This window comes from Kitasatospora sp. CB01950, assembly GCF_001905465.1.
GTDB lineage: Bacteria > Actinomycetota > Actinomycetes > Streptomycetales > Streptomycetaceae > Kitasatospora.
In genome coordinates this window covers 813,283-870,953 of sequence record NZ_LISX01000002.1, presented here as the reverse complement: position 1 = coordinate 870,953, position 57,671 = coordinate 813,283, and the positions used below count along the sequence as shown (strand labels likewise).

Genomic DNA, 57,671 nt, shown 5'->3' with positions numbered 1-57,671 from the left:
TACTTCCGGGAGGTGCTGGCCACCGTCCGGGAGGCGCTGGGCGAGGCGGTGCGGGGCACGGTCTCCGGGGCGCTGCCGGCGGAGGTGCGGCAGGAGCTGGTGGACGCGTTCAGCGCGGTGGACGGCCATGCGGTGCTGCTGTGCCAGATCCAGGCGGGCGGGTTGGGCCTCAACCTGCAGGCCGCGAACGTGGTGGTGCTGTGCGAGCCGCAGGTGAAGCCGACGCTGGAGGACCAGGCGGTGGCCCGGGCCCAGCGGATGGGTCAGATCCGGCGGGTCCGGGTGCACCGGCTGCTGGCCACCGACAGTCTGGATCGCGGCCTGGTGGAGCTGCTGCGCGGCAAGGCCGAGCTGTTCGACCGTTACGCGCGCCGCAGCGACCTGGCGGAGTCGGCCCCCGAGGCGGTGGACGTTTCCGACCGCGCGCTCGCCGTCCGGATCGTCGAGGACGAGCAACTGCGGCTGGCCGGAGCCGAGTAGGAGTCACAGGCGGACCAGCATCTTGCCGGTGTTGGCGCCGGTGAGCACGCCGAGGAAGGCGTCGACGGTGCGGTCGAAGCCGTCCAGCACGGTCTCGGGGGAGATCACCCGGCCGGAGCGCAGGTGCGGGCCGAGCAGGTCGTACAGCTCCTCCTGGGCGTCCATGTGGTGGCGGACCAGGAAGCCTTCCAGCCGGATGCTGCGGCCGACCAGTTCGAACAGGTTGTGCGGGGCGGCGGGCGGTTCGGTGAGGTACTGGCCGATCGCGCCGCACCAGGCGATCCGGCCGAAGTCGCGCATCGAGCCGATTGCGGCGGCCAGGTGGTCGCCGCCGACGTTGTCCAGGTAGACGTCGATGCCGTCGGGGGCGGCGGCGGTCAGCAGGTCGGCGACCGGTCCGTCGTGGTAGTCGAACGCGGCGTCGAAGCCGAGCTGTTCGGTGAGGAAGGCGGTCTTCGCGGGGGAGCCGGCCGAGCCGATCACCCGGCGGGCGCCGAGCAGCCGGGCCAGCTGTCCGGCGGCGGTGCCGACGCCGCCGGCGGCCGCCGAGACGAACAGGTCCTCGCCGGGGGCGAGCTTCGCGATCCGGGTCAGGCCGACGTACGCGGACAGGCCGGTGCCGCCGAGCACGCCCAGGTACGCGCTGAGGCCGACGCCGGGCAGGTCGGGCAGCACGCGGACGTCCTCGCGCCGCACCACGGCGTGGGTGCGCCAGCCCCGGCGGTGGACCACCGCCGTGCCGACCGGCAGCGCGGCGCTGCGGGACTCCACCACGCGGCCCACCGTCCGGCCCTCCATCGGGGCGTTCAGCTCGTTGCCGCCCTCGGCGTCCTCCATCATGCCGAGCATGTACGGGTCCACGGACAGGTAGGCGTTCTCCACCAGCGCGCTGCCCTCGGCGAGCGGCGGCAGCTCGTCGTCCACGAACGCGAACTGATCGGCGGTGGGCAGCCCGGTCGGACGGGCGGTCAGGTGGACGGCGCGGGCGTGGCGGGTGACGGTGCGGGACACGGTGAACACTCCGGTGGAAGCAGGGGGTTGACGAGGGGAAACGCTAGGGCGGGCGGAACGGCCTTGGCAGGGGCGCGCGTTGATGGCAGCCCGCGATCCATGAGCGGCGTTCATGCCTGGGTGCCCCCCAACGAAACCGGGCCGCTGTTCGTGTGGACGGGTGAGAGCCGAGGAGAGGGGGGAATGTGGCCGAATGGGCGGATCAGCTCACCGAGTTGGTGGCGTCCCGGGGAGCGGAACTGCAGCGTTACGGGTTCCTGCTGACCGGGGACCGCGCCGAGGCGGCCGACCTGGTCCAGGAGGCGCTGGTGCGGGTCTTCACCCGCCCGCGCCGCGCCTGGCGACTCGGGGAGATCGAGGGATACGTCCGCCGCACCATGCTCAACCGCTACCTGGACCTGTACCGGCGGCGGGCGCGCTACCGCGAGCTGGTGCCGCGGTTGGCCGAGAGCCCGGTCGGCCCGGACGACAGCGACCGGCTCGCGGACCGGCACCAACTGCTGGACGCGCTCGGCGCGTTGTCGCCGTCCCAGCGGGCCTGCGTGGTGCTCCGGTACTACGAGGACCTGCCGGTGGCGGCGGTGGCGGAGCGGCTCGGCCGCCGCGAAGGAACGGTCAAACGACACCTCAGCGACGCGCTGGCCCGGCTGGGCGTCGCGCTGGCGGACGTCCGGGCAGGGACCGAGGAAGGGGCAACACCATGAATCACGACGAACTCCGCGACGCACTACCGGAGTTGGCGGAGCTGGCCGGACCGGCGCAGCTCGACGTCGAAGGGATCGCGCGGGCGGTCCGCCGCCGCAGGACGCGCTCGGCGCTGGCCGCCGGGGCCGTCCTGGCGGTGGCCGCCGGGGTGGCGGCCACCGCCGCCGTCCTGCCGACCGGGCCGGCGGCCGTCGGGGCGGCCGGGCCCGGGGAGGGCAGTGAGCCGACTGTCATCGGCGTCCCGGCCGGCGCCTACACCTGCGGGCGGCCGCTACCGGACAAGCAGGCCTCGACAACGGTCAACGGCATCACGCTGTCGGTGAGTTCGGTCCGGAGGACGGGCGACGGGACCGGGCCGGCCGTCGACGTCGCGTACCGCGCGGACCGGTCGGTAGACGGGGTCGGCGTCCCGCCGGAGTATCTGGAGACGGTCTATCTGAAGGACGGCGTCGTCGTCGGCGGCGGGCCGCTGCTGAACCGGCCCGGCGACACGGAGGCGCAGGGCGTCGACGCGCTCGGACACCCGGTCCGCCTGGAGGCGGGCGTCCCGAAGGTCGAGCCGCTGGGCGGGCGGAACACCCTGTGCCCGTCGCTGACCTGGCAGCAGGTGTGGGCGGAGCCGGAGCGCTACGAGGTGGTGGTGCGGACCGCCGTCCCGTTCGAGCCCGGAGCGCCGGGCGGCGTCACCACGCGCCTGCTGGAGGCCCGTTCGCCGCTGGCACGCTGAACCGGGCCCGCTCGGCCGGATTCCGTCGGATCGCCCCGGGGCCCGGGGAGGGGCGATCCGGCGGCGTGCGCCCGGCAGGACCCGCGTGCGCCCGACAAGACCGGCCGGACAGGCCCTAAGCTGCGAAGGTGGCGGACGATCTTCTCCCGCAGGAGTTGCGGGTGCTGGTGGCGGTGGCCGACAGCGGCGGGTTCACGGCGGCGGCGGTCCGGCTCGGGCTGACGCAGTCGGCGGTGTCGCACGCGGTGCGCGGGTGCGAACGCAAGCTGGGGGCGGTGCTGTTCGAGCGCGGGCGGCGGGGCGCGGCGCCGACGGCGGCCGGGGAGCGGGTGGTGGGGCACGCCCGGCGGATCCTGCGGCTGCTGGCCGCGCTGCCCGGGGAGGCCCGGCAGGGGGAGCCGGGCGGGCCGCGCGGGCCGGTGCGGATCGTCGCGTTCCGCAGCGCGGCGGGCCGGGTGCTGCCTGCGGTGCTGGCCCGACTGGCCGTGAACCACCCGGAGTTGGAGCCGCAGGTGCGGGTGATCCGGGACCTCGGGCGGGGCACCGCCGGCGAGGTCGCCGACGGCCGCGCCGACCTCGCGCTGGCCACCCTGGGCGCGGCGATCCCGCCCGGGCTGGTCTCCGCGCCGCTGTACCGGGAGGGCTACGCGCTCGCCCACCAGCAGGGCCACCCGGACCCGCGCAGCCTGCCGCTGGTCGACTGGGACGAGAACTGCGGCTCCTACACGGCCGATTGGTGGCGGCGGCAGGACTGGATCCCGTCCGCGACCATCAACGTCTCGGACGACACCGTGGTGCTCTCGCTCGCCGCGCAGGGACTCGGCATGGCGATCATGCCGATGCTCACCCTGGACCGGTTGCCCGACGGCCTCGCCGTCACCGACCTCGGCCCGGAGCGCCCGTACCGGCAGGTCGGCTACGTCACCACCCCCGAACTGGCCCGCACCGCCGCCGTCCGGGCCGTGGTGCGGGAACTGCGTGCCGCCCCGCTGCCCGAGGGCGCGGGCCCGGCGGGCGAGGCGGGCGAGGGGGTGTCCCGCCGCCCGTAGCGGGGGCGCCCGGCCCGGGAGAGAGGTGGGCCGGGTGGGCGGCGGGACATGGAGTGACGAACCCCGCCCATGAGTCTGCGCGGCGGCGCTCACGTTCCACTAACGTCCCGCTGACGTGCGGGAACGGCCGCCGAATGTGGTTGACTTGACGGGTAGTCGAAGGACGGGGGAGGGTGGCCGGGGCGGGACGCCGGGCGGCCCGGAAGGCGACGGGGGTGACCCATGCGAGCGCTCGCCGAGGTGCGGGACGACCCGCTGGCGGACGACGGACTGCTGCTGCGCAGGCCGCGGCCCGCGGACGCGCCCCTGGTGCTGCGCGGCACCCACGACCCGCTGGTGCGCGAATTCCTCCAGGCCGTCATCCCGCACCGGGACGAGGCCGCCGCCGAACGCTGGCTCACCGAGATCCCCCCGATGCTCTGGCAGACCGGCCGGGCCGCCTACTTCACCCTGGAGGCGGCGGGAGAGGCCGTCGGCTGGGGCGAGTTGGTGAACCTCGACCCGGAACAGGACAGCGCGGAGATCGCGGTCTGGCTGCTCCCCGAACACCGCCGGCTGCGCACCGCGAAGAGCGCGATGCGCCTGGTCTGCCGGTTCGGGTTCGAACGGATCGGCCTGCGCCGGATCGACGCCTTCGCCGCCGCCGACAACATGCCCAGCCAGCTGACGGGCGCCGCGATCGGCTTCCGTCGGGCCGGATACCGCCCCGCGCTGTTCCGCAGTTCCCGCACCCAGCGGCTGCACGACGCCGTGTACGCGACGCTCGTACCGGAAGACCTCTGTTGACCCACGGGGCAGTGAACACCAGCAACTGCCCGCAGCTGAACCAGGAGTGACGACATGTCAGAAAGCAGCCTCCGGTTGGAGGACAGCGCGCTCGGCGAGCTGCTGATCACCGCCGACGGGTTCCGCGCCACCCGCGCCGGGCAGCAGCGCACCGGCCGGGTCGACGCCGCGCTGATCGTCCGCGTGCTGCGGGAGCTCGGCGAGGCCCCCGCGCCGGTCGCCGACGCCGCCGCCGCCCCGGCCGTCGGCCGCCGGCTCACCGTCACCGGCCTGAACGGCCGCGAGGACCGGCAGTGGACGGACGGCACCACCGTGCCGGTGCCCGCCGCCGTCGCCCCGTTCGCGACCCTGCTGGCCCAGGTGTTCGGCGAGCCCGGCGAGGCCGCCGCACTGCCCGGCGCCGTCGCCCTCGGCCACCCGGCCGCGCAGGCCGCCCGCAGCGCCGCCGCCGTCGGCACCGTCGCCGGCCGCGCCGCGTACGCGCTGGTCGAGGAGGACGGCTCGTTCGGCCTGACCGCGCTCGACGACGCCGCCTCGCTCGGCGGCTCCGACGCCGACGCCGGCCTCGCCCCGTCCGCCGTCGCCCTCGGCGAGGCCGACGGGCGCTCGCTGTTCGCCGTCGGCGGCACCGACGGCTCCGTGCAGGTCTGGGACGCCACCACCGGCCAGGTCGTGCACGGCTCCACCGGCGGCGAGGGCGCCCAGGCGGTCGCCGCGCTGATCTGCCGGGACATCCCGGTGGCGTTCTCGGCCGGCCAGGGCGGCGACCTGCGGGCCGTCCGCGCCGACGACGGCCGGGTCCTCGGCAACCTGCCCACCGGCGGCCACGGCGCGACCGTGCTGCGCGCCGCGCACTGCGCCGGCCTCGACCTGCTGGCCGCGGCCGCCGCCGACGGCACCGTCCGGGTCTGGGACGCCGCCACCGGCGAACAGCTGCACCTGCTGGTCGGCCACCGCGGCGAGGTCCGCACCATGGCCGTCCTCACCATCGAGGACCAGGCCGTGCTGGCCACCGCCGGCCACGACCGCCAGGTCCGGATCTGGGACCTCGCCACCGGCCAGTCCGTCGCCGAACTCACCGGCCACACCGGCACCGTCACCGGCCTCGCCTTCACCACCGTCGACGAGCGCCCCGTGCTCGCCTCCTGCGCCCTCGACGGCACCGTCCGCACCTGGGACGTGTACGACGGCCGCGCCCTGCACGGCTGGCCCGCCGGCGGTTGGCTGACCGCGCTGGCCGCCGGGGACGGCGTCCTGTACACCGGCGACGAGACCGGCCTGATCACCGCCTGGGACGCCGCCACCGGCGCCGCCCGCAGCTACGGCGCCCCGCCCGGCCGCCCCGGCACCCCGCTGACCGCGCTCGCCCTCGGCGCCCCGCACGGCCGGCCCGTCCTGGTCGCCGGGTTCGGCGACGGCGCCCTCGTCGTCTGGGACGCCCCCACCGGCAGCCAGCTGCTCGAACTGCCCGCCGACGGCGGCCCCGTGCACAGCCTCGACCTGACCGACGGCGGCCCCGACGGCCCGCTGCTGGTCTGCGGCACCACCGCCGGCGCCGTCCGCAGCCACCGCCTCGCCGACGGCACCGCCCACCCGCTGCCCGTCCCGCACGCCGGCCCCGTCACCGGACTCGCCTTCACCGCCGGCGACCAGCCGCTGCTGGCCTCCGCCGGCCGCGACGGCATGATCGCCGTCCGCTCCGCCGCCACCGGCGACAACAGCCGCCGCTTCGCCACCGGCCACGGCCCGATCACCGCGCTCGCCGCCCTCGTCACCGGCGGACAGCCGATCCTCGCCACCGCCGGCGAGGACCTCAAGGTGCGGATGTGGCACGCCGGCAGCGGCGCCGCCGGACCGGTCTGCGAAGGCCTCGCCCGGCCCGCCGAGGTGCTCTCCTTCGCCGAGATCGGCGGCCGCCCCGTACTGATCGCCGGCTCCGCCGACGGCACCGTGCTGGTCTGGGACGTCCAGAACGGCAGCCGCACCGCCGAACTGGCCGGCGGCGGCGCGGCCGTCCGGGCCGTCGTGGGCCGCGAGTTCGACGGCGAGGCGCTGCTCGCCGCGGGCGACGCCGCCGGCACCCTGCGGCTGTGGCACCTCGGCTCCGCCACCCTCCTCAACGAGGCCGCCGTCGACGGGACCCCGCTGGCCATCGAACTCGACGAGACCGGCGTACGCATCGTCACCCCGGGCGGGGCGGTCACGCTCTGACCTCCCGTGAGACCGGGGCTGGCTGTCGGTACCGGATAAACGATTCGGTAGCCTCCAACACCGAAACACAGCAACACGGTGGGGGTACTGCGGTGAAGTTCCGGCTGCTCGGGGCCGTCTCGGCGGAGGACGCCGAGGGCGGCGACATGGGACTCGGACCCGAGAAACGGCGCAGCGTGCTCGCCCTGCTGCTGCTGCGCCGCAATCGGGCCGTGTCGGTCGCCCAGCTCATCGAGGCGCTCTGGGTCGCCGAACCGCCCGCCAACGCCCGCACCGTGGTGCAGAGCCACATCTCCCGGCTGCGCGCCCTGCTCACCGAGCAGGGCGCCGCCGGGCGGGGCGTCCAACTCGCCACCGCGGGCGACGCCTACACCCTGCACCTGCCCGAAGGACGCCTGGACGTCGAGCAGTTCGACACCCTGGTCGCCGCCGCCCGGGTCGAACCGCACGCCGTGGACGCCACCGACGCGCTGGAACACGCGCTCGCCCTGTGGCGCGGCCCCGCGCTCACCGGCACCGTCGCCAGCCCCCCGCTGGAGGCCTGGCGGCAGACCCTGGAGGAGAACCGGCTCGCCGCCGTCGAAGCCCTCGCCGAGCACTACCAGAAACTCGGCGACCCCGCCCGCGCCGCCGAACTGCTGCGCGCCGAAACGGTCGCCCACCCGCTGCGCGAATCGCTGGTCTCCGCGCTGATGCTGGCCCTGTTCCGGGCCGGCCGGCAGTGCGACGCCCTCGACTGGTACCACCGCACCCGCGAATCCCTCGCCGACCGCCTCGGCGTCGACCCCGGCCGGGCCCTGAACGCCGCCTACGAGCGCATCCTGCGCGGCGAGATCCCGACGGCCCCCGCCGCCCCCGAGCCCGTCCGGCACCTGGTCCCGGCACCCGCCGGCCCGCCCGCCATCGAGAACTTCCCCGCCGTCGACCTGCTGCCGCGCGCCCCGCGCGGCTTCCACGGCCGCGACACCGAACTCGCCACCCTCGCCGACGCGGTGCGCGGCGGACCGGACGGCGCGATCGCCCTGATCACCGGACCGGCCGGCGTCGGCAAGACCTCCCTCGCCCTGCACTGGGCGCACCGCAACGCCGGACGCTTCCCCGACGGCCTGCTCTTCGCCGACCTCGGCGGCTTCAGCGACCGACCCGACCGCGACCTCGACGAGGTGGTCGCCGAATTCCTCGCCGCGCTCGGCGTCGCCCGCGAGGACCTGCCCGCCGGCACCGCCGCCCGCAGCGCCCTCTACCGGCGCATCACCACCGGCCGCCGACTGCTCGTCGTCGTCGACAACGCCCGCGACACCGACCAGGTCCGGCCGCTGCTGCCGGCCGGCGCCGACTGCGTCGCCGTGGTCACCAGCCGCAGCCGGATGCTCGGCCTGGTCGCCGCCGAACTCGCCCGCCCGCTGCCGCTCAACGTCCTCGGCCCCGACGAGTCCACCGCCCTGCTCGCCCGGGTGCTCGGCCAGGCCCGGATCGCCGCCGAACCCGAAGCCGCCCGTGAACTCGCCCAACTCTGCGACGGCCTGCCGCTCGCCCTGCGGATCGCCGCCGCCAAGATCGCCGCCGACCCGCGCCGCGGCCTCGGCGCGATCACCGAACAGCTCCGCCACGAACAGCGCCGGCTCGGCCACCTCGCCGCCGAGGAGATCAGCGTGGCCAGCGCGCTGCGCATCTCCTACGAGCAACTCCCGCCCACCCCCGCCAGGTTGTTCCGCACCCTCGGCTTCCACCCCGGCCCCGTGATCGACGCCTACACCGCCGCCGCACTCGCCGACCTGGAACCGGACGCCGCCGCCCAGGCCCTGGAACAACTCGCCGCCACCCACCTGGTCACCGAGACCGACGGCGACCGCTACACCCTGCACGACCTGGTCTGGCTGTACGCCCGCGAACTCGGCAGCCGCACCGACCCCGCCGAACAGCGCCTCGCCCGCGAACGCCTCGCCGACCAGTACCTGTACACCGGCCTCGCCGCCGCGCAGACCGCCGAACCCGGCAGCAAGCCCTGCTGCGAACCGCCCGAGGGAAGCCACCGGCCGCGCGCCATCGCCGAGTTCGCCGGCACCGAGGACGCCATCCACTGGCTCGGCGCACACCGCGAGACCCTCGCCCAGGTCATCGCCGGGGCCTCCCCGGAACGCGTCTGGCGACTCGTCCTCACCCAGTGGCCGCTGATCCTGCGCCGCCTGCGCGACGGCTGGGTCTCCCAACTCGAACACGCCCTGGACGCCGCCCTGGAGTGCGGCGACCTGGACGGGCAGAGCCAGGTGCGGGCCATGCTCGGCTGGGTGCTGGTCTCCAACCGCCGCCTGCCCGAGGCCGTCACCTGCCTGACCCCGGCCGCCGAACTCGCCGCCCGGGCCGGCAACCAGGTCGGCCGGGCCGTCGCCCTGGTCAACCTCGCCGCCGTACAGGCCGAACTCGGCGACCACACCGCCGCCGGCACCAACCTCACCCAGGCCCTGGAGATCGCCCTCGCCATCGGCCACACCCACACCGTCACCCTCGCCCTCCAGCACCTCGCCCGTCACCTGCTGGACACCGACCGCCCCGAACAGGCCATCGAACGAGCGGTGCACGGACTGGAGTTGACCGCCGACCAGACGCCGTCCTCGCGCCGCGTCCTGCTGCACACCAGCTGCGGCGAGGCGCTCTCCGTGCTCGGCCGGCACGCCGAGGCCCGCAGCCGGTTCCAGGAGGCGCTCGTCGAAGCCGAACAGATCGGCCACGACGAGGCCACCGCCGAAGTCCTCGGCGCCCTCGCCGCCGCCGAGGACGCCGCCGGACTCGCCCACGCCGCCACCGTCCACCGCCGACGGGCCGACGAACTCGGAGCGCACTGACGACAGTTCCGCGGCCGGGCGGGGCCTTTGCCGGCCAGGGCCTTTGCCGGGCCGGGCCTTTGCCGGTTGGGGCCGCCGCCGGTCAGGGTCGCCGACGGTCGGTTCCGCGGCCGGTCAGGGCCTTTGCGGGCGCGCGATGCCGACGCGTTAGTGAGGCGCAAGCCGAAGGCAAACCACGGTCGCCAAAATGGTCGAGTGCGGCAGCCGCGGGTCACGCGGGGCCGCCCGCGGCACCGCGTACGGCCCCTCGCTCACCCGGTCGCCCCGGGCCCTCCCCTGCGACGCCCCTTTTCCTCGGCCCGCACCGACGCGGCCGGCATCGGCGCGGCAGACATCGGGAGAGGGCGGGACGGATGGCCGGCGACGGCGTGAACATCGACCTGGACGAAGTCCAGGCGGCAGCAAAGCAGATCGCGGCACTGCTGGAGGAACTCCAGGGCCCCTACGCCCAGTTGGAAGCCCACATCAACATGGTCGAGGACACCGTGTACGGGACCGACCTGCTGGGCAAGTCGCTGACCGGGGGCAGCTCGAAGGTCGGCGGCTTCAGCAAGCACCAGAAGGACGTCCTGTCCGGCATCAAACTGCTGCTCGCCAACGCCACCACCATGGGCGCGAACCTGAAGACCATGGCCGCCCGGCACCAGGCCAACGACGAGGAACACGCCTCCGAGCTCAGCCGGATCGTCAGCGGGGACGGCGCTCCGCTCGCACCGTCGGTGCCTTCGGTGCCCGCGTCCGGTCCCGCTCCTGCGCCCGTTGCTGCGCCTGCTCCCGAGCCCGCGCCCGCTCCTGCGCCCGCGCCTGCTCCGGACGCCGGGGGTTACCACACCCAGGACGGACCGTCGCTGGAGTACAACAAGCCCAAGCCCCCGCCGGAGCCGCACGGTCCCGGTGGCGGTGGCCCCGGCCGCAACCTGATCTGACGCAGCACCGCACCTCCGCCCGCACCACGGCGGCTGATCCGGTGTCAGCCGCCGACGCACCCACCATCCGAGAGAGCTTCCCGCCATGATCGAGCTGCCTGCCGACCTCGTCGACGTGCTCAAGACCGTGCAGAAGAACGAGGACGGCAAGGACATCTCGTTCCCCGACGGCAACGAGGACCTGATCGGAGACCTCGCCGTCGCCTGGGACAAGTGGAACCAGGTCGCCGACACCCACATCCGCGGCATCGCCCAGGCCGCCCAGCGCGCCATGTCCTGCATGTCCGGCGAGGCCGCCGACAGCTTCCAGCAGTACCTGCAGAAGTTCGCGGGCGGCGACGCCTCGCACGCGGCCACCACCGTCAAGGCCGGCACCGACATCGCGAACGGTCTGCACGGCGCCCACCAGGCGGTGGTCGACACCAAGAACGAGATCATCCGGGAACTCGACTACGCCAAGACGTACATGGCGCAGAACCCGGCCGGCAAGAAGGACGACATCGCCAACTCGGCGGGCATCAAGCAGGCCGCCGGCCTGTACCACCAGTACGTCAACGGCGTCAGCTCGCAGGTCGACACCATCCTGCGCAACAACGCCAACCAGATCGCCGACATGAACGGCATCGGCAAGACCTGCACCCTGAACGGCGGCGCGGGCGGAGGCGGCGGTGCGGGCGGACCCGGCCCGGGCACCGACCTGAACGGCGCGGGCGACGGCTTCGGCGGTGCGGGCGGGGCCGGCGGCGGTGACGGTGCAGGGGGTGGTTCGGGCTCCGGATCGGGCTCCGGCTCCGGGTCCGGGTCCGGCTCGGGTTCGGGTTCGGGTTCCGGGTCGGGCGGTGGGGCGGGCGGCCACGGCCCGAAGACGCCCAGCATTCTGAAGCCGCTGAAGCCGCCGACGGTGCCGGAGCTGAACGGCGGCAGCGGCGCCGGCAGCCACCCGCCGGTCTTCACGCCGCTCCCGGTCAGCCCGAAGAGCTCGCTCAACCTGGCAGGCCTCTCCGACCTCGGCTCCTCCGGGACCGGCCTGGGCCTCGGCTCCGGCCTCGGCGGTGCCGGTGGCGGCGCCGGCGGCCTGTCGGCGTTCGGCGGCGCGGGCGGCGGCCTCGGCGGAGGCGCGGGCGGCGGGGCGTTCGGCGGGGCCGGCGGGATGAGCGGAAGCTCCTTCGGCAACGCGATGGGCGCAATGGGCCGGGCCGGCGGCGCGTTGGCCGGCGCGGGCGGTGCGGGTGGCGGCGGTCGCGGCGGCGGCGCGGCCGGTGCCGGAGCCCGCGGCGCCGGGGCGGGGGCCCGCGGCGCGGCCGGTGCGGGTGCCGCCCACGGCGGCGGCGGTGGCATGGGCGGCGGTCGCGGCGGCGGCAAGGGCGAGAAGAAGGGCGCGAACCGGTTCCTCGGCCCCACCCGCTTCGGCCCGGACGGCGAGGAGGAGACGGCGCTGCTGCACGACAGCGGCATCCTCGGCCAGGCCGGCGAGGTCGACCGTGACCGCAAGTGGCAGCGCGCACACCGCCGTTGGCTCGACGACGCCCGCGCCGAGGGCGTCGTCACGGCCCCCGCCGCGGAGGCCGAGCCGGTGGCGGCGGAGGCTGCGGCCGGAGCTCCCGCGAGCGAGCAGGCGGTGCTCAACCAGCTCGCCGGCGTCCTGCTCGGAACGCCCGCGCCCGGGGAGTCGACCGAGGCGACTGCTGCGGCCGCGACCGGGGAGGCGGTGACGCCGCGTCAGGAGAGCGTCGCGGCGGAGTCGTCGGGCTCGACGGGCTCGTCGTCCGGGGAGTCCAAGGCGAGTGCGGACGGCGACTACCTGGAGCGCGCCCGCAACGTCGCGGCCCGGCGCGGTCACGGCGAGCCCGCGGAGGCGACCGTCGCCGCGGCGGCCTCCGCGACGGCGGCGGCGCCCGCAGGGGCCGCGACCGCGGCTGCGGCCAAGCCGAGCCCGATCCGGGAGGAGGGCGGGTACCAGGTGCCCAGCCCCTTCCTGCGCGCCGCGCTCACCCGCCTCGCCGCCCCCGCCGCGGACTGATCCGTCCCCCTTCCGCTCCGCGCCGACCCGTACTCACTAAGGAACACCCATGAGCAACGACGTGCCCTGGTTCGCGATCGACCCCGACGTCGAACCCGCGCACACCATGCGCATCCCCGAAGGTGAGCGGATCGGCGTGCAGGCGCCGATGTTCACCGAGGCGGCGCGGGTGGGTTGGGTCGAGCCTGATGTGATGCCTGCGCAGCGGATTCAGGGCGGCGGGCCGTTCACCGAGGCGGCGCGGGTGGGTTGGGTTGAGCCTGATGTGATGCCTGCGCAGCGGATTCAGGGCGGCGGGCCGTTCACCGAGGCGGCGCGGGTGGGTTGGGTTGAGCCTGATGTGATGCCTGCGCAGCGGATTCAGGGCGGCGGGCCGATCACCGAGGCCGTGCAGGTCGGGCGGTTCGCGCCGGACGAGATGCCCGCGTACCGGATCGGGACGGTGGCCGGTGAACCCATGGAGACGGCGCGGCTGAAGGCGTTCGAGGGGGTGCCGTTGGGGGAGACGGTGCCTGCGATGTCGATGGAGACGGGGCGGTTGAAGTCGTCGGAGGGGGTGCCGTTGGGAGACACGGTGCCCGCGATGTCGATGGAGACAGGGCAGTTGAAGTCGCGCGGGATGCCGCTGGCGGAGGGGGTCCCGGCTACGGCGGGGGTGCCGTTGTCACCGGCGGACGGGGCTGAGACAGCGGCGTTGAAGGTTGGGGGTACGCCGCTGGCGGCGGGGGTCCCGGCTACGCCCGGGGTGCCGTTGTCACCGGCGGACGGGGCTGAGACGGCGGCGTTGAAGGTTGGGGGTACGCCGCTGGCGGCGGGGGTGCCGGCTACGCCCGGGGTGCCGTTGTCACCGGCGGACGGGGCCGAGACGGCGCAGTTGAAGGTTGGGGGTACGCCGCTCGCGGAGGGCGTGCCGCGGCAGTCGACCGAGGCCGGGCAGCGGGCGGGCGCCGCCAACGGAACCAAGGCGGCCGCCAACTCGGACTCGGGGAAGGCCGGGCAGGGGTTCGTGGTGAGCCCCGACCAGTACAAGGCGGCGGTCTCGCCGGTACTGGCCGCGTCGGAGCAGATCTCGTCGCTGGCCTCGTCGCTGGCCTCGTACCTGCCGTCGATGGAGAGTCAGAACCCGTGGGGCAACGACGAGTCCGGCAAGCAGTTCGCCGAGGGTGAGAAGGGCTACCTGCTGTACAGCCACAACACCGTGAAGACGCTCCAGAGCCTGGTGAAGGAAGTTCGCGACATCGCCGACGGCCTGAAGCGCATGGGGGAGAGCTACGAGGCCGCCGAGGAAGGCGCGACCGGCTCCTTCACCGGCATGGGCGACAGTGACGTCCCGATGCCGCCCTCGCCCGGTACTGCACCGACCGTGCCGTCGCACGTCCGCCCAATGATGACGCCCGGCATGACCAGCTCGAACGGAAGGCACTGACCCATGGCTGTCGAACTCCCGGAGCCCCTCCAGTGGGTGCTCCTGCTGCTCGCCGGCTGCCGCTGGCCGGAAGCCGACGAGGACCAGCTCCGCGACATGGCCGACCAGTGCCGCAAGGCGTCGGAGAGCCTGAAGGACGCCACCCAGGGCGCGGACGCGGCGATCAAGCGCGCGATGGAGGGCCAGCAGGGCACCGCCGCCGAGTCGTTGGGCAAGTACTGGGACGGGTACACCGTCGGCAAGGGCACCGAGGACGACCCGGGCCGACTGACCGCGACCATCAACGCGCTCAGCGGCATGGGCGACATGCTGGAGCAGGTGGCCAACTCGGCCGAGACCGCGAAGATCCAGATCGTGGCCCAACTCGGCATCCTCGCCTTCGAGTTGGCGACGGCTGAGGCCGAAGCGGTGGTCACCGCGGGCGCGTCGATGGTGCAGGTGCCCGGGTTCATCGCAGCGGCGCGTGCGTTCGTCCAGACGACCCTCAAGACCCTGCTCAAGGACATGATCAAGATGGCGGCCAAGCAGGCCGCCCAGATGGCCGCGATCAACCTGATGGCCCAGGGCATCGAGCTCGCCGAGGGCCACCGCAAGAGCATCGACTGGAAGGAAGTCGGCGACAACGCCAAGGGTGGCGCGATCGGCGGCGCCGCCGGCCACCTGATCGGCGCGGGCCTGGGCGGCGCGGCCGGCAAGATGGGACTGGGCAACCTCGCGAACTCCGCCGGCGGCAAGATGGCCATCGGTGCGGCCACCGGCGTCGGCGCGGACGCCGCCACCCAGTACATCACCACCGGCAAGGTGGACACCTCCTCCCTGCTCGGCTCCGGCCTGTCCGGCGGCGCGGGCGCAGGCATGAGCCACATGGCGCAGGGGGCCGCCGGCAAGCACGCGCCCGCCCCCAAGCCCGGCGACGCCCCGCACATCCCCGACCCGGTCGGCGCCGGCCAGGGCGGACGTCAGGACGGCCCGCCGAAGTTCACCAAGCCCGACACCTCCTCCGGCGACAGCGGCAGCTCCTACCAGGGGCCCTCCGGCGATTCCGGAAGCTCCAACTCGGGCGGCAGTAAGTCGCGTTCGGACGGCTGGGACTCGTCGGGCGACTCCAACTCGGGTGCCGGGCGCTCGGGTTCGGGAGATTCCAAGGTCGGCGGACTGTCCCCGTTCGGCTCCGGCCGCAGCAGCGGAGACGCCCCGCCGTCGTACGAGCAGGCGACGGGTGGCGGGAAGGGCCATGAGCAGGCTCCGCCGTCGTACGAGCAGGCGACCGGTGGCGGCAGGGGCCACGAGCAGGCCCCGGCGCACGAGCAGACGTCGAGCGGCAGCAAGGGTCATGAGCGGGCCGAGGCGATCCCGCAGACGCGGGAGCCACTCGTCGAGCAGACCCCGTCGCGGCCGGCGCGCGAGGAGGCTCCGCCGTCGTACGAGCAGGCGACCGGCGGTGGCAGGGGCCACGAGCAGGCTCCGGCGCACGAGCAGACGTCGAGCGGCAGCAAGGGTCATGAGCGGGCTGAGGCGATCCCGCAGACGCGGGAGCCGCTCGTCGAGCAGACCCCGTCGCGGCCGGCGCGCGAGGAGGCTCCGCCGTCGTACGAGCAGGCGACCGGTGGCGGCAGGGGCCACGAGCAGGCTCCGGCGCACGAGCAGACGTCGAGCGGCAGCAAGGGTCATGAGCGGGCTGAGGCGATTCCGCAGACGCGGGAGCCGCTTGTCGAGCAGACCCCGTCGCGGCCGGCGCGCGAGGAGCCGCAGGCGGTCCGGCCCGAGCGTGAGCCGATGTCGGGCCAGGAGCCGAGTCGCCCCGCGCACGAGACGGCGCAGCGGCCGACGCACGAGTCGCTCGCGGCTCAGGAGCCGGCGCGTCCCGCGCACAACGAGGCGGCCAGCACGCCTGCCCGCGACAACTCAACATCCGGGCACGAGAGTTCGGCGAACGACCGGGACTCCGTCCAGCCCTCCGGCGACGACAGCGCCTCGCGTCCGGCCGCCGGCGGGCCGGTTCCCAACATGTCCGGCGTGCTGGGCGGCGCGGCGCACCTCGCAAGTGCGGCGTCCTCGTCCGGCCACGGCGGTGGCAGCAGCAGCGGCGGCACGCACCTCGACGGTGCGCGCAGCGCGACGCTGCCGCGTCCGGACGGGGCGACCGTCCCCGGCCAGGGCATGCCCGAGGGCCTCGGCGACAACATGCCCAACTCCGCCACCCAGAGCCCGAACCAGGGCGCCGTCCCACCGATGGGCGGCGCCGGGTTCACCCCCGGCCCGGTCGGCGGCGGCAGTCACATCGGCGGCGGATCCCGACCTGACGCGCCGTCAGCGTCCGGTGCTCCCAGGCCTGGCAGCCAGAGCGGTGCCGTCCACGGCGGCGGCGGAAGCCAGCAGGGCGGCTCGCTGCGCCCCGGCGGCGGTCGGGGCGCCCGGCCGGAGACGCACGCCGCGCCGGAGCAGCAGCACACCCCTGCCCCGAAGCCGACCGAGCACGCCGCTGCGACGCCACACGGTGCTGAGCACCCGCCCGCGCCGCACGAGCAGCAGCAGTCGCACGACGGCAGCAACCGGCCGCACGAGTCGCAGCCGCACGAGGGCGAGCCGCGTCCGCGCTCGACGGACAAGCGTCCGATCGACGAGCCCGGCGGGCTGAAGGCACCCTCCGAGCACGACCAGAAGCGGATCGAGGACGCCGTCCCGCGCGACGAGGACGGCAAGCCGAAGACCCACCCGGACCCCCAGCAGGGCGACTGGGTCAAGCAGCTCAACGGCGACGGCCCGCACACGCCCGGCCGCAACAACAACTGTGCCGACGCGGCGCTGTCCTTCATGGACACCTACAACGGCCACCCCACGGCGGCCGCGCCGCGCGTGGAGAACAACGGCGCCGGCGAGAAGGGCGGCCGCGACCGGATCGAGCAGTCACTGGGCGGCAGGTTCGAGCACCAGGGCGCGGGCTCGGGAGGCCACGAGAAGCTCCAGAAGACGCTGCTGGAGAGCGGTCCGGGCTCGCAGGCGCTGATCATCAGCACCGACGGCGAGGGCCGCTCGCACGCCTGGAACGTGGTCAACCACGACGGCAAGATCGTCTACGCCGACCCGCAGATGGGCCGGACCAGCGACAAGCCGCTGTACGCGGGCGAGGGCGGCCTGTTCGCAGTCCCGCTCGGCCCGAACGGCAGCGCGCTCCACCCGACCAACCACGGTGCGAACCAGGGCGCGAACCACGGTGCGAACCAGGGCGGGAACACCGGCAACCACCAGGCCGGCGCCCGTCCCGAGACCACTCCGAAGCACGAGACCGCGCCGAAGCCGGAGACGGCCCCGAAGCACGAGACCGCGCCGAAGCCGGAGACGGCCCCGAAGCACGAGGAATCGCCCACGCCGGAGGCTCAGCAGCGGCCCGAGCCGCACCCCGAGGCGCAGCCCGAGCACGAGAACAACTCGCCGTCGGAGGAGCACCGACCGGACGACTCGCCCGGTGCCCTTGACGATGCGCCGCCGGTCACCGAGGCGCACGTCCCGACTCCGGAGCGGATGACGGAGTACGGCGACACGCTGGGAATCCCGAGGGACCAGCTGCCGGTCATGGTGTTCGTCCCGGAGGGCGCCACCGTCTCCACGCCGTTCAAGGACTTCGCGAGCGGGGTCGTCGGCAAGGACGGGCTCCCGAAGTCGACCCTCGACCTGACCCTCGGTGACATCGACGGCGGCCGGACGGGCGACCACAGCTCCGCCACCGACTTCGTCCGCCGCATGGGCGAGGGCGCCTACATCGGTCCGAAGGACGGTCGTCCCGGCATCCTGGTCGTCAACCAGTCGACCGCGGTGGGCGGTTTCACCCAGGAGCATGTGATCCAGCACGAGCTGGGCCACCACAAGCAGGTCCTGGACGGCTTCGGCATCGACAAGTCGACCACGAACCCCGCGCTGATCGAGTACCACAACATCTTCACCAACGAGTCGAAGTTCGTCGGTGAGGGCGGCAACCTCCGCAAGGAGTACGTGCCGGCGGACGGGCAGGGCGGCCTGTCCGGCAAGGCCGCCGACGTCGCGAAGGCTGCGCTGAAGGATGCCGACCCGAGCTTCAAGAAGTTCCGGGTGCCGCCGGAGGACTACTGGAAGGCGGCCAAGGAGGTCTCGAAGCACGGTTCGCCGAACGAGAAGGAGCTGTTCAGCAGGATCGAGCAGGAGCTCGACTCCGGGCGCTACGCCGGTGACAACAAGTCCAGGAACAACTTCGCGAAGGCGTTCCTGGAGGCGCACGCGGCCAAGCCCGCGCCGACCACGGGCAACGAGCACGTGCCGCCGAGCAGTTCTCCGTCGTCGGAGTCCTCGTCCTCGCATGTGCCGCCGAGTGCCGGTGCTGTGCCGCCGCCTCCGCCGCCGCCGCCGCACGTCGCGCCGAACCACGGTGCTACGCCGCCCGCGCATGTGCCGCCGAGTGCGGGTGCTGTGCCGCCGCCTCCGCCGCCTCCGCCGCATGTCGCGCCGAACCACGGTGCTACGCCGCCCGCGCATGTGCCGCCGAGTGCGGGTGCTGTGCCGCCGCCTCCGCCGCCTCCGCCGCACGTCGCGCCGAACCACGGTGCCACGCCGCCCGCGCACGTGCCGCCGGGCGGTAGCGGTCCGGTGCACACCGATACGCCGGCCCACAACCCGTTCGAGACGCCGTTCGACACTCCGCCCGGCTCGCGGCCGGGCACGCCGACGCCGCACGAGACGCCGTCGGACGCCGGATCGCTGCGTCCCGACAGCGCGCCGGCGGGCGTGCTGCGGCCGGATGCCGAACCGGCCGGGCTGTTCGGTCCGAAGAAGCCCCTGATCACGCCCGAGGGGCTCACGCCCGAGGGCCGGGACCGACTCCACAAGACCCCGGAAGGGCCGTCCCTGGTCTACCCGCCGAGCAGCAACATGGTGACCCACGCCGGAAAGGCCGTGGCGAACAAGTTCAAGTCCGAGCTCTCGCCGGAACTGAAGAACGTCAGCGGGCGGTTGACGGAGCAGGGCGACGGCAGCTACCGGACCGAGAGTTCGACGGCGAGCGGGAAGCCGAACGCCAAGATCAAGGACCACACCTACAAGGCCTATCTCGACCCGAAGTCCATGGTCGACCTCGAAACCGGGGTCAACCGCGACTTCATGGACAACCTGCGCGAGGCTGCCACCGGCGACAAGAACTCGGCACTCATGGGCGCCGACCTCTACGAAAAGGCCATGGGGCTGGACTACCGGTCGCAGAAGGCCGAGCAGCAGCAGGCGGAGCGTCGGCAGCTGTTGAAGGACCTCGCGGACCTCAACTCGGAGAAGGGCACCTGGATCCCCGGGGACCGGGTGGAGCAACAGCTCGGGAACAACCAGGCCTCCGCGACGGAGGGAGTGGACCGCCTGCTCAACGGGCACCAGGGACACCCCGGATTCGACGGAATGGTGCTCGGCGAGGCCCACGGCTCATCCGCGAGTTGGCCGTTCCTCAAGGACAACATGGCGCAGCTGAAGGCCAGTGGGGTCGACACCGTCTACCTGGAGGCCCTGCGCGACGACTCCGCCCAGCACCATCTGGACAAGTACCTGGATCCGAACAGCAACGAGCCGATGTCCGCCGACCTGCGGAAGATGGCCACCGACTACGACAGGCGCTGGAACGCCAAGCTGACCGACACGCTGGAAGCCGCGAAGCAGAACAACGTCAGGGTCCAGATGGTGGACGGCTATCCGGCGCGGACCATCCCGACCGACGGCGGCTTCAACGAGCGGGCCCGCCTGATGAACTCGTACGCGCACGACGCGATCACGGCGGACGCCCCCAACCGCAACGGCAAGTACCTGGTCGTGCTCGGCGAGGACCACGTCCACTCCAAGGCCGACCTGGGTCACGGACGGGTCCCCGGCACGGCGGACCTGCTGGGGATTCCGTCCGTGCGCCTCACCGACGGCTCCGGAGCGCCCGGTACCGAGCCGCCGAGCGCGACCAACGCCACGGACCCGAATCAGGTCCGGCTCCACTACCTGCCCGCCCCCGACAACCACTCACCGTTCGGCAACCCGGACGCGCAGCACCAGGCGGCGCCGCCGACACCGGGCGGACTCGGCCCGGTGCACCCCGACGCGCAGGCACCGCACGGGAGTTCCGAGCACCCGGGCGACAGCCCGGCGTCCCAGCAGCAGCACGACGGCACCGGCCGGCCGCACGAGCAGTCCTCGCACGAGCAGCAGCCGAACCACGAGCAGCCGTCCCATGAGCAGCAGCCGAACCACGAGCAGCCGTCGCACGAGCAGCCGTTGGGCGGCCACGAGGGTGGCGGTCCGCGTCACCCGGCCACGGACGGGCGGCCGTACGGTGTCGAGGGTGGGCTGAAGCGTCCGTCGGAGCACGAGGCGCAGCAGCTTCAGGACGCGGTTCCGCACAACGCGGACGGTTCGCCGCAGCGGCACCCGGACCCGTTCGAGGGTGACTGGGTGAAGAAGCTGAACGGCGATGGCCTGGGCACGCCGGGTCGGGCCAACAACTGTGCGGACGCGGCGCTTTCGGTGGTCGACACCTACGACGGCCGTCCCACGGTGGCCGCGCCGCGGACCGAGGACAACTCGATCGGTGAGAAGGACAGCCGGGACCGGATCGAGCACGCGCTCGGCGGGAAGTTCGAGCCTCAGGGCAAGGGCCAGGCCGGGCACGACAAGCTGGCGCAGACGCTGCTGGAGAACGGTCACGGCTCGCAGGCGGTGATCATCAGCCGGGACGCCGACGGGCGTCCGCACGCCTGGAACGCGATGAACCACAACGGCAAGGTCGTGTACATGGACGGCCAGATGGGCCGTACCAGCCACACGCCGCTGTACGACGGAGACCTGTTCGCTCTTCCGCTCACCCCGGACCGCGCGCCCCTGCACCCGTCCGGCCCGCCCGCCGGCGCCCCCGGCCACCAGGCAGGACCGAAGCCGGACGTCCAACGGCCGGACTCCGCACCGGGTATGACGGTACGTCCCGAGCCGGAGCTCCCTCCGCTCGGCCAACGTCCCACCATCGACGAGAAGGCGAAGCTCCACCAGGACCCGTCCGGCCCCGCGCTGATCTACCCGCCCTCCGCCGACCCGTCGGCACTTGCGCAGCACGTGAAGGACAACAGGTTCAAGTTCACCCTGAGCGGTGATCTGGCGCTGTCCGCGAACTCGTTGCCGCAGAGTAATCTGGGCCGTCACCACTCGGGTTCCTTCACGGAAAGCGGGACGCCCGACGTCAAGGTCAGCCCGTACTCGCAGAGCTTCAAGTCGCACCTCGACCCGTTGACGCTGAAGGCACTGCACTCCGACGCGGCGTCCGCGCTGAACGACGGGCTGCGCGCCAAGCTGGTGGAGACCGGCGAGACCGAGGCCTACGTCTATCCGGGCAACAAGCTGCTGGAGCACGGCGGCAAGCTCGACTACCGGACCGATCCGAACTTCCAGGCCCAGCGCGAACGTCACAACGTGCTGGAACGGCTGGCCCGGCAGGACTCGGAGACCACCTGGCACCCGGTCGACGGGGCGCAGGTGCAGCAGCGGCTGGACGGGCAGGCGTCGGCCCTGGACGGCGTCCAGCGACTGTTCCACGGGGACGGCGCCAACCCGGCGCACCCCGGGATCGTGCTCGGCGAGGCGCACGGCAACTCGCCCAGCTGGAAGTTCCTCAAGGAGAACATGGCCGGTCTGAAGGAGGCCGGCGTCGACACCATCTACATCGAGTCGCTTCGCGACGACTCCCTTCAGCGCGACCTGGACACCTATCTGGAGCACGGCGGCACCATGCCGCCGAACCTGGAGCGGATGCTCCGGTCCTACGACAAGAACCTGAACTCCCCGGAGCACGCCGGTCTCTACGAGACGGTGGTGAAGGCGCAGGAAGAAGGCGTGCGGGTCCGGGCCGTGGACGGCTACCCGGCGCGCAAGCCGGACGGCTTCGGCAACGCCCCGCTCGAGCAGCGGGCCCGGATGCTGAACTCGTACATGCACGACGCGATCACCTCCGACCGGGTCGGGCAGCCGGGGAAGTACATCCTGGTCACCGGCGAGGCCCATGTGCACGAGCACCCCACCACCGCCGGTGGCGGCTCACGGATTCCCGGCACGGCCGAGATGCTGGGAGCGCCGTCGGTGCGCCTGACCACCCCGAACGGGGCGAACGCGGTCGGTGGCACGGCCGTGCACGACCTCCGGCTCGGAAACCTGCCGGCTCCCCAGCCCGCAGCCCCGGCGCCGCACGCGCCGGCCCAGCACCCGGGCGGCAACCCGCCGCCCGGCGCGGGGCACGAGAACGCCCCGCACCAGCAGCAGGTGAACGAGCACGCCCAGGACATCGCCCCCGCGAACCCGGCCGGTCTCGGCACCACCTCGCACGAGCAGCCGTCCCATGAGCAGCCGTCCCACGAGCAGTCGAGCCACGAGCAGCCGTCCCACGAGCAGCCGTCCCACGAGCAGCCGTCCCACGAGCAGCCGAGCCACGAGCAGCCGAGCCACGAACAGCCGTCCCACGAACGCTCGTTGACGGAGCACGAGGGCGACGGTCCGCGTCACCCGGCCACCGACGGGCGGCCGTTCGATGTGGAGGGCGGGCTGAAGCGGCCGTCCGAGCACGACCTGAAGCAGCTTCAGGACGCCGTGCCGCACAACGCGGACGGCTCCCCGCAGCGGCACCCGGACCCGATGGCGGGCGACTGGGTCAAGAAGCTGAACGGCGACGGTCCGGGAAAGCCGGGCCGGGCCAACAACTGCGCGGACGCGGCGCTCTCGGTGGTCGACACCTACGACGGCCGCCCGACGGTGGCCGCCCCGCGCGTCGAGGACAACTCCGTCGGCGAGAAGGGCAGCCGGGACCGGATCGAGCAGTCCCTCGGCGGGAAGTTCGAGAGCCTGGGCAAGGGGCCGGCCGGGCACGAGAAGCTCGCGCAGACGCTGCTCGACAGCGGCCCCGGCTCGCAGGCGGTGATCATCAGCCGTGACGGCGACGGACGCCTGCACGCCTGGAACGCGATGAACCACGACGGCAAGGTCGTGTACGTCGACGGGCAGATGGGCCGGACCAGCGACAAGCCGCTGTACCCGGGCGAGGGCGGCCTGTTCGCCGTCCCGCTCACCCCGGACCGGGCGCCCCTGCACCCCTCCGGCCCGCCCAGCGGCGACAGCAACCGCCAGGCCGGCCCGCGTCCCGACGGGCAGTCGGGTGCCCCGGTGCGCAAGCCGGGCGAGGAGCAGCGCCCGGGCGCGTCGCCGGGTGCCACGGACCATGGCGAGTCGTCGCAGCACACGGACGGTACGCACCAGACGGACCAGCAGGCCACCAACGAGCAGCACGGCGATGTCGAGCACCCGCCGACGACGCCCGAGCCGCTGCCGCCGGTGGGTACGCCGGAGCACGGGATCATGGACAATCCGGCCGAGTTCCTGAAGACCAAGCAGGTCTCGGTGGACTTCGCCGCCGGTGCCAAGGAGCGGATGCCGCACGCGAAGCCGGAGGAGGTCGCCGCGTTCCTGGAGGCCATCAAGGGGCGTGACCAGCACTGGTTCGTGCTGGAGCCGAACGGGTCGACCAAGAACGGCGAGCCGTCGGGCTACCACCTGGTGCCGGCGTGGGAGAAGTACGCCGCGCACTACGAGGGCTTCCCGCGGCCCGAGTCCGGTCTGCCGGAGGTCAAGGCGGACCACGAGTACGTGAAGGGCGCGTACATCCCCTACAAGTCCGAGGAGCGCCCCGACCCGACCAAGCCGGACACCATCGGCCACACCGAGGTTCCGCTCAACCCGCACCCGGACCTGCCGCGCGAGGGGCTGGTGTTCACCGACGCGATGAACGGCTGCGCCCTGGTGACCACCGTCGAGCCGGGCAAGGACACCTTCACGGCCTGGCACTTCCAGTCGTACTCGTCCGCGGGGCACCTGGAGGGTGGCTACCAGTTCCGCAAGCAGCACACCGTCACGGCGTGGATGGGGGTCGGCGACTACGCGCACCCGCTGCCCCTGGACTTCAAGCCGGCGGCGACCAACATGCTGAAGCACGGCCCGAACGGCTGGGAGATGATCAGCCAGGAGTCGCACACGTACGGCGGCAAGTCGGAGACGATGAAGCAGTTCCCGCCGACCCTGTACCCGCCGCAGCGGATCCCGTTCGACGTGGGGACGCAGACTCCCGGGACCGTCGTCAAGATGACGCTGGACCCGTACCACGTCATCGCGCAGGAGCGGCTCGAACGTTTCCAGGAGGCGGCGCACGGCCTGACCACGGGGCTGGACCCGAAGAACCCCGCGCTCAAGCCGCTGCAGGCGCACCTCGCCGACATGAACGAGATGCTCGGCGCGCAGAACGACCTGGTGAAGGCGTACCGCCGGCCGGACGCGACCCTGGAGGACCTGCAGCAGCTGTCGAACGGGCTGAACCGGATCAAGAGCTCGCGCCAGACGTTCCTGGACGAGAACCGGGCCGAGATCGAGCGCCTGGCGATCGGCGCCACGCCGAACCACCCGAACCGGTCGGCCAACACCGTGCTCTCCGAGTTCGGTTACTCGATCGAGCCCGGGAAGCCGGACTGGGTCGACCACATGGCCGCGGACGTCGACGCCCAGATCAAGAAGCGCGACGGGATCACCGACCCGGCGGGCGTCTCGTCGCCCCGCCCCCCGTCCGACCCGGCCGGCCTCGGCGACCCCGCCGGCACCGGCGGGGAGACGAAGCCGGGCAACCGGATCGGGAACTCGATCGCGGACGCCGTCGCGCAGGCCAAGAAGGCCGAAGCGGATCGGACGGCACTGTCGGAACACGCCGACGCAAAGGCCAAGCGGGACGAGCTGCACCAGAAGGAACAGGCGCGGCCGAACCCGTCGCAGCGGACGACGGAACGGCTGGCCGAACAGGACCGGGTGGCCGTACGGCAGGACGAACTCGCCGATCGGCAGGCGGACCTGACCAAGCGGCAGAACCAGCTGGCCGACAAGCAGTGGCGGCTGGCCGAGGAGCGGCTCACCTCGAACGACAAGCGCCTGGAACCCCGCCAGATGCACGCGGCCGCCCGTCAGGAGCGGTGGGGGCAGCAGCAGGAGCGCCTGGCCGGACAGCAGGACCGCCTGGCCGCGCAGCACGAGCGGATGTCCCGGCACGAGGCCCTGGCGGACCAGGGGGAGCGGGCCGCCGCGAAGCAGCAGGGCCAGGCAACGGACAAGAGCGGACTCGACGTCCGACGCGAGAAGTTGATCGCGGACCAGCGGGACCTGGACGGCCGGCAGAGCAAGCTCGACCACGAACAGAACGAGCTGGACGCCCGCCACGAGGAGCTGGACGGCCTCCGGGCGAAGGTGGAGGGCGGCCAGTACGACCCCGTCCGGACCGCCCGCGAGCAGAAGAGCCTCGAAGCCAAGGAGAAGCAGCTCGAAGCCGACCAGCAGGCCCTCACCAAGGCCCGCAAGGGCCTGGACCACCGCCAGAAGTGGATCGACAAGAGCGAGTGGCTCGTCGAGCAGCACGGGCGGCTGACGGAGCAGGAGGCGGCGGCCAAGCGGGACAACTCGCCGGCGGACCGGGTGAAGGCACTGGCCGACCGCCGGGAGCTCCTGAACAAGTGGCACGCCGAGCAGCACGACCTGGAAGCGAAGGCGGAGGAGAAGGCCGCCAAGTCTGCCAAGTCGGCCAAGGCAGCCAAGAGCGACGATTCGCCGAGCCACTACTTCGGGCCGCCGAGCGAGGTGAAGTGGCGGCAGGAGAAGCAGAAGTGGTTGGAGGAACTGCAGAAGCCCGAGGAGAAGTGGCACTCCGCCGAGCAGCGGGCCAGGCTGAAGGAGGAGCTCGACGCGCTGAAGCAGCTGAGCGGCCCGGAGCCGAAGACCAAGGAGCAGTCGGAGAAGCTGAGGGAGCAGGAGCGTCTGCTCGACGAGCAGGTCCGGCTGGCGGAGAAGCAGCAACTCCTGGAGGACCGTCAGAAGCACAACGACGGGGACCCCGAGCAACTGGCCTGGGAACAGGAGCGGCTGGCCGACGAGCAGCGCCTCAACGAGGAGGCGCGCGAGGCCCTTGCGAAGGGCAGCGCGGGTGAGCTCGATCCTGAGCCCTTCAAAGCACCGGCAGAGTACGAGCGCACCAGTACCGGGAAGCGGGGCTATTACTACAAGGACGCCCCGAAGGAGCTGGGGAATGTCAGTATCGAGGGCGCCTTCAAGGTGATGACCGACTCCGGAACCGCCATGGCGAACGGCATCGTGAAGGATCCGGACCGGCCCGGCTGCGTGGCTTCCGCGCTGTTCATCGACGGAGAGGCAGGTGCCAGGCGTCTGCTGGTCGTCACCGCGAGCAGCACGAAGGGCCTGGCCGGTGAGGGCGCGCCGGACCACGTCCACGAACTCGTCCAATTCGCCTACGGGAAGGAAGGGGACGCGGCGTACAAAGCCGTCAAGGAGGAGCTGGGCTGGAACAGCTACCCGCAGGGTATGCCGGGTACCCGGTGCAAGTGCGCCGAGCCGTCCGTGATGACGGATATCTTCAAGCAGATCGGCGACCCCTTCAAGGGGGTCGACATGAAGGACGCCGCTGCCGTGAAAACGGCCCTGGAGCAGGCCAGGGGAATCCTCGGAAAGACGTTCGTCCGGCCGCTGGAGACCTTGCCCGACAAAAATACGGGTGGTCGGCGTTCGGACCACGGTGTGTACAAGGCTCCCTGCGACAACTGCGCCCCGGTGGTGGGATACTTCGGGATGAAATCGGTACAGCTCCTGGATTGACCACGCGAATCAACCGCCGGTCTTCCTGATGATGCGTCGAATGCCGGGTAGTACCGATTGTCGAGACTGCGGCCCAGCGGCCGTCCGAAAAGAGAGTGCAGAACGCTCATGCCTCAACCCCGCGACCCTGACGGGACGATGTCGTGGCTGGCCGGCTGCGGCTGGTCGCCCTCGCGTGACATCGGCGAGCACGCCCGCGAGTTGCTCGCCGACTGGATGAGCGGTGCGGCGGGGGAGGAGTCGGCGGCCGTGCGGGCGGCGCTGTCCTTCCTCGGGCGGTTCGGTGATCTGACGTTGCCGACGGCGTCCGGTGGTGCGCTGCGGACGGTGCCGGCTCTTCCGGCCGGCCCGGAGCAGGCTGCGCAACTGGCGGAGCTGGCTGCGGGGTTGGGCGAGGAGGTCGTGCCGGTCGGGGCCGAGGTGGACGGACCGGGGCGGCTGGTGGTCTCGGGCGGCGGCAGCTTCTTCCACCTGGACGCGGACGGGGTCGAGTTCTTCGGCGTCAACCCGTACGAGGTGCTGGACCGGTTCCGGCCGGTCGTCGAGGCCGAGGCCGAGGTGCCGCACACGGTGTCCACGCTGCTCGTCGACCGGACGGTCTACACCCAGTCCAATGTGCTCGGCGAGGGCGATCCCGAACTGCACTCCGCGGTGCAGGAGTTCCTGGACGGGCTGCCGCCCTACCAGCGCGAGCCGTTCGCCGCCCGCTGCGCGGAGACCGGTCTGATCTCCGACGTGCTGCACCGCCTGGACGAGCAGCGCGGCGACGGCGGGGAGATCACGCTGGACGAGGCTCGTCCGCACTTCGCGGAGAGCTGGATCAGCAGCATCGCGGTCCGACCGGACGACGAGCAGGAGCACGGCAAGCCCGTCGCGCCCTGCCGGTCCTGCGCGGCACTGCTGGCGGAACTCGGCGTCGAGGTGGTCGAGGTGGGGCAGCGATGACGGACGTCCGTTTCACCACGGCGCTGCACGAGGCCCTGGTCGGGGCCGGCTGGACCGAGGGCCGCCGACCCGGTGCCGATGCGGAACAGCGACTGCTGACGGCGGTCCTCTCGGTCGTCGACGAGGACGGACTCGTCGAGCCGTCCGAGGCGGCACAGCGATTCCTGGAGCAGTACGGCGACCTGACGGTGCCCCCGGTCGGCCCGGGGGTGGAGGTCGCTGCGCACGGCGCGGTGATCGACCCGGAGGCGGCGCGCGGCAGCCGTACGGTGGCCGCCGCGCTCGCCCGGCGGCTGGGCACCTCGGTGTTCCCGGTCGGGCGGACCGGCGACGGCGTGCTCGCCGTCGACGCGCAGGGCCGGCTGTTCCGGCAGGGCCGGAGCGACTGGTGGTACCTCGGCGCCACGCCCGAGGAAGGACTCGCCCGGCTGGTCGAGGGATACGCCCCGGCCCGGGTCGAGGCCGACGGCCGCTGGTCGGAGCCCGACCCGCTGCCGCGCACCGTCCACCAGGACGGCTGGGTCGACAACGGCCCGGCCAGCGAACTGCTGGCCGCCGGAATGGCGTTGGCCGCCGAGGCCACCCGCCCGCTGCGCCGCCACGGGGTGCCGGTGCTCGGGCACCTGACTCTGACCGTCGAGGGTGAAGGCGCGGAACTGCCGATCCTCTACCGGGAGTTCGACCTCGACCCGGCGGACCCGGAGGGGCGGATCGCCGACATCGTGGACCGGACGTTCCTGCGGCCCGGGACGCGACCGGTCCGGGTCACGGTCCGGCTGGCCGCCCCGCCCGCCGCGGCCGACCGCGACTGGGACGTCCTGGTCGTCGCCCGGGCCGACCGCAGCCGGCAGTTGACGCTCCGGCACCGCGGCCCCGCCGGGCAGCAACCGTCCGATCAGGTCGACGTCAGCGCGACCGTCGCAGCCCTGTCCGCGCTCGGCGCGGAACACCGCACCACAGGAGGAACCGCATGATCACCCAGGAGCAGGCCGTCGCGAAGGCGCAGGCATGGCTGAACGAAGGCGCCCCGGAGGGGGCCGCGCGTGAGGTCAAGTTCCGCGAGTTCGACCTCGGTTGGGTGGTGTGGGCCGCGCCCGCGCCGCTGGAGGTCGACCCGGTGACCGGCCAGGTCCGGCCGCCGGCGAACCTCGGCGACGCCACCGGGGTGGTGGACCGCGAGACCGGAGAGATCAGCACCTGGCCGTCGATCCCGATCGACGCGGTGATCGCCGTCTACCAGGAGCGTCACGCCGGACGGTGACCGCCGGTGGGGGTGGACGTCACCGTCCACGGCGGCCGGGTCCGGGTGCCAACGGGCCCGGCCGCCACCACTGTTCACCCGCGCAGACCTGATCCACACCGGACATTCACGACCTCCTCCGAACGCCCCGCCCCGCCCTGCCACAGAGCCGCCGCGCCGCGCCGGGAATTTACCAACTGCATACCTTCGGGGCCTGCCGGCCGCCCCATCGCTCTGCGAAGCTCCTACCGAGGTGACGTTCCGTCACCTCGGCGGACGTGCTTGGCCGAACGGCTCCGGACACCAAGTAAAGTTGCCTGACAATTGAGCGGGTGCGGCAGCCGCGAGGCTTCGGCCTGCCCTGACACCGGTGCGAGCGCTGCGGCGTGGCCGCACCCGGGGGCGGGCCCGGTCCGGAGTCCGGCTGCCCGGGGGCGGTGACCTGGAGGGTGGACAAGTGGCAGACGAAACGGTGTGGATCGACATCGACGAGGTCGAGTCGGCAGCCAAGAAAATCATCGACCTGCTGAACGAACTGGAAGGCCCGGCCAACCAGTTGGAGGCCAAGATCAAGCAGGTCGAGGAATCGGTGTACGGCACCGACCTGCTGGGGAAGGCCTTCAAGGGCGGCGGCTCCTCGGTCGGCGGACTGGGCAAGCACCAGGAGCAGGTGCTCACCGGCATCCGGGAGCTGATGAAGAACGCCACCGCCGTGGGGCAGAACCTGCAGTCCATGGCGGCCCGGCACCGGATCAACGACGAGGAATACAGCACCCAGATCGGCCGGATCACCACCAACGGGGACATGCCGGCCGCCCCGCGCGTGCCCGGCGGCAGCTCCGGCTCCGTCGAGTCGGTGCCGGCCTCGGACCGCGTGATCGGGGCGCCCGTGGAGACGGTGGTGGCCGCCGACCGCGAGCCGACCCCGCCCCCGCCGCCCGCCCCGATCGCGCCGATCGGCAACACCGAAGCGACGGAGGGCTACCACAAGCCCGACGCGCCGACGCTCGAATACAACCACGCCGAGGAGCGGGCCGACGTCCTCCGCGGCGGCGGGCCCGGCTCGCGACAGCTCATCTGACGGAACGCCGCCCGGGCGAATCGTTGCCGTCCGGCGCCGTGTACATCGGATGTTCATCACCGTGGGGGAGGCTGACCCGTCCCCGACGGCGTCGTCACCAGGGGCGCTCACCCGCCCCCGCTCCCCCCTGATCGTCCTCCCGGAGAGTCCTCCCGCCATGATCCAGCTGCCTGCCGACCTGGCCGAAGTACTGAAGACCGTTCAGAAGAACGAGAACGGGAAGGACATCGCCTTCCCCGACGCCAACGAGGAACTCCTCGCCGAGCTCGCGGCCGCCTGGGACAAGTGGAACCAGATCGCCGACACCCACGTCCGGGCGATCACCGAGGCCGCGCAGCGGGCCATGGCCAGCATGTCCGGCCCCGCCGCCGACAGCTTCCAGCAGTACCTGCAGAAGTTCGCCGGCGGCGCGGACTCGCACGTCGCGACCACCCTGCAGTCCGGGGCGGCGATCGCCACCTCGCTGCACGGCGCGTCCGGTGCGGTGATCGACACCAAGAACGAGATGGTGCGTGAACTCCAGTACGCCAAGACGTACATGGAGCAGAACCCGGCCGGCAAGCACGACGACATCGCCAACTCCGAGGGCATCAAGCAGGCCGCCGCCGTCTACCACCAGTACGTGGGGCAGGTGGTCGGCGACGTCGACGGCAAGCTGCGCAAGAGCGCCGGCCACATCGCCGACATGACCGGCATCGCCAAGACCTGCGCCCTCAACGGCTCGGGCGGGGCCGGGGGTTCGGGCGGTGCGGGCGGCGGGGCCGGTGGCGGCGGCGCATTCAACATGACGGCCCGCGACCCCTCCCTGATGCCGGCCGGGCTGGGTGGCTCCGGCGGCGCTGGCGACATCCCCGGTGGGCCGCTCGGCGGTGCGTCCGGTGCGAGCCCGTTCTCGCTTCCGGACGCCCCTGGCGCGGGCGGCGGCCTGCCCGGCGGGGCGGGCGGCGGCGGGGCGGGGTCGCACGGCGGCGCGCCCGGGTTTGGCGGCGTGCCCGGGGTCGGTGGCATGCCCGGGGTCGGTGGCGTCGGTTCGGGTTCGGGTTCGGGCGGCGGCGGATCGGCGGGCGGGGGCGGCGGTTCGGGTGGCGGACCGGCGCTGGCGCCGTTCAAGCTGCCCACGCCGAACTCGCCCAACTTCGGTGGCGGAGACAGCGGTTCGGGCGGCGGCGGGCCGATGTTCAACCCGGTCGGCAGCACCGGCGCGGGCCCGCTGAACATCGCCGGACTCGGCGACCTCGGCACCCCGCCGGCGGCCGGTTCCACCAGCCACTACTCGCCGCTCGGCGGCAGCCCCGGCCCCGGCCTGAGCGGCGGCAGCCCCGGCGGCAGCCCGTTCGGCAACATCGGCAATATCGGCAACATGGTTGGCTACCCCGGGAGTTCGGGCAGCACCCCGCGCAGCGTCGGCCCGACCCCGTTCCGCAGCGGCGGCGGCAGCAACCCGTTCGGCAGCTCGGGCGGCTCGTCCGCACGCGGCGGAAGCGGCGGCTCGTCCGCACGCGGCGGGACGGGCGGGGCCGGCTCCGCGACCCGCGGCGGGACGGGCAGCGCGGGCGGCAGCGGCATCGGCGGCGGCGCGCGGGTGCCCCGGTCCGGGAGCGGCGTCGGACTCGGCGCGGCCGGCGGGGCGTCCGCCCGGGGCATGTCCGGCGCGTCCGGGGCGTCCGGGGCCTCCGGCGCGGCCGGGCGGGCCGGCAGCGGACTCGGCGCGGGCGGTGCGGCCGGTGCGGCCGGACGCGGAACCGCGACGGGCGGCGGCGCCATGGGCGGACACGGGCCCGGCACGGGCGGGGCCGGCCGGGGCGGGGGCAAGGGCGAGCAGAAGGGCGCCAACCGGTTCCTCAGCCCGACCCGCTTCGGCATGGACGGCGAGGAGGACGAGGAACTGCTGCACGACCGCGGCATCCTCGGCCAGGCCGGCGAGGTCGACCGTGACCGCAAGTCGCAGCGGGCACACCGCCGTTGGCTCGACGACGCCCGCTCCGACGGCACCTTCGCCACCCCCGAGCACGCCCCCGCCCCGCCCGTTCCCGCCGGCCCCGCCAGCGAGCAGGAAGCCATGAGCCGGCTGGCCGGCATCCTGCTCGGCACGGGCGGGGCGGCGGACGCCGGTGCCGCCGGGGACGGCGCGGACACGCCCGCTCCGGCGGCGGACCTGACGGCACGTCGGGAGGCCGGTGGCGGCGCGACGCCGGAGACCGCGAGCAGCGGCGCGGACGACGCGTACCTGGAGCGGGCACGCAGTGTGGCATCGCGCCGGGGCCACGGCGAGGCTCCGGAGACGGCTGCGTCCGCGCCCGCGGCGGCACCTGCGGCGGCCGCGTCCGGCAGCGCGGCTGCCGGTTCGGCGGGCGGGACGGGTGCGGGGGACAAGCCGCAGCGTGCTCCGCTGCGGGAGGAAGGCGGCTTCCAGGTGCCCAGCCCGTTCCTTCGCGCCGCGTTGTCCCGCCTGGCCACCGCGCCGGGCGCGGCCACCGCTCCCGCGGCGGACTGAGCTGCGGCCCGCCGTCGACCCGACTGACGAAGGAACACCATGAGCAACGACGAGCAGGCCTGGTACACCGCAGCCGAAGCCGAGGCCCCCGTCCGCTTCCGGGTGGGCACGGCGGTCACCGAGGGCGTGCCGGTGGAGCCGCAGCACCGGGGCACCCCGGTCGGGGAGACGGCGCGGATCGCCCCCGAGGCGTTCGACCGGGCCGAACCGGCAACGCCGGTCAGCCCGTTCGAGCGGGAGGTGGCGGCGACCCCGCTGCGGCCCTTCGAGCGGGCGGAGCAGGCGCGGATCGCCCCGGACACGTTCGATCGGGCCGAACCGGCAAGCCCCTTGCGGCCGTTCGAGCGGACGGAGGCGGCCACGCCGGTGCAGCCGTTCGAGCGGGCGGTCGAGGCTGATGCCCCGTTGCGGCCGTTCGAGCGCGGGACGGAGGCGACCGCTCCGCTGCGGCCGTTCGAGCGGGCGGAGCGGGCCACGCCGGTGGAGCCCTTCGAAGGGGCGGAGTCGTCCCCGCGGGTGACCGCCCGGGGACTCAGCAGGCCCGAATCGGCCGTCGCCGCACAGCCGTCGGAGCGGATGAAGGCCGGGACGCAGGACGAGCAGGCCACCGCGCCGACGGCCCGGCACCGGGCCGACGCCGGGACGCCGGACGAGCAGGCCACCGCGCCGACGGCTCGGCACCGGGCCGACGCCGTGCCCGGCAACCGGATCAGCGCCCGGCCCGCCACCACCGACCGGGCCGCGTCCGGGAAGGCCGGTAGCGGCTTCCAGGTCGACCCCGCGCAGTACCGGTCGGCGGTGTCGTCGATGCTCGGCGTCTCCGAACAGCTCGGCTCGCTGTACAGCTCGCTCAGTTCGTACCTGCCGTCGCTGGAGTCCCAGAACCCGTGGGGCAACGACGAGTCGGGCAAGCAGTTCGCCGAGGGCGAGAAGGGCTACCTGAAGTACAGCAAGGACACCCTGGACGTCATCAAGGGCCTGCCCGCCGCGCTCAAGGGCATCGCCGACGGCCTGAAGGCGATGGCGGAGGGCTACCAGAACGCCGACGAGGGCGTCATCTCCGAGCTGAACGGCCTCGACCCCGGCTCCGCGCCGATGCCCGCCTCGCCGCAGCTGACGGCCACGGCTCCCATGCGGATCATTCCGCGTACCACCCAGAGCGGAAGGCACTGACCAGATGGCTGTCGAACTCCCGGAGCCCCTTCAGTGGGTGCTCCTGCTGCTCGCGGGCTGCCGCTGGCCGGAAGCCGACGAGGACCAGCTCCGCGACATGGCCGACCACTGCCGCAAGGCCGCCGACGCCCTGAAGGACGCCGCGCAGGCCGGCGACGCCACCATCAAGCGCGCCCTCGAAGGCCAACAGGGCGTCGCCGCCGAGGCGTTGGGCAAGTACTGGGAGAAGTACTCGGTCGGCAAGGGCACCGAACAGGACCCCGGCTACCTGCCCGGCGCGATCAACGCGCTCAACGGCATGGGCGACATGCTGGAGCAGGTCGCCAACTCCGCCGAGACGGCGAAGATCCAGATCATCGCCCAACTGGGCATCCTGGCCTTCGAGATCGCGACCGCCGAGGCCGAAGCGCCGTTCACCGCCGGCGCGTCGATGCTCGAAGTGCCCGCGTTCATCGCGGCGAGCCGCGCCACCATCTCCGCCACCCTGAAGCTGCTGCTGAAGGAAATGCTCATCATGGCGGCCAAGCAGGCCGCCCAGATGGGCGCGATCAACCTGCTGGCCCAGGGCATCGAGCTCGCCGAGGGCCACCGCAAGAGCATCGACATGAAGGAAGTCGGGCAGAACGCGCTCGGCGGTGCGGTCGGCGGCGCGTCCGGACACCTGATCGGCAAGGGCATCGGCAAGGCCGGCGAGAAGCTCGGCGTCGAGGCCGCACTCAAGACCACCGGCGGCAAGATGGCCACCGGCGCGGCGGTCGGCGTCGGCGCGGACGTCTCCACCCAGCTGATCACCACCGGCAAGGTCGACGGCAACTCCCTGCTCGGCTCCGGCCTCTCCGGCGGCGCGGGCGCGGGCCTGCACGCCGGCGCGTCCAAGGTCAAGGGCCACCTCGCCGCGCCGAAGGCCGCGGAAGCGCCGAAGCTGCCGGGCGCGGGCGAGCACGGCGGCGCGGGCGGCACACCGACATTCAACAAGCCGGACAGCGCGGCGGCGGGGAGCGGCAGCGCGTACCACGGGCCGTCGGGGACCTCCGGGACCTCCGGGACCTCCGGCTCGTCCGGCACGTCGCACGCGACGGATACTGCGGGATCGTCGGGTTCGGGCGCGTCGCGCGGCATGGATTCCGGTGCGGGCGCGGGTGAGTCGAAGGTCGGCGGGCTGAGCCCGTTCGGCGCGGGACGCGGCAGCGACGCGCCGTCCGCCGGTCACAGTGCCGCGCCGGCGTCGAGCCACCAGCCCACCCCCGCGCCGGCACCGCACGAGCAGGCGGCGGCGCACGTCCAGGACACCATGGCCGCCCGCACCGAGACGCGAGCCGCCGCGCCGGCGCCCACGCCTGCGCACGAGTCGGTGCCGCGTCAGGAGACGGCTGCGCCACACAGCGAGTCGGTGCCGCGTCAGGAGTCGGTCGCGCCTGTGCGCGAGCAGGTGACGCCGCGCAGTGAGTCCCTCGCGCCGACGCGCGAGACGGTGGTCTCGCATGCTGCGCCGCAGGTGCATGAGTCCGTCCCGCGTCAGGAGACGGTCGCGCCTGTGCATGAGCAGGTGACGCCGCGCAGTGAGTCCGTCGCGCCGACGCAGGAGAGGGTGGCTGCGCCTGTCGCGTCGCAGGTGCACGAGTCCGTCCCGCGTCAGGAGACGGTCGCGCCCGTGCATGAGCAGGTGACGCCGCGTTCGGAGCAACTGCCGCCCGCGCCGCCGCCGTCGCACGAAACGGTGACCTCTCCCGTCACGACGCAGGTGCACGAGTCCGTTCCGGTGTCGCACGGCCCGGTGCAGGCGCAGCCGCACGAGTCCGTCCCGGTGTCGCACGAGCCCGTGCAGGCGCAGGTGTACGAGTCGGCCCCGCGCCAGGAGAGCGTCGCGCCCTCGCACGAGACGGTGACCGCGCCCGTCACGCCGCAGCCGCACGAGTCCGTTCCGGTGTCGCACGAGCCCGTGCAGGCGCAGGTGCACGAGGCGGTGCCGCGCCATGAGAGCGTCGCGCCGCAGGTGCACGAGTCGGCCCCGCGCCAGGAGAGCGTCGCGCCGCAGGCACACGAGGCGGTGCCGCGTCAGGAGGCCGTCAACCCGGTTGCTGCGCATGACACTTCGGCACCGGCAGGCGCGTCGTCCGCGGTGCCCAATCTCTCGGGTGTGCTCGGCGGTGCCGGACATCTGGCCGGTGGGACCAACCTCGACGGGGGGACGCGGCTCTCGGCCGGGCCCGCTCCGGCGCGGACGGTCGGGGCGGAGCAGGTGCCCGGGCAGGTCGTTCCGGACGGACTGGGCGACGTCCCGCCGGCCGCGAACACCACGCAGGGTGCGCCGATGGCGGGCGGGTTCACACCAGGCCCGGTCGGCGGGGCCGGTGGGCACGGTGGGGCCGGGGCTCCGTCCCACGCCACGCCGTCCACGACCGTTCCGCGTCAGGGCGGGGCCAACCCCGTCACCGCCCCGCACACGGCCGCCCCGGCCGGTGGCACGATCCGCCCGGGTGCGGGCCGTCCCGCCGAGTCGACGACCCGTCCGGTCTCGGAGCAGGCCCACGACCAGCTGCTGGACCGTCAGCGGCAGGAACGTCAGAGCGGGCTCGACCGGCTCGGCCGGGCGACGAACGTCCGGGACGCCGTCGATCAGCTCGGCGGTACCCGGCGGAACGTCCAGCGGGTCCGTCCGGCCGACGCGGACCGGCTGCGGCAGGACATGCGGGGCATGACGCCGGAGCAGCGGAGCCAGGAGCTCGCCAACCTGAAGCCGGAGAACCGGCGTTGGCTGGCGCGCGACCCGGAGTTCGTGGACGCGCTGAAGTCGTCGCTGCCGCCGAAGGACTTCGCCAAGGTCGCCTCCGAGCTGATCGTGCACGTGGACCCGCGCGCCGAACAGGCCGCGTCGGCACGCCTGGAGGCCCAGGAGCAGGTCGCCCGGATGCTCCAGAACCCGGACGCGGCCGCTCAGTTGATGAAGAGCGGCGCGGACGTGGTGGTCGTCCCGAAGGACGTCCGGATGCCCGACGTCCCCGAGCTGCACGAGCTGCGCGGCCGGACGAACGACACCGAGGCGGGCGGCGGTCGCGGCTACGACGACATGCGCGGCTCGGGCGGCAAGCACTCCGCCGTCACCGAGGAGAACCTGCTCGGCGAGCACACCCCGATCGGCTCCGGCGGGCACTACGCGGACGGATACTCCACCACCACGCACGAGTTCAGCCACACCCTGCACGAGCACGGCCTGACCGGCGACGACAAGAAGCTGATCACGGACGTCTTCAACCAGAAGACGCAGGACTCCAAGGACCCCGCGAAGAGCGTTCAGTGGCCGGACGGCAAGAAGTCCGGGAACTACTCGTCGCAGGACGAGCGGGAGTACTTCGCCCAGGCCACCAACGCCTACCTGGGCACGAACAACGGCCACGACCCGTACACCGGCGAGCCCCGCAACAACGGCAAGGAGTGGGTGGAGAACAACGAGCCCGCCCTGTACCCGCTGCTGGAGAAGCTCTACGGCCCGGACCCGTCCGCCGTCCACGACCGCCCCGCGAACCCGGTGCACGAGACCACCGCGCAGAACGCCGCGTACGACGGCTTCCGCGAGTTCATGGGGCACGTGGACGGCACCACCCCCACCGGCGAGCACGCCCCGCCGGTGACCGAGCACCAGCCCCCGGCCACCGAGCACCAGCCACCCGCCACCGAGCACCAGCCGCCGGCGTCCGAGCACCGGACGCCGGCCGACCAGCTCCCGCCCCCGCCGCCGAGTGCGCCCGCCGGAAGCGGGAGTGGCGGTGCACGGCAGACGCAGGCCGCGCCGGACGGCGACTACAGCCACAAGATCGACGGCGGGCGGACCTTCGACACGATCGACACGTTCCTCGGGAACTCGGCGGAGTTCCAGCAGGTCCGCCGCGACCTGGAACGCTACAAGCGGGACGATCTGAAGCCGGCCGACACCGAGGCGCTGCTGAGCCAGGCCAGGAACGAGAAGCGCCTGCACGCCGACGTGCTGACGCGCAATGCGGACCGGCTGTCCGACTCGGTCGCCCGGGCGGAGCAGCAGCTGGCGGACCTGCGTACGGAGGAGCGCACCGGCAACCCCGGGCCGGCGCGGGTCGAAGAGATCAAGAACGAGCGCGCCAGGTACGAGAACCTGCGGGACGGCGCCCAGGCGCAGCACGACCGGCTGGCGATCTTCGAGCACGAGTTCCGGAAGGACGAGGCGAACGGCGCCGAGGCCCGGCTGAGGGCCCGGCAGGAGGCGGAGACCCGGGTCCTGCCGAAGACCATCGAACGGATCGAGGCCGCGCAGGCCCATGCCGCGGACCTGCTGGCGAAGGCCGAGGCGGCCAAGGCGGCGACCGGCACAGGCCCCCACGAGGTGTACGACAGCCGGATCAAGGACCTGAAGAGTCAGCAGAAGCGGCTGACGGACGACCTCGACACGCGTCGGCAGGCCCTCGCGGACGCGCAGGCCGCCGTGCTGAAGGACGCCCCGCAGTCGGCCGGCGCACCTCGCACGGGCGGGGTGCCGACGCCGACCACGCCCGAGCAGTGGAAGAAGCTGGAGGACAGCTACCGCGCGGCGTTCGAGCACTCCGGCAGCCAGCAGATCGACGGGCAGCCGCACGCCGAGAAGGCCGTGCTGGAGGCGAAGGGCGAGAAGGGGGCCAACCTCGAAGAGGTGAACCTCAACCGCAATCACGTGATCGCCGACTACATGGTGCACAAGTACGTGACGGCGGCGGTGTTCAAGGCCCGCTCGATGGACGAGGGCGGCCACCGGTCGGCCTCGGACGCCTTCGGCGACTTCGTCGGCGCGATGTCCCCGGACCGGCACCGGGTGCTGGACGTGCTCGGGAAGAACGCCGCGTCGAGGCTGGAGGGCGGCAGTGCCGGGGAAGCGGTGCTGGTGCGCCGCGACCTGGCCGCGACGCCCGCCACCGTCGACCTGCGGACGACGTACGGCAACGACCGGCTCGTGGACGCGCTCGACACGCGCCCGATCGGCGACCGGAAGAGCGCCGACTCGGCCGCCGAGCAGTTGCGGCACGAGCTCGCCCGGTCGGGCTTGGCCGAGGTCGCCCGCCCGCAGCTGGAGGAACTGGGCGCCGCCGTGGCCAAGGTGCACCCGGACCGGCCGACCGGCGAGCAGCTCACCGCCGTGCACGACGCGGTGCGCGGGCTGGAACAGCGGGTCAGGGACCGTGCGGTCGACGACCTGGCGCTGGTCAACGGCATCACCGGGCCGCAGAAGATCGACGACGTGGCGGGCGTGCTGCGCGCCGCCGCCGACCGGACCGGCGGACCGCGCACCGCCGACGAACACCTGTGGCTGGCCGACCGGTTGGACGACCTGGTGGGCCACGTCGAGCGGGCCGGCAAGGACCCCGACGGGCTGCGCGGCCTGGCGGGCGACCTGCGCGCCGTCGGGGTGAACCTGCGGGACGGCGCGGACCACCCGTCCGATGCCCCGAAGTCGGTGGAGCCGGACCAGTACGGCAAGGTGGCCGACCAGTTGGGGACCGACCGTGGCGCGGTGCGGGCGCAGGAGGTCCAGCAGCGGCTGTCCGAACTGGGCGACCCGTCCGGGGCCAAGTCGCAGGCGGTCTCCCGGACGAAGGCGGTGCAGAACGCGGAGGTGAAGGCGGCGGCCGACAGTCTGAATGCCCGGACCAAGGCCACGGCGGCCGCGAAGGCCTCCGCGGACGCCGACACCGCCCACGCCACGGCCGAGGCGAAGGCCGAGGACTCGGCGAAGGCCGCCGCGGCAGCGACCGACCCGGCCACGAAGGCGGCGGCGGACAAGACGGCGGGCGACGACGCCGCGGCGGAGAAGAAGGCCAAGGCGGAGGCGGACGGCAAGCGGGCGGACTGGCGGAAGGCGCACGCGGAGGCGACCGCCGCCGAGAAGAAGGAGGCCGGTGCCAAGGCGGTGCGCCAGCGGGTGGAGCAGGTGTACCGCGACGAACTGCCGCCCTCGGCGAAGGCCGCGGCGAAGAAGACCGCGCAGCAACGGGCCTGGGTGGCCGGCGATGTGGAGCAGGTCGACCGCCAGTACGGTGGCGTGTACGCGCGCGCCGGGGAGGGCGGGAACCACCCGGCCGCGATCTTCGACCGGGCGCTGACCGCGAACGTCGAGGACGTGCCGGGGATGATCAAGGAGATCACCGACCGGCTGTCCAACAGCTCCTCCAACCTGCGCTTCGGCGACGAGCTGGCCAACCAGTGGATCCAGAACTTCCTGGACCCGCACGTCATCCGTGACCCCGATGTGCTGACCGCGGTCGCCCACGGCGAGTTGACGCCCGAGGCGCTGTACGCCCCGCACACCGCCGACCTACTGCAGGCGGTGCGCGGCCTGGAGGCGAAGGGGCTGGTGCCGCCCGAGCTGCGCGACATCATGGCCCCGAAGACCCAGGAAGACCTGGCGCAGGTGGTGAACCGCAAGGACGCCAGCCCGAGTTCCAGGATCATCGCCGACGACCTCGGCGTGCCGACCGCGCACACCGGCAGCCTGCCGGTGTCCTCGTCCGGCGACTTCCTGGCCCGGGCGGACGACACCGCGCTGACGGCCGACCAGCTGAAGGGGCTCCACGCGGAAGCCCTCTACCAGCCCGACCGGGTCCGCCCGCCCGTCGCCGACCAGGACGTCGTGATGACCGACGCCAGTCAGCACGACGCGCAGCGGCCGACGGCCCACACCCCGGACGGGGACGTGTCGATGGCCGACGGGACCGCCGACACCGCGTTGCCGAACCGGAAGCGCCAACGGGACGAGGACTCCGACAGCGACTCCGACCGCGAGGCCACCCGCCGCCGGTTGGACGGCCTCGCGCTGGGCGGGTCGACCCCGCCCCCGCCGCCCCCGCCGCCCACGGCGACCGGGCACGGTGGAGCCACCACCGGCACCCGCGGCTTCGGCAGCCCGTACGCGCCGCCGCCCCCGCCGCCGTCCACGGGCGTGCACGACGGTGCGGCAGGCACCGCCCACCACGAGACACCGCCGCCCGCGCCGCCCGCCGCCCCGTCGGCCGAGCAGGTTGCCGAGCGGTCGGCCGCCCGGTTCATCTCGGACCGGTTGCTGCCGGACAAGGCGATCGACATGATCACCGAGCCCACCGACCACCGCCGCATCCTGGGGGACCCGAAGCCGGCCGACGTCGACGCACTGCGGGCGCAGTTCGCGGACCTGAACCTGCGCGAGCACGCCACCGACCGGGACGTCGAGCCGATGGACATCGAGTCCCCGCCGGCCGAGCAGCCCCGCAGCGACCGCAAGCGTCGACGGGACGAGGACGAGGAGGTGACGCTGCGCCGGGAGGACGCGCCGGAGGGCCCGGAGGCCAAGCGGCAGCGCACCCCCGCGTACGAGAACACCTCCGCCGTGATGCACGACCGTGGCTACCAAGCGGTCGGCCCGCAGCACGAGTTGACCGGTCAGCTGGTCAACTACCTCGGCGGCGGTGCAAGGTTGCACCCGCCGATGAGCAACGGCCTTCTGGCGCACGTCAATCCGCACCACACCGCGGTGCGGCCGCCCGAGGGATTCCTGCCCGGCCGCGACCTGAACGCCTGCCTGGAGAACGTCGAGGCCTACCGCGACACGCACTTCGGACGACCCCGGGTCTCCGGGCAGACCCTGCACGGGACGGTCGAGCCGATCCCCGGCGACGTGCTGTGGAAGCGGCACGACGGGCCCGCCCTGTTCGGCGAAGGGGCGGACGCCATCGCGAAGTTGGAGAAGCAGGTGGCGGCCGGCGGCAAGGGCAGCTTCGCCACCGTGCTGGGCGCCGGGCCGACCGGCGCGGGGCACGCCGTCGCGCTGGTCCACGACATGGACGGCACCCTGCGCTGGGCCGACCTGACCTCGCGCACCGTGGTCGGTGCGAACGGCGAGACGCCGTCCGGCTTCAAGCCCGACTGGAAGGTGTGGGCGTCCGTCGCCGGACCGCACGAGAACAACCTCTCCGGCGCGGCCGACCCGCAGTTCATGGAGCGCTACAGCACGTTCAGGAACGTCGAGCAGCCGCACGACACCGCCGAGCCGATGGACATCGACAACGGCTCCGACGGCCACCGCGACGGGTCGCCCGCCCGGACGGAGGTGGCCGAGGTGCAGGACGGCCACCGGGGCGCTGCGCCGAAGGGCGACGCGCCGAAGGAGGACACGCCGCAGCCGGTGAGCCCGACCCCGCCGCCCGCGAGCGGTGCCACCGCCGCGCCCGCGCCGGCCGGACCCGCCACCCACCCGGTGACGGGACCGACCCGGCCCCGATCGGCGTCCGCCCCGGCCGAGTTGGGGCCGCGCACGACGGACGCGCCGGTCCGCGCCGTGACCGTCACCGAGCAGGGGCCGCGCACCGTCACGGAGCACGCGCCGCGCACCCCCGGCACCGAGGCGGCTGCGCCGAAGCCCGAGCGGGCGCAGGTGGCGGAGTTCCCGCCGCCCGGGGCGCGGGTGCCCGTGGCCGGGGACGGCTACTGCCTGCTGCGGGCGGTCGAGGTCGGCGTGCCCGGGCTGGGTGGCCCGGAGCGGTTGCAGGCCGAGGTCGGGAGGCACTTCGAGCAGCTCGGCCTGGAGCACTGGCCGACCGAGGTGGTGGCCAACTACCGCAACAACCAGCTCCTTCGCGAGGACCTGCCGCCGGGCGACCTGCTGGCCTACCTGCCCGCCGAGGACCAGTCGGCGTTCCGGGGGCTGCCCATCGACGAGCTGCGCGACACCATCGGTCGGCACCTCAACGACAATCCGCCGCCGCCGTCGGCCCAGGAACGGCGCGTCCTGCTCCGGACCGTCCAGGAGTGGAACACCAACTGGCAGTCGAGCGGGGGAGAGATGCTCCCGGCGGCGACCGCCCACGCGCTCGGCCTCCGGATGCGGGTGGTCGACCACGACGGCGTCACCCAGGCCGTCTTCGGGCCTGCGGACGGGCGTCCGGTGACGGTCTACCGGGCCCAGGACCACTACGACGGAAGCGAACTGCCGCCGCAGACACCGGTGACCGAGCACGCCCCGACCGTCGAGCCCACCCCCGAGGTCGAGCCCACCCCCGAGGTCGAGCCCACCCCCGAGGTCGAGCCCACCCCCGAGGTCGAGCCCACCCCCGAGGTCGAGCCCACCCCCGAGGTCGAGCCCACCCCCGAGGTCGAGCCCGCCCCGGCGGCCGACCACACCCCGGTCACCCCGCACGCGGACGAGACACCCGCGCCCGCCCCGACGCCGGAGTCGACGCCGGAGCCGACTCCCGAGCCGACGCCGGAGACCGTGGTTCCGAAGCCGATCGCAGGCACCGACCTGGTGGTCGGGCTGACCGGGAACGAGAAGGCCGTCCGCGACAAGGTGATCGACGCCATCGCGCAGGCCGTCCCGGGCGACCGGGCGGCGGCCAAGGCGTTCGCGGACGCGCACTTCGGGCCGGCGACGCTGCGCCCGATGATGGGTGCGCTGTCGCGGGGCGAGGTGTGGACGGCGCCGTTCGACGGCAACGGCTGGAGCGGCAGCGTCAAGCTGAGCGGAAAGGTCACGGGGTCGACGCACCTGCGCACCGAGAAGATCGAGTTCGAGAACGGCGCCGACCGGACGGTCGCGACCGGTACCAACCGTGACGCGCAGTGGGAGTTCAACGCCGGTGTCCAGGCCCGGCAGGGGCGCGGGATCGGCGAGCCCTCGGAGCTGGTCGCGTACTACCACGCGCGCGGCCACGGCGAGGTCAACCTCGACCTGGGCGGCATGGTGGCCCGGTCGAAGACCAGCGGACCCGCCGAGGTCTTCCACTCGACGATGCGGCTGGAGCTCGACTTCGGCGACCTGCGCCACCACGGCGAGCCGGTGCGCGCCGCGTCCGGCGAACGCACCGACACGGTGGACCTCGACCTGACCGTCGCTGTCCCGGAACGCGCCGACGCCGCCTCGCCCGGCGAGCCGCGGGTGCCCCCGCAGCGGCTGCTGGACGGTCGGGTCGGCGGGCAGGAGATCGTTCTCGACCTCGCGCCGCGCGCCACGTCCGGGAACCGCCCGCCGGTGGAGGCGCTGCTCGACCACGCGGACGCGGCGGGCCGACGGGAGTTCGGCGGTGACTGGCCCGCGCTGCGCGAAAAGGTCCTCGCCGAGGTCGACTTCGGCCGGCTCCAGCGGGACCTGAAGAGCATGACGGCCGGCGAGCCGGTCTCCGTCACGCTCACCGACCGGCGCGGCAAGTCTCTCGGCACGGTCGAAATCACCGCGCGGGTGGGGGAGTTGAAGCAGTCCGGCACCACCAAGGAGACCGAGTTCAACATCGGCACCACCGTGCAGCAGGTGCGCAGCAGCTCCTCGACCCGGGGCAACGCGGGCCAGCTCGGATTCTCGGCCGCCGTGAAGCCGGGCAAGGGCCTGATCGGCGGCGGCGTGGCCGGGCGGCTCGGCACCGACCGGGTGGAGATCAGCGGTGAGGCCCGGACCTCGCAGCTGACCAGCAAGTCGAAGGTGCCCGGCGTGATGTACGACGGCACCGTCCACTTCGACCTGTCGTTCAACGGCAAGTCCGTCGCGCCCGGGGCGAGTTCGGCGGACGTTCGACTGCTGGTCGACCGCGCCGACACCACCCCGGAGCCCGCCACGAACGAGCACGTCACGGCCGAGCACGTCACGGCCGATCCCGCCACGACCGAGCCCACGACGACCGAGCACGCCACGACGGCGCGCGAGGTGGCGGGCCCGCCGGACAGTGTGTGGCGCGGCGGGGACGACCGGGGCGGCCTGGGCGAGACCGTGGTCGTCCGCGACCTGGAGAGCACGCGGGCGCTGCGTGAGGCCGTGGACGCCCAGGGCCGGGCGCGGTTCGGCGCGGACTGGGATGCCGTCCGCGACCAGGTGATGCAGGGCTTCAGCCAGCCGAACCTGGCCGCCAGGCTGACCGGGATGACGCGCGGCGAGGCGCTGGAGGTGAAGATCCCCGGCAAGGAGGGGCTGGTCGTCAGGGCCGTCGCCCGGGTCGAGGGGATGACCTACCGGCGGGAGGACGGCAAGGCCGAACTCAACACCGTCAACGAGACCGGCGCGTTCAGCGTGAACCGCCGGCTCGGCGCGCGCACCACCATGGAGCAGGGGCAGGCCGGCGGCACCGTCACCAAGGGCACGCCCGGCGTGGAGCTGGGCGCCGCCGGATCCGGCCAACAGCGGCGGCGGGTCGGCGGCCAGGGCCGGCAGGCCGACCGGGTGTACGCCAGCGGCAAGTACAGTGCGCCGCAGGTGATCTACGGCGCCGAGCTGATGGTGGACGTGCACGTCGGCCGTCCCGGCAAGGGCGCGGGCGAGGTGGGCGGCAGCGGCCGTCCGGACGTGTCGGTGTCGGTGCCGGTCCGCGCCGAGGTGGGCATGGACGCCCGGGAGACCGTCAAGGTCCAGGTGCCGCACACCGAGGGCGGTGCCGTCGCCTTCCAACGGCCCGAGAGCGGTGCGGCGGCGTCCAACCCGCCGGCCGCGCCGGTCGCGAAGGCCGAAGCCCCGCACGCAGCCCCGCACACGGCGCCGCCGCGGATGGCGGACCGGCACGAGCTGAACGCCTCCTACGTGGTGCACACCCTGAGCGGCGCGGACCAGGTGCGCGCGCTGGTGGAGGACGCGGTGCGGACCAAGCACGGCGAGCCCTCGGAGGAGGTCAGGCAGCGGATCGGCGCGAGCTTCGACCGGGTCGCGCTCAAGGCCCAGCTGTCGCAGCTCACCCGTGGCGGGCGGATCACCGAGACGGTGCACGGCGCGACCTGGTCGGCCGAGGTCACCGTCACGGCCCGGCTGGGGGAGGCCGAGTACCACTCCCGGGCCGAGAAGTACGAGTTCGAGTCCGGCACCCGCAGCTCCAGCGGCCAGGGCAACCTGCGCGACGGCCGCGACCGGCTGAACGGCGGCGGCCAGGTCAAGGTCAAGACCGAGGTGGTCGACGTCACCGGCGGCTACACGTACCGGACGGACCGCAGCTACGGGCAGGCCACCGAGACCGTCGGCTCGGCCTCCAACCGCGGCAAGCACGTCGAGCCGGCGGTGTTCTTCGACGTCCGCGCGCCGTACGAGGTCACCGTCGCCTTCAAGCGGCTGGGCGTGCCCGACGGGGTCGTCACCGGCCACGCGGAGACGGTCGCCCGGGTGGCCGTCCCGCAGCGCGACGCCGTGCCGACGACCCCGCCGGCCGAGCAGGTCGCACGCGTCACGGAGAAGCTGCCGAAGGGCTTTGCGGACGGACGACGCCTGGACTCCTCGGCGATCGTCACCGACGTCCACGCCCTGCCCGGGACGACCGGCGGCGGCCTGCGGCGGACGCTCGGCGAGTCGATCGTGTCCCAGGTGGAGGCGGGCTGGAAGCCCGGCGGGCTGCGGGCGCTGCGCCGGAAGGAGGCCGGGCAGCCGGAGCTGGAACGCAACCCGTTCGGCAGCGACTGGCCGGAGCTGCGCCGCAAGCTGGACGCCGAGCTCACCCCGGACCGGCTGCAGTCCCGGCTGAAGGCGATGACGGCCGGGGACGAGATCGTCGTCCGGCACGGGCGGACCACCGTCCGCGTAGGCGCCCAACTCCGCGACCGGATGGTGCACTTGGGCGACTCGGGCACCACCGAGTTCAACGCCGGCACCGATGTGCAGCGCAGCTTCGCCCACACCGGCGGCACCGGCACCGCCCACCAGGGCACGGTCGGGCTGGCGACCGCCGTCCCCGTGCCGGCCGCGCCGAACGTGTCGGTGACGGCCGGTGTGACCGGCACCGGCGGCGCGGGCCACGACCGGACGGACACCCGGACCGGCAGCACCGCGGCCGGGTCCGCCACCAAGGCCAAGGTGCCCGGCAGCGCCTACGCGGGCGAGGCGGAGCTGCAGTTCACGATCAGCCGGCGGCCGTGGTTCGGCGAGAACGTGTACCGGCGGCGCACGGCGACCGTCGGCTTCGAGGCGCTGGTCGAGACCGGCGAGACCGTGCCGGTCTCCGCGGCCTCCGACGGCACGGTCACCGTCCGCCCGCCCGAGCCGGTCACCGTCCAGGTGCCGCCGGAGCGGGTCTGGGAGAGCGGCCTGCGCGACACCGACGTGCTGCGCTGGCTCGGCGACGTCGGCGGCGTCCAGGACCTGGTGCGGCTGCGCGGCCCCGAGTACTTCGGGCGCTCCACCTGGAAGGAGATGGAACCCGTCGTCGGGGCCGTCACCTCGCACAGCCACCTCTCGGCGATGTTCGGCACCGCGAGCCAGGGCATGGGCGTGTCGGCGACGCTCCCGTCCAACCGGGTGACGCTCGGCGGCGGCAAGGGCGTCGAGGTCGGCGTGAAGGTCGTCTCGCTCGAGCACCGGGCGGTCGACGACAAGGTCGAGCTCAGTCCCGCCAACGCCGTGGCCTCCGGCACCGCGCGGTCCGATCTCTCGGCGAAGAACGCCGGTGTCCAGGCACAGTTGGGCGCGAAGATCACCGGGGACGTCACCAACAGCCCGGCGGTCGTCGGCGGGGCGCAGCGCCTGTGGCGCGAGGGCGGCGGGCACGCCGACTCCGGGCAGGTGATCTCCAACGGCAAGTTCGCCGCCCCGATGGCGCGCTACGCCGGGCATGCCGAGGTCGAGGTGACGCTCTTCGACGGGGACCGGAAGCCCGTCAAGGAGAAGGGAGTCGTCCCCTTCACCGTGGACATCCCGCTGTCCGAGACCACCGGCCGGGACGTCGCGGGCGACCACTACCTCGCGTTCACCGGGGACCGGCGGGACGGGGAGCTCCGGGTCACCGACGGGGCCTGGCGGCTGGACGAGGTCCGGCGGCTGGTCGCGCCCGACGCGACCGTGGAGCATGGCCAGTTGATGGGCACCGTCCGGCTCGGACGGGCGCTCTACCAGGGCGAGTTCACCGCGAGCACCGAGGCCGGCGCCGCGCACGTCCGAGCCACCCACCGCCTGGTCGCCCTGGGCGGCGGCACCTCGGACGGCACGGCCGCGCTGCTCGGTGAACTCCTCGACGCACCGGGCGCCGAGCCGTTGAACGCGGACCGGGTCCGCCAGGTGGTCGGCTGGATCGAGACGGCCCCGGGGCCGGTCACGCGGGAGGACCTGATCGCCGCGAAGGAGGCCTGGAAGGCCTGACCTGCGGTGGTGCATCATCCGACGATCCGATGATGCACCACCGTCATTGACAGTCGATCAGGTCCTCGGTGTAATGCTCACGCTCAGGAACGGGCGGCTCACTTCAGGGAGCAATGGTGGAGAACAGCAGAATTGACGCACTGTTCGAACGCGACCGGGCCTGCCGGGGCGCCGGCATCGTGCTCGACGAGGTGGCCGGGGGGCGGGCCGTGGCCCGGATGAAGGTCACCGAGGAGATGGCGAACGCGCACGGGATCGGCCACGGCGGGTACGTGTTCCTGCTCGCCGACGCCGCGTTCTCGTACGCGTGCAACAGCTACGGCCCGGTCGCCCTCGCCCAGGGCGCGCAGGTCACCTTCCTCGCCCCGGCGCAGCTCGGCGACGAGCTGATCGCCGAGGCGACCGAACGCACCCGCTCCGGCCGCCAGGGCGTCTACGACGTCACCGTCCGGACCGTCGCCGGCACCGTGGTCGCCGAGTTCCGCGGCCAGGCCGTCCTGATCGCCGGAGTGCCGCACAGCGCCTGACCCGGAACCCGTGGTCCTCAGACGTCGCGGCGGCTGCCGAGGACGAGGGTGGCGAGGACACCGCCGACCGCCCAGGCGAGGTAGACGAACCATTCGCCGGCGGGGTCGGCGGCGAAGGGGATGTGCGGGTTGGGCGGGGTGCCGACCAGGTCGTGGAGGGTCTGCCAGGCGCGGAACGGCGTCGCGTGGTAGAGGCAGGCCGACCAATGGTGGTTCCGGCTGAGGAAGTTGGGGATCAGCAGCAGCACGGTGGTGGTGGTGACGATGGTGGCCGCGCTGTGCCGGACCAGGGCGGCGAGGCCGAGGCCGGTGAGGGCGCAGACCGGGGGCAGCAGGGCGGAGGCCAGCAGGGCGCGCCAGATACCCGGTTCGGCGAGCGAGATGCCGGCGTGCTTGCCGGACAGGACGGCCTGGGTGAGGAAGAAGGACACGCCGGTCGCGAGCACGCCGAAGGCGGTCATCACGGCCGTCAGGACGAGGATCTTCGCGGACAGCAGCGCCCGCCGGGCCGGCACCGCCGCGAAGGTGGTGCGGATCTGACCGGTCGCGTACTCGCTGACCAGTGAGACCGCGCCCAGGCTGCCGGTGATCAGCAGGGTCGCGATGCAGGCGTTGTTGGTGAACGAGGCGGCCAGGGCGCCGTCGGGGACGAAGAACTCCCGTTGCGCGGGGGCGAAATGGTCCCAGTCGTTGACGTCGGCGATGGCCGCGTTGGCGTTCAGGAAGACCAGCCCGAGCAGGCCGAGGAGCAGCCCCCAGCGGATCGACCGGAGCGAGAGCAGTTTGCACCACTCGCCGAGCAGCAGGTCGCGGAAGCGGGCCCGCGATTCGTCCGCCAGGAAGGGGGCGGCGGTGAGCGCGGTCATCGGGTCTCTCCTGCGAGGTATTCGACGCTGTCGGCGGTGAGTTCCATGAAGGCGGTCTCCAACGAGGCGGCGTTGGTGGCGAGTTCGCGCAGCCGCAGGCCGTGCCGGTGGGCCAGGTCGCCGATGGTGTCGGCGTCCAGGCCGGTCACCACCAGCCGCTCCTCGCCGTCGGGGCGGACCTGCGCGCCGGCGGCGGTCAGGGCGGCGGCCAGCGCGTCCGCGTCCGGGGTGCGGACGGTGACGCTGCTGCCCCGGCCGCGGGCGGCGAACGCGGCGAGCGGCTCGTCGGCGATCAGCCGGCCGCGGCCGATGACCACCAAATGATCGGCGGTGTGCTCCATTTCGCTCATCAAATGGCTGGAGACGAACACCGTGCGACCCTCGGCGGCCAGTTTCCGGAACAGCCCGCGCACCCAGCGCACACCCTCCGGGTCGAGCCCGTTCAGCGGCTCGTCGAACAGCAGCACCGGCGGGTCGCCGAGCAGCGCCGCCGCGATGCCCAGGCGCTGCTTCATGCCGAGCGAGTAGCCGCCGATCCGGCGCCGGGCCGCCCCGGCGAGCCCGACCTCCTCCAGCACCTCGTCCACCCGGCGCAGCGGGATCGCGTTGGACCGGGCCAGCACGCCCAGGTGCGCCGCGGCGCTGCGGCCGCCGTGCACGTCGGAGGCGTCCAGCAGCGCGCCGACGTGGCGCAGGCCGCGCGGATGGTCGCGGAAGCGGTGGCCCTGGACGGTGACGCTGCCGCCGGTCGGCTCGTTCAGCCCGATGATCATGCGGAGCGTGGTGCTCTTGCCGGCCCCGTTCGGGCCGAGGAAACCGGTCACCCGGCCGGGGCGGACGGTGAACGTCAGGCCGTCGACGGCGGTCGTGCGGCCGTAGCGCTTGGTGAGTTCGTTGACTTCGATCACGGGCTCCACGTTTCCGTGCCGGCCCGTCGTCCCGCGTCGGCCGGGCGGGGACACTGCCGACAGCCGGTGTCTACCCGGGTTGTACGTCCCCGGTCCGACGCCCGCCCGCCGCCGGGCTGGCTACGATCACCCCATGCCTGCGAACCCGCCCACCCTGCTCAGACGCGTGCCGCCCGGCGGCTGGGCGGCCACCGCCTGGACGGCCGGCCTCGCCTACTCCTTCGTGGTGCTGGTCCGGCTCCCCGGCGAGTCGCGGAACAACTTCTACCGGGGCCTGTGGCTGCCCGACACCAACCAACGGACCCTCGCCGTCTGCGTGGTGCTCTCGCTGGCCGGCTGCGCGCTGCTGCGCCGCCGCCCGCTGACCGCCCTCGGGCTGCTGCTGGCGGGCGCCGTGTTCGGCGCGTTCGCGATTCACTCCAGCGTCCTCGACGTCCCGCTGGTGCTCGGCGTCGACGTCGCGCTCTGGCACATCGCGGCGACCCGGCCGCGCCGCGAGACGGTGCTCGCCTCGACGCTGGCCGCGCTGGTGCTGCTCGGCTACCCGATCGGACGGGTCCTGGTCGGCTTCGTCATCGGCACCTCCACCGCGCTGGCCGTCCTGCTGACCGCCGCCGTCGCCGTGCTGCTCGGCCACTCGGCGGGGGAGTCCCGCCGACACGCCGCAGAACTCGGCGAGAACGCCGCCGCGCGCGCCGTCGCGGGCGAACGCCTGCGCATCGCACGGGAGTTGCACGACATGGTCGCGCACAGCATCGGCATCGTCGCGCTCCAGTCCGGCGCCGCCCGCCTGGTGCTCACCACCCAGCCGGAGGCCGCCCGGGACGCGCTCGGCCGGATCGAGACCGCCAGCCGCGAGACCCTCTCCGGGCTGCGCCGCATGCTGGTCGCGCTGCGCGCCGCCGAGGACGACGCCGACGGGCAGCCCCCGCTCGCCCCCGCGCCCGGCCTCGCCGACCTGGACCGCCTCGCACGGTCCACCACCGCCGCCGGCGTCACCGTCGACCTCCGCCGCAACGGCGAACCCGGCCCCCTGCCGCCCGAGGTGGACCTCGCGGCCTACCGGGTCGTCCAGGAGGCCCTGGCCAACGTGGTCCGCCACGCCGGCGCGCGCTCCTGCCGGGTGACCGTCGACTGCGGGGAGGACGAAGTGACCATCGAGGTGCTCGACGGCGGCGGCCTGCGCGCCACCCAGCCCGGCGGCGCGGGCTTCGGACTGCTCGGCATGCGCGAGCGCGTCGCGCTGCTGCACGGCTCCTTCACCGCCGGCCCCCGTCCCGCCGGCGGCTTCCGGGTCGCCGCCACCCTCCCCGTCCCGGCAGGCGCCCGATGACGCTCCCTCAGCAGCCCGCCGCGCCCGTCCGCCTCCTGCTCGTCGACGACCAGCCCCTCATCCGCGCCGCCCTCTCCATGGTGGTGAAGGACGCCGCCGACCTGGAGATCGTCGGCGAGGCCGGCACCGGCGACGAAGCGGTGCTCCTGGCAGCCGAGTTGACGCCGGACGTGGTCGTGATGGACATCCGGATGCCCGGCATGGACGGCATCGAGGCCACCCGCCGGATCACCGCCTCCGGCGCCACCGCCCACGTCCTGGTGCTGACCACCTTCGACGACGACGAGTACGTGTACGGCGCGCTGCGGGCCGGCGCGTCCGGCTTCCTGGTCAAGGACATGGGCCTGGAGGAGATCCTCGCCGCTGTCCGGGTGGTCGCCAGCGGAGACGCCCTGATCGCCCCCCGCGTCACCCGCCGTCTGATCGCCGACCTCACCTCCCGCTCCGGGCCCGGCAGTTCGACGCCTCCCGCCCGCACCCTGACCGGCATCACCGAACGCGAACAGGAAGTCCTGACGCTGATCGCCCGCGGCCTCTCCAACACCGAGATCGCCGAACAGCTCTACCTCAGCGTCACCACCGTCAAGACGTACGTCACCCGGCTGCTCTCCAAGCTGGACGCCCGCGACCGCGTCCACCTGGTGATCCTCGCCTACGAGGCCGGGCTGGTGAGCGCCGCCTCCCGCTGACGGCAGCCGATGATCGCCCGAACTCCTTTGGTAACGAAGGAAGAAAGAGGCATGCGAAGTTTCTGCGACGGTGCCACTCTCGACGCGCACATCCGTTGCGGAACTCTCGGATCAGGAGTGATCACTGTGACCAATCGCCGTCGGGGCGCCACCCCGCCGCGCCTTGCCGCCGCCGGATCGATCGCCGGAGCGCTCGCCCTGCTGGCGGGGCCGCTCGCCCCCGCGGCCCTCGCCGCGGACGGTGACACGACGCCGCCCACCCTGTCCTTCCCGGCGACGGTCCCCGACCCGGGCACCCAGTTCCCGCCGGCCGGCAACGGGCAGGTCACCACGCTGCGGGCCGGGCAGAGCGGGGACGTCCTGTTCACCGCGACCGACGACGACCCGGCCGGCGTCGCGTGCCTGCGGTGGAGCTTCGACCCGCAGTTCGCCACCGGTGCCGGCTGGACGTGCGGCAGCGCGATGCCGACGGACCGGATCTCCGTCACCCCGGGGCACTGGGGCACCAGTGTGCTGTACGTCCAGGCAAGGGACGCCGCAGGAAACGTTTCGCCGGTGGCCCCGTACAGCTTCTCCGTCCCCTGGGCCGCGGGCGCGGCGGTGCCGCAGTTCGGCGACGTCAACGGCGACCGCACGCCCGACGTGGTCACGGCCGGGCCGTCCGGCGACCTGCGGGTCTACTCGAACCCGGCGGCCGGCCCGCAGTACACGGTCGGCGCGGCCGCGGTACTGTCGCCGGGCGGCGACTCCTGGGCGAACTACCGCACCACGCACCGCGGCGGCACCGGCAGCGGTTGGGACGTCGACGCCCTGATCGTCCACAAGGACGGAAGTCCCGGGCTCTGGACCTACCGCAACCCCGGAAACACCGGCGTCCGCGGTGTGTTCGACTCCTCGATCGGGCTCAACCGGCCCGCCTGCGCGGTGACGGCCGAGAACCCCGACTGCACCGGCTACGCCGCCAACTGGTCGACCACTCGGCAGCTCGCCGCGATCGGCGACCCGATGTCCACCGATGTCGGCTCGACCAACGCGCACCACCGCCGCACCGGTCTGGTGACCACCGAGATCAACGCGGCCGGTGACGACGCCGCGCTCTGGTACTACCCGTCGGCCAGCGACTACCGGCTCACCGCCCCGGTGCGGCTCGCGGCGAGCGGCTGGAAGGACCGCGACCTGATCAGCCCCGGCGACTGGGCGGCGCAGGGCCGACCCGGGCTGTGGGCGCGCGACCGCGTCACCGGCGAGATCACCGCCTACACCCTCACCGTCACCACCATCACCATCACCGACGAGGACGGCATCACCATCAGCTACCCGACCGTCACGAGCCTCGGCACCGCCAGGACCGTCGCCACCGGCATCACCGCCGCCGCCTGGCCCCGGATCGGCTCCGACGGCGACCTGGTCGGCAACGGCGCGCCCTCGCTGTGGGGCATCACCCCGGAGGGCGTGCTGCAGACCTGGACGGGTTGGCGCACCGGCACCCCGGCCGATCCCGGCTTCACGCTCGACGCGCCCACGGCGGGCTTCAGCGCCGGCTCCTGACTGCGCGTCACCGACGGCCGGTCGGGTCCGCCTCGGGGGCCCGGCCGGTCCCGTGCTCGATCCGATCCGGTCGGAACCGGTCGGGAATGCCTCGCGCCGAGCCAGATGAAGTCATCCCGTAATTCATCAAATCAGTTGTGAATAGCATGAGTTGAACCGGACCAGAGGCGTCCGGTCTGTTCCCTCCGAGAGGCGGAACCGCATGCCACTGACCTTCGGGAGACGGCCCGCGCGCGGTCTGGCGGCCGCGTTGACGGCCGCGATGCTCGGCACGGTCGGTGCGGTGCTCCCCGCCGCGCCCGCGCACGCGGCCGGCGCGGCCGGGCTGGTGTACATCGCGAACATGAACGGCAATTCGGTCACCGCCTACGACCCGGCGGCGGGATCCACGGTCGCCACCGTGCCGGTCGGGTCCGCGCCGACGGGAGTGGCGGTCTCGCCCGACGGCATGCAGGCGTACGTCGTCAACACGGGCGGCGGATCCGTCTCCGTGATCGACACCGCGACCGCCGCCGTCACGGGCACCATCGCGGTCGGCCCGGCGCCGGGGCCGGTGGCGTTCTCGCCGGACGGATCGCGCGCCTACGTCGGCGTGCACAGCCCGGGCGAGGGCGACGTGAAGGTGATCGACACCGCGAGCCGGACGGTCGTCGCCACGGTCCGGGTCGGGGCCATACCCACCGCGATCGGGCTGACCCCGGACGGGCGGCGCGCCTACGTGAGTGCGGGCGACAGCAGGACGGTCTCCGTGATCGACACCACGAGCAACACCGTCACCGCCACCATCTCCCCGACCTCGGGCGCCGCGGAGCCGATGGGCCTGGTGGTCGGCCCGGACGGCGCGCACGTGTACGTGGCGAACTACGGTGCCGACACCGTCTCGGTGATCGACACCGCCACCAACGCCGTCACCGTGTCCGTTCCCACCCCCGGCGGCCCGCAGGGGCTGGCGATCACGCCGGACGGGCGACTGCTGTTCGTCGCCCGCTCCAACTCCAACGCGGTGTCGGTGATCGACACCGCGACCAACAGCGCGGTAGCCGCCGTGCCGGTCGGCTCCCGGCCCACCGCCGTCGCGGCGGACCCGGACGGCAGCCGGGTCTACGTCACCAACCTGTTCTCGAACACCATGTCCGTGATCGACCTGCTGTCGCTCACCGTCGGGGCCACCGTGCCCACCGGCACCAGCCCGGCCGCCGTGGCCGTCGCCCCGCGCGCCGACCCGGCCGTCACCGGCCTCGCCCCCGAGCACGGCCCGGCGGGCGGTGGCACCACCGTCACCCTGACGGGCAGCCACCTGACCGGCACCACCGCTGTCGCCTTCGACGGCGCCCCGGCGGGCAACGTCACCGTCGTGAACGACTCCACCGTCACCGCGACCGCCCCGCCGCACGCGGCCGGCGCCGTCGACGTCACCCTGACGGCCAAGGGACGCACCGCCGCCGCCGGCCGGTACACGTACCAGGCCCCGGCGCCCGTGGTGACCGGCCTCGCGCCCGATCACGGCCCGGTCGGCGGCGGCACGACCGTCACCGTGACGGGCAGCCACTTCACCGGGGCCACCGCCGTCGCCTTCGGTGCAGCCCCGGCGAGCAAGGTCACGGTCGTGAACGACACCACCCTCACGGTCACCGCGCCCGCCGCGAACGCCGCCGGTCCGGTCGACGTCACCGTCACCACCTCGGCCGGAACCAGTGCCACCGGCTCCGCCGACCGGTACGGCTACGCCCGCGACACCGCCAGGCTGACCGCGGAGCCGCTGCTGCTGTCCATCGCCCCGGGCCAGTTGAGCCTCAACCTCGACCTGTCGGCGACCCTCACCGACACCACCACCGGCAGGCCCGTCCCCGGTGCCACGGTCCGGTTCACGGTCGGCTCCACCACCGTCTGCACCGCCGTCACGACGGCCGACGGCACCGCCGCCTGCACCGGCCCGTGCCCCGTGCTGACCGTCCTCCTCAACCTCGGCTACACCGCGACCTACGCGGGCTCCCCGGCCTTGGACCCGGCCACCGCCACGGCCGGCCTGATCCGCCTCGGCTGAGAGGACGGGACGCCGGTGCCCGGGCCGATGTGGTCCGGGCACCGGTGTTCCGTCGGGTCAGTGCGCGGGGCGTTCGTCGATGACCTGGCGGAGTTTGCCGGTGCGGGGGTTGGTGACCAGGTCGGCGCGGGGGACCCATTCGATTTGGAGGGGGTGGATGGCGCCGATGGCGGTCTCGTCGGCGTAGGTGGGGCGGGCGTCGAGGACGGCGCGCAGGAGGGTGTCGGTGAGGGCGGGCGGGGGCGGGGCGGTGTGGCCGAGGCGGATGATCAGGCCGTCGCGGTTCTCCCAGCGGCGTTGGACGAGCTGCATGCCGGTGATGTGGTGCTCGGGGTCGTGGGCGAGCAGGACGTCGCGGACCTGCTCGGTGGGCATCGAGACGATGCCGACCCGGGCGCCCTCGGTGGAGCGGCCGAGCAGGCGGAAGCGGCGGCAGTCGGCGTCGACCCATTCGGCGAGGTCGCCCGCCGGGTAGCGGAGGATCGGGACGAGGGTGCGGAACAGGTTGGTGACGACGACGCGGCCGGGGACGCCGGGTTCGGTGATCGGCTCGCCGGTGGAGTCGTCGATCAGCTCGACCACCGTCCGGTTCGGGAACGCCTCGTGCACTCGCAGGTCGTCCCTGGCGGGCACCGGCCCGGCGACCAGGCCGGCGTCCACCGAGGCGTAGCCGATGGAGGACAGCGCGGCGTTGGGGAAGGCCGAACGCAGCAGCGGGCGAAGGTCGTTGAAGAGGATGTCGCCGCCGAACAGGATCAGTTCGACCTGCGGCGCGGGCCGCCCCTGCTTGAGCAGCGTCTCGGCGACGGCGGACAGCTTCATCGGCTCGCCCGCCAGCACGTCCGCGCCGAAGCCGTGGATCACGTCGGCGACGTACTCGTCGGGCGCGGTGGCGATCGGCAGCCGGACGTTGTCGATCGGCGCGTGCTGCAGGGCGTACTCGATGAACAGGAAGCCGCTGTAGAACTCGCCCGCGCGGAACAGGTTGGCGACCTTCTGCCCGGGCTTGAGGCCCGCGTTGACCAGCCCCGCGCCGAACGCACCGACGGAGTCGACGTGTTCCTCGCGGGTCCACGGGGAGAACTTCGGCGAGCCGGTGGTGCCGCCGGACTTGTAGACGCAGGCGTCGGTGAGCGGGCCGGTCAACAGGCGGTTGTCGGGCCAGGAGTTGGCGGCCCAGAAGGCGACCTGGTCGATGACGGGCAGCTCGGTGAGCGAGGTGACGACGTCGGGCACGTCGCGGTACAGCTCCGCGTAGAACGGCGAGTTGGCGCGGGCGAAGTCGACGAGCGCCTGAAGTGGCCTGGCAGGCATGGTGGTTGCTCCAAAGTCACGAGGTGGGGGTGAGGCCGATCCAGTCCTGGGCGAGGCGCTGCACGGCCCGGCCGTCGCGGTCGGCGAGTTTGGCGTCGAGGTAGTCCGCCACCCACGCGTTGGTGGGGATGCGGAACGGCGGCGCGTCCTCGGCCAGTGCCCGCACCACCGCGTCGGCGACCTCGGCGGCGGGCTGCCCGGCACTCGCCCAGCCCTGCCCGAGCCGGTCGACGTACGCGGCGAAGGTGTCCGCGTACGGGCCCGAAGCGGCCTGCACGGTCTTGCGGTTGACGTCGGGGAAGTGCCCGAACCGGGTGTCGGGGACGTAGCCGGGCACCACCATCGAGACGCGCACGCCGTGCGCGGCGGCCACCGGGGCGAGCGCCTCCATGAAGCCCTCGACGGCGAACTTGGCCGCGCAGTACGCCTCGTTGAAGGGCTGGCCGACGATGCCGTGCACGCTGCCGATGGTCAGCAGTCGGCCGCCGGAGGCACGCAGCAGCGGCATCGCGGCGCGCGAAACCGCCACCGTGCCGAAGAAGTTGA

At 73.6% G+C, this 57,671-nt stretch carries 28 protein-coding genes (2 of these 28 only partly in view); 23 read left to right on the top strand and 5 right to left on the bottom strand.

Annotation, left to right across the window (positions count from 1 at the left end; genetic code table 11):
- On the top strand, positions 1–480 hold the 3' end of the coding sequence (locus tag AMK19_RS08580; protein WP_083646575.1) for a DEAD/DEAH box helicase. Its footprint begins 1,653 nt before the window's first position; 480 of the gene's 2,133 nt are visible here — the last part of the coding sequence; its start codon lies off the left edge, out of view; it ends in the stop codon at positions 478–480.
- A 3-nt stretch (positions 481–483) separates the two neighbouring features.
- On the opposite strand, the gene AMK19_RS08575 is transcribed toward AMK19_RS08580, so the two are convergent.
- Entirely contained in the window at positions 484–1,491 is a 1,008-nt protein-coding gene (locus AMK19_RS08575) for an NADP-dependent oxidoreductase (protein ID WP_073809466.1), read from the bottom strand.
- A 185-nt stretch (positions 1,492–1,676) separates the two neighbouring features.
- Between AMK19_RS08575 and AMK19_RS08570 the strand changes: the two genes are divergently transcribed.
- The 18 genes from AMK19_RS08570 (at position 1,677) to paaI (ending at position 48,423) form a co-directional block, all read left to right on the top strand.
- A complete protein-coding gene (locus tag AMK19_RS08570) occupies positions 1,677–2,195 on the top strand; it encodes a sigma-70 family RNA polymerase sigma factor (protein ID WP_073809463.1) in 519 nt (172 codons plus the stop codon).
- A complete protein-coding gene (locus AMK19_RS08565; protein ID WP_073809461.1) occupies positions 2,192–2,923 on the top strand; it encodes a hypothetical protein in 732 nt (243 codons plus the stop codon). The genes AMK19_RS08570 and AMK19_RS08565 overlap by 4 nt, the downstream gene beginning before the upstream one ends.
- 128 nt (positions 2,924–3,051) lie before the next feature.
- Positions 3,052–3,972 carry a LysR family transcriptional regulator gene (locus AMK19_RS08560; RefSeq protein WP_073809459.1) on the top strand — a complete coding sequence of 307 codons (921 nt, stop codon included), beginning with the start codon at positions 3,052–3,054 and terminating at the stop codon, positions 3,970–3,972.
- A 222-nt stretch (positions 3,973–4,194) separates the two neighbouring features.
- Positions 4,195–4,758, top strand: coding sequence for a GNAT family N-acetyltransferase (locus tag AMK19_RS08555; protein WP_073809457.1), 564 nt, complete (start codon positions 4,195–4,197; stop codon positions 4,756–4,758).
- 54 nt (positions 4,759–4,812) lie between these two features.
- Positions 4,813–6,969, top strand: coding sequence for a PQQ-binding-like beta-propeller repeat protein (locus tag AMK19_RS37970; RefSeq protein WP_143200097.1), 2,157 nt, complete (start codon positions 4,813–4,815; stop codon positions 6,967–6,969).
- Between the two features lie 92 nt (positions 6,970–7,061).
- Positions 7,062–9,812, top strand: coding sequence for an AfsR/SARP family transcriptional regulator (locus AMK19_RS08545; protein ID WP_073809453.1), 2,751 nt, complete (start codon positions 7,062–7,064; stop codon positions 9,810–9,812).
- 353 nt (positions 9,813–10,165) lie between these two features.
- A complete protein-coding gene (locus tag AMK19_RS08540) occupies positions 10,166–10,738 on the top strand; it encodes a WXG100 family type VII secretion target (RefSeq protein WP_073809452.1) in 573 nt (190 codons plus the stop codon).
- Between the two features lie 85 nt (positions 10,739–10,823).
- The gene (locus tag AMK19_RS35065) at positions 10,824–12,758 is read left to right on the top strand and encodes a WXG100-like domain-containing protein (RefSeq protein WP_073809450.1); all 1,935 of its coding nucleotides are present in this window, start codon (positions 10,824–10,826) and stop codon (positions 12,756–12,758) included.
- A 49-nt stretch (positions 12,759–12,807) separates the two neighbouring features.
- Positions 12,808–14,184, top strand: a complete 1,377-nt coding sequence (locus tag AMK19_RS08530; RefSeq protein ID WP_073809447.1) for a hypothetical protein — start codon at positions 12,808–12,810, stop codon at positions 14,182–14,184.
- Between the two features lie 3 nt (positions 14,185–14,187).
- On the top strand, positions 14,188–26,904 hold the full coding sequence (locus AMK19_RS37965; RefSeq protein WP_073809444.1) for a toxin glutamine deamidase domain-containing protein: 12,717 nt from the start codon (positions 14,188–14,190) through the stop codon (positions 26,902–26,904).
- A 108-nt stretch (positions 26,905–27,012) separates the two neighbouring features.
- On the top strand, positions 27,013–27,849 hold the full coding sequence (locus AMK19_RS34175; protein ID WP_083646573.1) for an SUKH-3 domain-containing protein: 837 nt from the start codon (positions 27,013–27,015) through the stop codon (positions 27,847–27,849).
- Entirely contained in the window at positions 27,846–28,823 is a 978-nt protein-coding gene (locus AMK19_RS08510; RefSeq protein WP_073809442.1) for an SUKH-3 domain-containing protein, read from the top strand. The genes AMK19_RS34175 and AMK19_RS08510 overlap by 4 nt, the downstream gene beginning before the upstream one ends.
- Positions 28,820–29,110 (top strand): hypothetical protein, encoded by a 291-nt coding sequence (locus tag AMK19_RS08505; protein ID WP_073809440.1) that lies wholly within the window; start codon positions 28,820–28,822, stop codon positions 29,108–29,110. The genes AMK19_RS08510 and AMK19_RS08505 overlap by 4 nt, the downstream gene beginning before the upstream one ends.
- A gap of 436 nt (positions 29,111–29,546) precedes the next feature.
- Positions 29,547–30,170, top strand: coding sequence for a hypothetical protein (locus AMK19_RS08500; RefSeq protein ID WP_143200096.1), 624 nt, complete (start codon positions 29,547–29,549; stop codon positions 30,168–30,170).
- A gap of 157 nt (positions 30,171–30,327) precedes the next feature.
- Positions 30,328–32,664 carry a WXG100-like domain-containing protein gene (locus tag AMK19_RS08495; RefSeq protein ID WP_073809436.1) on the top strand — a complete coding sequence of 779 codons (2,337 nt, stop codon included), beginning with the start codon at positions 30,328–30,330 and terminating at the stop codon, positions 32,662–32,664.
- A gap of 39 nt (positions 32,665–32,703) precedes the next feature.
- Positions 32,704–33,837, top strand: coding sequence for a hypothetical protein (locus AMK19_RS08490; protein WP_073809433.1), 1,134 nt, complete (start codon positions 32,704–32,706; stop codon positions 33,835–33,837).
- Positions 33,838–33,841: 4 nt separating this feature from the next.
- Positions 33,842–47,896 (top strand): WXG100-like domain-containing protein, encoded by a 14,055-nt coding sequence (locus tag AMK19_RS08485; protein ID WP_073809431.1) that lies wholly within the window; start codon positions 33,842–33,844, stop codon positions 47,894–47,896.
- Positions 47,897–48,009: 113 nt separating this feature from the next.
- Positions 48,010–48,423 (top strand): hydroxyphenylacetyl-CoA thioesterase PaaI, encoded by a 414-nt coding sequence (gene paaI / locus AMK19_RS08480; RefSeq protein ID WP_073809428.1) that lies wholly within the window; start codon positions 48,010–48,012, stop codon positions 48,421–48,423.
- 17 nt (positions 48,424–48,440) lie between these two features.
- Here paaI and AMK19_RS08475 read toward each other — a convergent pair whose 3' ends face one another.
- Positions 48,441–49,289 carry a hypothetical protein gene (locus AMK19_RS08475; protein WP_073809426.1) on the bottom strand — a complete coding sequence of 283 codons (849 nt, stop codon included), beginning with the start codon at positions 49,287–49,289 and terminating at the stop codon, positions 48,441–48,443.
- Entirely contained in the window at positions 49,286–50,197 is a 912-nt protein-coding gene (locus tag AMK19_RS08470) for an ABC transporter ATP-binding protein (RefSeq protein WP_073809423.1), read from the bottom strand. Before AMK19_RS08470 ends, AMK19_RS08475 begins: the two co-directional genes overlap by 4 nt.
- A gap of 133 nt (positions 50,198–50,330) precedes the next feature.
- On the opposite strand from AMK19_RS08470, the gene AMK19_RS08465 reads away from it, so the two are divergent.
- The 4 genes from AMK19_RS08465 to AMK19_RS08450 all read left to right on the top strand — a co-directional run bounded on the left by AMK19_RS08465 (position 50,331) and on the right by AMK19_RS08450 (position 55,811).
- On the top strand, positions 50,331–51,530 hold the full coding sequence (locus tag AMK19_RS08465) for a sensor histidine kinase (RefSeq protein WP_073809421.1): 1,200 nt from the start codon (positions 50,331–50,333) through the stop codon (positions 51,528–51,530).
- Positions 51,527–52,219: a response regulator gene (locus tag AMK19_RS08460; protein WP_073809418.1), complete on the top strand. Its 693-nt coding sequence runs from the start codon at positions 51,527–51,529 to the stop codon at positions 52,217–52,219. The genes AMK19_RS08465 and AMK19_RS08460 overlap by 4 nt, the downstream gene beginning before the upstream one ends.
- A 126-nt stretch (positions 52,220–52,345) precedes the next feature.
- Positions 52,346–53,767: a hypothetical protein gene (locus AMK19_RS08455; protein WP_073809415.1), complete on the top strand. Its 1,422-nt coding sequence runs from the start codon at positions 52,346–52,348 to the stop codon at positions 53,765–53,767.
- Positions 53,768–53,969: 202 nt separating this feature from the next.
- Complete coding sequence (locus AMK19_RS08450) at positions 53,970–55,811, top strand: IPT/TIG domain-containing protein (RefSeq protein WP_073809413.1); 1,842 nt, start codon at positions 53,970–53,972, stop codon at positions 55,809–55,811.
- A gap of 57 nt (positions 55,812–55,868) precedes the next feature.
- Here the strand turns inward: AMK19_RS08450 and AMK19_RS08445 are convergent, their stop codons facing one another.
- Together AMK19_RS08445 and AMK19_RS08440 are read right to left on the bottom strand one after the other, a co-directional pair.
- Positions 55,869–57,125, bottom strand: coding sequence for a phenylacetate--CoA ligase family protein (locus tag AMK19_RS08445; protein ID WP_073809411.1), 1,257 nt, complete (start codon positions 57,123–57,125; stop codon positions 55,869–55,871).
- 16 nt (positions 57,126–57,141) lie between these two features.
- Positions 57,142–57,671, bottom strand: the 3' portion of a protein-coding gene (locus AMK19_RS08440) for an SDR family NAD(P)-dependent oxidoreductase (RefSeq protein ID WP_073809409.1). 310 nt of this gene lie beyond the right edge of the window; only the last 530 of its 840 coding nucleotides appear in the window; its start codon lies off the right edge, out of view — the gene reads right to left on this strand; its stop codon occupies positions 57,142–57,144.

Excerpts from the sequence above, each read along its gene's own strand:
- AMK19_RS08565 (WP_073809461.1), top strand. The coding sequence starts at position 2,192 with ATGAATCACGACGAACTCCGCGACGCACTACCGGAGTTGGCGGAGCTG.
- AMK19_RS08555 (WP_073809457.1), top strand. The coding sequence starts at position 4,195 with ATGCGAGCGCTCGCCGAGGTGCGGGACGACCCGCTGGCGGACGACGGA.
- AMK19_RS37970 (WP_143200097.1), top strand. The coding sequence starts at position 4,813 with ATGTCAGAAAGCAGCCTCCGGTTGGAGGACAGCGCGCTCGGCGAGCTG.
- AMK19_RS08540 (WP_073809452.1), top strand. The coding sequence starts at position 10,166 with ATGGCCGGCGACGGCGTGAACATCGACCTGGACGAAGTCCAGGCGGCA.
- AMK19_RS35065 (WP_073809450.1), top strand. The coding sequence starts at position 10,824 with ATGATCGAGCTGCCTGCCGACCTCGTCGACGTGCTCAAGACCGTGCAG.
- AMK19_RS08530 (WP_073809447.1), top strand. The coding sequence starts at position 12,808 with ATGAGCAACGACGTGCCCTGGTTCGCGATCGACCCCGACGTCGAACCC.
- AMK19_RS37965 (WP_073809444.1), top strand. The coding sequence starts at position 14,188 with ATGGCTGTCGAACTCCCGGAGCCCCTCCAGTGGGTGCTCCTGCTGCTC.
- AMK19_RS34175 (WP_083646573.1), top strand. The coding sequence starts at position 27,013 with ATGCCTCAACCCCGCGACCCTGACGGGACGATGTCGTGGCTGGCCGGC.
- AMK19_RS08510 (WP_073809442.1), top strand. The coding sequence starts at position 27,846 with ATGACGGACGTCCGTTTCACCACGGCGCTGCACGAGGCCCTGGTCGGG.
- AMK19_RS08505 (WP_073809440.1), top strand. The coding sequence starts at position 28,820 with ATGATCACCCAGGAGCAGGCCGTCGCGAAGGCGCAGGCATGGCTGAAC.
- AMK19_RS08495 (WP_073809436.1), top strand. The coding sequence starts at position 30,328 with ATGATCCAGCTGCCTGCCGACCTGGCCGAAGTACTGAAGACCGTTCAG.
- AMK19_RS08490 (WP_073809433.1), top strand. The coding sequence starts at position 32,704 with ATGAGCAACGACGAGCAGGCCTGGTACACCGCAGCCGAAGCCGAGGCC.
- AMK19_RS08485 (WP_073809431.1), top strand. The coding sequence starts at position 33,842 with ATGGCTGTCGAACTCCCGGAGCCCCTTCAGTGGGTGCTCCTGCTGCTC.
- paaI (WP_073809428.1), top strand. The coding sequence starts at position 48,010 with ATGGTGGAGAACAGCAGAATTGACGCACTGTTCGAACGCGACCGGGCC.
- AMK19_RS08475 (WP_073809426.1), bottom strand. The coding sequence starts at position 49,289 with ATGACCGCGCTCACCGCCGCCCCCTTCCTGGCGGACGAATCGCGGGCC.
- AMK19_RS08465 (WP_073809421.1), top strand. The coding sequence starts at position 50,331 with ATGCCTGCGAACCCGCCCACCCTGCTCAGACGCGTGCCGCCCGGCGGC.
- AMK19_RS08460 (WP_073809418.1), top strand. The coding sequence starts at position 51,527 with ATGACGCTCCCTCAGCAGCCCGCCGCGCCCGTCCGCCTCCTGCTCGTC.
- AMK19_RS08450 (WP_073809413.1), top strand. The coding sequence starts at position 53,970 with ATGCCACTGACCTTCGGGAGACGGCCCGCGCGCGGTCTGGCGGCCGCG.
- AMK19_RS08445 (WP_073809411.1), bottom strand. The coding sequence starts at position 57,125 with ATGCCTGCCAGGCCACTTCAGGCGCTCGTCGACTTCGCCCGCGCCAAC.